Raw genomic sequence first — 48,924 nt, 5'->3', positions numbered from 1 at the left:
GGCTAACTTCATTCTACTAGAAAAGGACTTCCTTTTTTCGTGTTCGCTCGTTTACACAAAATATTTTACGCTCTCAAGACTACTTATTATATTGAGACATTAATTAATAAATTCCGATACTAATGGCTATGTTGAAATACTTCTATCAGCTTGCTCTACTAACTCGATAGTCTGAAATGAAATTCCTAAAACGTCATTGATTCTAACAATGGGGCAAACAATTGAATCGAACTTTCCTTAACCACCCGCCCCCATGTCAATTATCCAGTGACTGCGCAGCATAAGAGCTCGCTCTGTTGCAGCTATTGCTGCTGCAATGCCGACGGCAATATTAGCCCAAACGGACAGCTTGATGGGAGATTCAATGGTGCCTAAATTTTCAGCCACCCACGGAATTTGGGCTATCGGTTCCAATAATTGAGATAAACTTAAAACAATGGAAACTAATAGGACAAGAGTCGCCAGGAGAGCAATGAAAGAACTGATTTTCGGAAAGCGCTGATGAAGCCCCAAACGTAAACCTCTTACAGAACGTTTGTCTGGATAGACAAAAAACATTTCATCTTTATCCGTAATATAATTGATTTTATTGATCCCGCTTCCCCCACTTTTCACCTCCAAAATGCCGTTTTCCATGGGAATAGCGGCTGGAAGTGTGGAAGAGGCAATATGCTTATTCTCATAATACAAATCAACACTGGCATTTTCCGCAAAATATCTAGATTTTAAGGCGTAATTCGTTTTCTCATTTTCATCATTTATGATGTGAATATGAAACAACGAATGAGTAAAAACATGCCAGAATCGATATGGTTTAAGTATGTGCCCATCCCCTTCTGTCACTTTTTTCAGACGTCTTTTACGATTGTTAAACGTAAGCATAAGATATTTTCCTTTCTATTTAAATTTGATAAATCATTTTTTATTTTGATTAACCAATCAATTTTCAGCCGAGCTGATTTGATCATTTTCTTTATACGGGCTTCCGGGCGTCAATTCAGGACTTTTACGGCGCGTTTGATAACAGACGACAATCGTGATAAAAATAATTACAATAGAAGGAAGAAGAATGATTTTCGATCCTGTCATTCCGGCTGATCGATCGACATCGGCCAGCAAATCTGTGCGCAGGACCGTTGCTAAAACATAGGTAAGTGCGTTATTTGCTGCGTGAATCACAATCGCGTACTCCAAGCCTCCTGTACGCCAGGTCAGCAAGGCAAAAGTAACACCGAGAACCATGTAATACAGGTTGAACCATGGATCGGGTGACAGATGAATACTGGCAAACAATATGCTGGAGACAGTAATACCGGTAACTAGCGATGCACGAGGACTGCGAACCCAGCTGGAAGCAATCTGAAAGACAAGTCCACGAAAGCCGTACTCCTCGCCCGCACTTTGAAGGGGGACAATCAATACGCTCAAAGCGAAAATAACAAGCAGATCATTAACATTCCATGTCGTAGTCGTATAAGGAGCAAACCAATTAAAAATAACTAAACATACGGTCATGATGGGAAGAATAAGCAGCACTGCACGTCCAAAGACATCGGGACGAAAAATTGACCGCACCGAGTGAAGGACAGACCCTTTCATTCCGTAAAGCCATCGTTGTATAAACATGCTCCACGGAATAAGCATGGCAATCGCAAGAAAGTTGCTTGCCATATAGACAGGAGTGTAGTCATTGCCCCCTCCCGCTGGATTAACCCGCCCAAACACGCGAATGTCAATTTCACGACCAAGCAACGAGAACGCTATAACAAAAAGATACATCCCGCCGATAAGCAGCAAAAAAGCTAGAAGTCCGCGCAAGATCCGACGTTTACTGCTCACCAGCACACGATGATACGGCACCTCTGCCGGTACAGCTCGTACTCCTTGTTTAGTATGCTTCATCATCCAACCTCCTCCTATTCATAAGATTACTTAATCATCTTTAAAATGCTCGAGATCATTTTTTCACTGTAATCTTCAAGGTTTAGATCAATGTCATACTGAGGCAAGGATACGGACCCTGATATACCACCGCGAATAATTGTCGCAACAACCTGGGGGTCAAACTCACCGAATTCATTAGATTGCTGCCCCTCATGGAGAATAACTTTTAATAAATCGTGTAGCTCATTATCTGTATCCGTTTCTACCAGATAGTAGGGTATATTGTCAGGCGTGCGGGCATTAAAAACGATTTCGAGTAATGCTTTTGTGTTATCCCGATGAATAACCTGGTAGGCCAAGCTGGCTTCAATAAAAGCCGTTAATTGGTCCTGATATGTTTGTTTTTGTTCTACTTTTTCCTTAATCATAGCCTTCTCTTCCTCTACCAAAAAAGCCAGCGTATTATTCATTAAATCTTCTTTCCCAGAGAAGTGATACGAAATCAAGCCGGTGCTGATATTTGCTTTTTTTGCTATTTTGGCAAGACTGGTATTGATGTATCCTGTTTCCGTCAGCACTGCTACGGCAGCTTTTATGATTTGCTCCTTTCGTGCATCAGCAATGAGATAGTGTTTATTGGTCATTTTCGAACCACCTTTATAAATATTGATCGTATGTTTTTTATTTTGATCGGTTAATCAAATAATACTTCAACCCACATAATAATTCAAGCCAAATTTTTAATTTGATATCGATTGAGCTCCTCCTATTTCTCCTTATTCCCGCTGTGTAAATATGTCTTGAGTACACGGACAAACCTATGGAATTCTGTTTCTTTTAAGGTGTGCCCTGCCTGGTTAAACACCACCACTTGCACGTTTTTCATTTTTTGCTGGTATTCTCTTACCTCTTCTTCGGATAGTAGCGATTCTTTTCCTGTCCCCCGCAGGACAAGCACCGGGCAGGAAATCTGATGAAGAGAAGAACGAAACGAGCGCTCTCTGGCATCTCGTTCGATTCCTCGAACAACCTGCTCATCCATGAGATCGCTCCCTCTTTGGTTTCCCCATGAACTCTGCAGGTAATGGTCGGCCCATCCCGCTCCCATTTGTTTATGGACTGCGGGATATTCGGCCAGGATTAATCCCTCCAGCCTGGAAGAATTTCGCATCACATATCCCAGGGCATAGGACACGCCGCGCGAATACCCCATCAGATAAAAGCGCTGAAGGTCAAAAAATTTCACAACTGCCTCGATATCCTCCACATGGTCCTCCAGGGTATACCCTGACGACGGTGCACTGCTTTTCCCTCTTCCCCGATGGGCAAAAACAATACACCGCCTGGGCTCTAACGCCCGGATCGTATCAATATAGCTTTCCGCTGGTTCCGACAACCCCGGACTGATAAGTAAGGGGGCTGCCTCCCCATTATCCGGACAGCTGTCCAGGCAGTGTAAAACCGTATTATCGTGAGGGACCCAGTATTCTTGCATCGATAGCTCCTCCTTTTTGCTGAAGTCCAGACGAATCATCATTTTTTGCTCTAGCTCTCACCCAAACATTTCACAAAGCTCGAGCCTTCGTGAAGGTATCCATGCTTTTGATAAAACTGATGTGCCGCCTTCCGCTCATTTCGATTGCCGCTCGAGACTACTACATCATCACATCCAAGGTTGTTCGCCCAGGCCTCTGCGGCTTCGATTAAAATTGTCCCAATGCCCTGGCGCTGCTTATCTCCTCTCACTGCCATAGCTAAAATAGCTCCATATGTGCCTGTTTTTTCAAAGTAATGCATATGCCCCAAGCCAACAAACCCGAAAATTTCTTCTTTATCATTCACAGCGACAATTGCTTCGTATTGCGGCAGCTGCATTAAGTGATCCATGCGATTAACGATATCCTCTGGCGTGCTGGGGTACCCCAATACGTCAAAAAGCAACGGTAGAGAAATATAGTCCCGTTTCCTGATCATTCGGCAATGAATCATCTTAGTGACATCTCCTTGTTTACTTATAGAAGCTTGAGAAAACTATTACAGACGATAAATGTAATCACTATCTCCCGGCAATAATACTTGTTGCTGATGGAGAGGCAGCCAAAAGAAAGAAACGTCTAGCCTTCTTCCACTCCTCCCCCGGTCGGTTGATCGATCCAGTGGTTTAACGGAATATTCCTTAGCTGAATGCCTCCTACATTTCTTCGGGTGCCTGAACACCAAGAATACGCAGCCCTTCCTGTAAAACAATCGCCACTGCATGTACCAGGGCCAGTCTGGCTGGTAGTTCCTCGTCCTCCGTCCGTATGCGGACCTGGCTGTAGTATTTGTTAAAGCTCTGGCTTAAGTGAATCAAATACTTGGAGATGACCGAAGGTTCACTTTGGTGATAGCTTCTTTCAATAACCGACGGAAAAGCTGCCAGCGTTTTGATGACATTCCAGCTCGGAGCATCCGCTAGCCCCTGCTTCACCGACGACGGGTGATAACCGGCCTTCCTTAAGATCGAACAGGCTCTCGCATGCGTATACTGTACATACGGCCCTGTCGTTCCTTCAAACCGCAGCATATCCTCCAGCTGAAATTCGATATTATTTTGCCGTTCGTGCTTTAAATCATGAAAAATAATCGCCCCTACACCGACCATACGAGCGGTTTCTTCCTTCTGCCCAAGCTCCGGGTTTTTGTCCTCAATGCTTCGCTGAGCCAGATCAATAGCCTCCTGAATCACTTCATCCAGTAAAATCACTTTTCCTTTTCTCGTCGACATTTTCTTTCCGTTTTGCAGTATAAAGCCAAACGGGATATGGACCATCCCCTTCGCCCAGTCGTAGCCCATTTTTTCCAGCACCAGAAACAGCTGTTGAAAATGCAGACGCTGCTCGTCTCCGACAATGTAGTACGATTGATCAAACCCGTACTGCTGATGCCGATAAATTGCTGCAGCCAGATCCCGCGTGGCGTACAATGTAGCCCCGTCGGATTTTCGAATCAGGCACGGTGGCAGCTGATGATCGCTCAAATCGACAACCTCTGCTCCTTCAGATGTTTCCAGCAGCCCCTTTTCTTGAATCAGCTGCGCCACGCCCTCCATCTGATCGTTATAAAAGGCTTCGCCCTGATACGTATCAAATTGAATACCCAACTGATCGTAAATCTTCGAAAATTCCTGCAGGGATTCGTACCGAAACCACCGCCAGAGACGGGCTGCTTCTTCGTCCCCCTGCTCCAACTTTCGGAACCATTGCCGTGCTTCCTCTTCCAGATGCGGCTCGTCCTCCGCTTTTTTATGAAACAGCACATACAAGTCCAGCAGCTCTTTAATCGTATTCCGCTGTACCTGCTCCTCCGATCCCCAGCGTGAATAGGCTACGATTAATTTTCCGAACTGGGTTCCCCAGTCACCTACATGGTTAATTTTAACCGGAGTGTAGCCGCACTTTTCTACAATGTTCGCCATAGCGTTACCGATTACTGTTGACCGTAAATGCCCCATGGAAAACGGCTTTGCGATATTGGGTGACGAAAAATCCAGCGTAATCGTTTTTCCTTCGCCCCATGTCTGCGTCCCGTAATGGCTTTTTTCTTGTTGAATACGCTGAAGAAGCTGCCCGCTGACGGCTGCTTTGTCTAAAAACCCATTCACATACGGTCCATCGGCCACCACTTTTTCAAACAATGGGCTGTGGATGCTGTCGGCGAGCCAGGCAGCGATTTCCTTCGGGCTGGTTCGGAAATGCCTGGCCAGCACAAAGCAGGGAAAGGCCAGGTCTCCCTGTCCGTCACGTTTTGGGTGTTCAATTAACGCCTGGATTTCCTCCATCTTCAGTACGTGCTGAATGTGCGGTAAAATAGCTTCGGCATACTGCTTTTCATATTCCATCATCTGCTTTTCCTCCTAAATAAGGCATAAAAAAATCCCGCCTCTGATTAGAGACGAGATATGACCCGCGGTACCACTCCGATTGTTCCGAAGAACCTTCTTGTCCATTGATAACGAAATGACCCGACGGTTCCTACTTGCTTTCAGACCGTTCCTCCGAAGTGCGCTTCATCATGCGCTGTCTCCCAGGCTTCCACCGTCCCTGAGTCGCTGCAGACAGGCCGCATCATTACTCTCTTCTTTCCCGGATATGATTTATTAATGATGAAGTATATACGTGAAGGATGGAAAAATCAACCTTAAAATCACAAATATGGCTTTCGAGACTGTGATTTTTCCATAAATTGTGATATTTTAATAGCAACCATATTAAAAGTATACAAAATTTCTATCAAATATAGCATGCTCACGAAAGGACGAAAGCTCATGTAGGCAGCTCATCTTTCCCATATAAAACTAAATACTAGTGGGTGATGTGATGAGCCATAAGCGTTCGTTCTTTTTGTTGTTGAGTAATCAGTCTATCGCCAGTGCCGGCGATATTTTTTACCTTGTAAGTATCATTAGTGTCGTTTACGAGCGTACTTCTTCCGTGTTTCTCGTTTCTCTTATCCCTTTTATCAATACATTTTCCCGGTTTCTTGGCGGGCTGTTCGCTCCCTGGATACTGGAAAAAGGGGACCTGAGAACGATTTTAGCTGCAGCCTCGACAGGCAAAGGGCTGCTGTTGATGATCCTGCCCATGCTTCTACTGGCAGACGTCGGGTCTTCATTCTTAAGGTGGGCGCTGACGGTTGTAGGCCTAATTGCCGTACTGGACAGCTGGATCACGCCAGCCCGGAATGCTTCTCTTCCCAGAATCGTCCCCCGGCATTCGCTGGTTCGGGCAAACAGCCTGATGGCCATGTCGGATCAATCGATTCAATTGGCCGGATGGCCTGTCGGCGCTCTGTTCATCGTACTGTTTCCACCAGGCGCGGTGCTTATGGGCACCTCCCTTACCTTTATGATGATTTCTTTTCTGCTTCTGGGTGTTCGTATTGAGGATAGCGATGCTTCTTTTCAAGCCCCGGCGGTACCATCAATGGCAGCAACCCTTCAATCGGGATGGAGGTATGTTTGGAAGCATCGTCCGCTGCGCACCATGTTTATCGTCGATGGCATCACTTCTTTAACAGGTGCCATCTGGATCGCCGCTTTATTGTATGTTTATGTTGCCGAGGTGCTACAGGAAAATGAACCGTGGTGGGGATACATCAATGCTTCGTTTTTCGCCGGACTGATAATTGGGGGCATGCTCTGCTTCCGGTTTGAAAAAGCTCTTCAGGCAAACGGGCGGTATTTTTTAATCGGCGCCTCCTTTTGTGTTGCAATCTTCACCTTTTGGTTCGCGTTTCCAGCTTTCAGCGTTTTCGCCCTGCTCATTTCCCTTTTGATCGGTATTCCGACGCAGGTTCAGGAGGTTACGCAGATTTCTCTGATTCAATCCCATACGGAGGAAAAACAGCTGGCAAAGGTATTTTCCGCCAGAGACGTAATTTTGACCAGTTTTTTTGGTTTCTCTTCGCTGCTGGTTGGTGGCTTGGCGGAAGTAGCGGGAGTGCGCAGCGTATTTGTCATCGCTTCGCTCCTTTTGACTATCAGCGGGCTGATATATGTACGGCACCGAAATGTATTGTCGACGTCTGCCGAAGAGGAAGAACTCTTTATTTAAAATAAACAGCGGCGCTTTCTGTATTTAGAGGGCGCTGCTGTTTGTATTGAAGCAAATAAATTTTTCATATTGTATATTAGAAAGGAGAATTTTAATGAATGCAGTTGACGTGATTGTTTATGCGGTTTGCTTTCTATTAATCATAAGCGCCGGCATTATTATGTTCAAAGAGTACAGAAAATCGAAAAAGGTAAGCCGACAGCCAAAGTTCACTATATCAATATGCTTTTTACTAGTAGCTTCTTTAGTTCAGCTGATTTATGGAATTACCACTAATTTCTAAGAGTACAATCCCGAACGTGCACTAAGTGAATTCAAATATTATTAAAAATTAATGACAGAATAGTTTAATAGCGTCCCAAAAGGTCCAGGTCCGTTTTCAAACACCCCAAAAATAATTTAAAACCTTTTGAAACGTATTGGTACTTTTTCAGGTTGGTATATAGAATGACTAAAAAGGTCTACTTTTTTTAACACTTTTTTTCAAACGAAAACAGCATGAGCAAATCATCGACAAATTGTACATTTAATTGTACAATATAAAAAAGGAGCTGATAACGATGACTGTCATGAATTACTCCAATGCGCGAAAGAACTTTAAGGGATTGATTGATAAAGTCAACGATGACCAGGAATCCGTCACCATCACAACCAAAGAACGAAATGCGGTGCTCATCTCAGAAGACGAATACAATCAATACCTTGAAACCATCTATCTCTTGAACAACCCGAGCAACGCCAAGCATCTATCGGAATCCATCAATCAATTGAACCAGGAAGAAACCACGACCGTCGATATCGATGAGTAAGTTGAACGTCTTATTCACTCACAATGCGTTTCAGGATTATCAGTATTGGCAAACCAAGGACAAAAAAACGCTCAAACGCATTAATCAATTGATTAAAAGCATTGAACGAGACGGGGCGTTAGATGGCATTGGGAAACCAGAGAAATTAAAAGGCAATTTAGCTGGTTTTTACAGTCGTCGCATCGATATCGAACATCGATTGGTGTATACCGTCGATGAACAGCAAATTAGCATTATTGCCTGCCGATATCATTATTAGATGAAGTTTGTCGAGAAATATCCTTATAATTTAGCGAACAAAAAGGCTTGCTGGTCCCTTCCAGGAAGCTTTTTTGCATGTCGAGGAATTGTATCAAAAAGCGTACTTTTTGAGAGGGTGGTAAAATACTCTATTATTTGCCCTGCTATTGTAAAAGCTATTTCTTATTATTTATCATTATGGTACCTGAAATTTTCTAATCAAAGAACACTAATCGACTTTGTTTTCTATCCAAACCTACTAAACCAAATTCTACCTTTTATAATGCTCTCCTCTATAATCACTGACGATCTTCCCGTTTTGAAAAGACACCTTCCTCTTGCAAGATGAGACGGATATCCGAGCGAATCTCTACTTCCTCCGCCACGAGCGTCTGTTCAAACAGCTGTTTGTTTGTGTCAAAAAATGACTGCAGCGTCATCGAAGCATCAAATGTAAACAACATTCATCCCCCCTGCTCGATGTAACGTTTAACGATTTTCTTCCGTAATTGACCATTGGATTATAGGAAATAAGGATCCGAATCTGTAGGAGCTTGTTTATATGTTCAGCACGCCTTTGTTCCCGGCGAACGCTACGGATCCTGATTTGTTCCTTAGAAGGTAAAAAACCACAGTTCTCCCCTAAAGAAGTTCTGTGTTGGGACATCGGCTAGCCGTGCTTTTATGTTTTTAAGAATGATCCGGAACCACCTCCGAAGCATGATTTTCTTTATTTTAAGATGTATTAGGAGATAATAAATGGGTTGAAGTTGGTATTAGTGTCCAACTTCAACCCATTGGTCGTTTTATAAAATGTTCATCAAAATGAATCCACCAATACCCACCAGGATCCCGTACAGGAGTGCCGGTCCCAAGGTTTTTCGGATAACGTTTCCTTCCTCTCCCTGCATGCCCACCACTGCACTTGCAGCAACCACGTTATGCACACAAATCATATTTCCCGCGCCGGCTCCCACTAGCTGGGCAGCAAGCACCACGTGGACATTCGCGCCCGTGGCCTCTGCGATATTGTACTGAATTGGGGAGAACGTAAGCGTGGAAACGGTAGCGCTTCCGGTGATAAAAGACCCCAGCTCCCCGAGAAACGGAGCAGCAAAGATCCACATCGGGCCGAAGGCGGCTGCCATCCCCTGCGCGATGTACTCCGGCATACTCATCAAATCGCTCGCATTCATCCCGGAATTACTGAACACATGAACCATGGCAAGCGTGGCTGCCAGGGTCACAGCGGTAATTTTAATCGTAGCCAACGACTGTGTGGCCGCCCGACCAAAGTGGCCCAGCGATTTTCGCTGAACGGCGACGGCCAAGATGGCCGCGACCGTGAGGACGGTGCCGGGAGAATAAAGTAGCTCCCACTCCGACGTGACCCCTTCCACCCCCAAAATATTCGTCCAGGTTAAATCGATGGCGGTCTGGGTGAATTCCTGAAACCAAGGAACAATACGGGTGAGAAGCAATAAGAGAACCACTATGATATACGGAAACCACGCCCGGATTAATCCCATCTCGGATCGCTCGTGACTCACCTCGAAATTCTCTTGCATAGCATCGGTCCATGTAGACGTCGGCAGCAACCAACCTTTTTTAGCGGTCACTGCGGCCACCACGAGGCCCGTTAACGAACCAAGAATTGCTACAAATTCCGGGCCAAACAAATAGGCGTATACTAGTGCGGATCCGTTATAGGTGATCCCAATAAGCAGGGTCCAAGGTAGCATTACCATAGCGTCCTTGATACCTTTCCCTTTACCGAAAAACAACGTCAAAACGAGCATCAGGATAAAAGGAATAAACGTGCCCGCGAATAAATCAATGAGGGTGACCGTAAAACCGACATCCTGATAAAAGGCAGCATCCGCTTCGGGTAACGTGCTTAAGCCGACCAACACGGGCGTTCCTACCGCTCCGAAGGCAACGGCAGTGCTGTCAGCAATGAGAGCTGTCGCCACCGCCGCCAGGGGCTTAAAACCTAGCGCGAGCATTAACGGCGCCGTCACCATCGCCGGGGTGCCAAACCCTGCTGCTCCTTCAATTAACGACCCGAACAAAAAGGCGACAAAGATCACCTGGACCCTCATATCCTGAGAAATACTTTGGAATCCCTGATTAATGCGATTCACCGCCCCCGTGTTCCGGAGAGTATTCAAAAGAACCAGAGCTCCAAACAAAATGAATAAAATAGTCAACGTTTTATGTACGCCCTGGAGGATCGACGAAGCAATCACTTGGCTTTCCATCCCCCACACGGTGATCGCTAATAGAATGACAATAACGGCACTAATGGACATCCCTTTAATTGCTGGCATTCGCAGCAGGACCAATAGCAAAAATGGAACAATTACGGCGCTTAAGGCCACGATCATTAACATTTGATTCCCTCCTCTTGATATCATGATGTTTTCGCTATTACCGCTCCCAAGGATGAGGCAATATGGTCATCTGATGACCATATTCCATATCGTAACCGCTTACATTCATAATTGCAATATATTTTATGACCAAAAGATGCTTTTTTATGGTTCTCTGTTCAAAAAACAGCTTAATAATTGAAAGCGGTTTCTACTAATGATACAATGAATGCATGCTTCTCATCTGATGACCATATCTATAGAAAATAAAATAGGTAGCTTTTTTTGCTTTGCTTAAGGTGACGGAGTGCGTCCAACGCTGACATACCAATGATCAAGAGCATAGGATGATCTCATCCCAGTATTCACGAGAGGAGAAGCTATTAGTGCCTATCGAACGGATTGAAACGAAAAAAATCGCTGAAGTGGTTCGAGAAAAAATTGAAGACATGATCAAACGTGGAGAAATACAACCCGGGGATAAACTGGATTCTGTTGTTGCGCTTTCGGAACAGTTCGATGTCAGCCGTTCCGCCGTTCGGGAAGCGTTAAGTGCGTTACGAGCCGTCGGCATTATCACGATTCGCCAGGGAGAAGGCACTTTTGTGAACCAGTACGATGCTTCCACCATCACGGAAATGATGAACAGTCCTTCCCTTCTTTCGACGCAAACCATGAAGGAGCTATTTGAAGTCCGTCATGTGCTGGAGAAAGGAGCTGCCGAACTGGCTGCGCTTCGACGGACAGATAGTCATCTGGAACAGATGCGTGTCGCGCTGGAACAAATGACGCAGGCGTCCAACGGTTCGGGGGATCTCGGCGAACAGGGCGATGTTCGTTTCCACCTAGCCATTGCTGAAGCCTCCGGAAATCACCTCCTCCAACAAATGATGAGTCGACTTTCTGACACCTTGCAAAAAACCATGTATGAAACCAGAAAGGTATGGCTATTTTTCGAACAACGCTCCTTTCAACACCTGATTGACGAACATCAACAAATCCTTCATGCCATCGAAGACCACCAGGCCCAAGCAGCTATCGAAGCCATGAGCAGACACCTCATCAATGTGGAAGATGTGCTGTCTAAAGGAACGAAACACCGAAACGAGTAGATGATCTACCATAAGCTTCTCCCTTCATTGCTTGGGCTCAGCGGAAAGCCAATCACAGCCATCAAGAGATAGGATTGGCTCGACAATTGATAACCCAACAAATACGTTCATTCTCAGCATCACAAACACATGCAAGCTTTATTTTCTGTATAAACTCAACTTGTGGCATTATCCAAAGGAGGAAAACGATGCGTAATCATGACACAACGACCGACGTCATTCTGATCGGCGCCGGCATCGTGAGCGCCACCCTTGCGACACTGTTAAATAAGTTAGCGCCCGAATGGCACATTACTCTGTTCGAAAAGCTCGATTCCGCCGGACAGGAGAGCTCGAATGAATGGAACAACGCCGGGACCGGCCACGCAGCTCTCTGTGAGCTGAACTATACCCCCGAGCAGCCGGACGGCTCTCTGAAGACCAGCCGGGCGGTTGAAATTAATGAACAGTTTCAGATTTCAAGACAGCTCTGGGCGCATCTGGTGGATCAGGGCGACCTTAAAAACCCGGAAGAATTTATCCGTCCCCTGCCCCACATCAGCTTTGTGTACGGACAGGATCACGTAAATTTTCTGAAGAAACGGTTCGAGGCCCTCGACGGCCATCCCCAGTTTCAGGGAATGGAGTTTTCCGACGATCCCGAACAAATCAGGCAGTGGATTCCGTTAATGATGGAGGGGCGTGACTCCGGCGAGCCGATCGCGGCCACGAAGGTCGATCACGGCACCGATATCAATTTCGGGGAACTCACCCGCCAGATGCTTGCCAACCTGGAGAAGCAGCATAACGTCGAGATCCGCTACAATCATTCCGTCGACGATATTGCCCAGCGACCAGACGGCACGTGGGAAGTAAAGGTCCGAAACCATCAACAGGAAACGCTCGAAGAACATACGGCGTCCTTCGCCTTCATCGGCGCCGGCGGCGGGGCCCTGCCGCTGCTGCAAAAAACCGGGATTCCCGAAAGCAGGCGTATCGGCGGCTTCCCGATCAGCGGCGAATTCCTCGTCTGCGACAATCCGGAGGTCGTCCGCCAGCACGATTCCAAGGTGTACGGCAAAGAACCGGCAGGCACTCCGCCGATGACGGTTCCGCACCTGGACCGTCGCCATATCGAAGGAAAGGATACGCTCCTGTACGGTCCGTTCGCCGGATTTACGCCCAAGTTCCTGAAGCAGGGATCGCCGATGGACTTGTTCGGCTCGGTCAAACCGACAAACGTGCTGACGATGCTCGCAGCCGGCGCGAAAAATACGCCGCTGCTCAAGTACCTGGCCCAGCAGCTGAGCATGTCCAAGGAACACCGGATGGAGGAGCTGTGCAATTTCGTCCCAAATGCGTCGAGTGAGGACTGGGAGCTTCTCGTCGCCGGCCAGCGCGTTCAGTTGATTGAGGATACCGAGGAAGGCGGCCGGGGCGCCCTGCAATTCGGCACCAAGCTGATTCATGCCGAAGACCGCACGATGGCGGCTCTTCTCGGTGAATCGCCGGGCGCTTCCGTATCTGTGTCGATTATGCTTGAAGTGCTGAACAAATGCTTCCCCGAGCACCTGGAGGCGTGGGAGCCGAAGCTGAAGGAAATCATTCCGTCCTACGGCAAGTCCCTTGAGGATAACCCTGAGCTGCTTGATATGGTGCACGACTCCACCTCGCGCACCCTGAAGTTAACGGCTCTTAAAGCATAAAAAAGACCATCAATAGAATCACGACAGAAAGGAAGCATCAGGCGCCAGTTGGCACGCTGATGCTTCCTTAACATAATCGCGATTATAAGCAGTTACTCATTTATAAATTATATTCCACAAGAATTAGAATATTTCCTTGAATTTTTACAAATTGATTTTAAGTATATAAAGATGAACGACAAGGTATTATTGCATCAATGATATATTGTTTCTAGCATTGAAAAGGGGCTGTCCCAAAAATAGGACAGCCCCTTTTCTGTGTGCAAATAAAGAAAGAAATCATCCTTCGATGATATGGTTAAGTCACCACAACCGCCATACGAAAAGGATGATTTCTTATGTTTACTAATGATAACACACAGCGTTTCCCGATACTAACGAGCCTGGAACCCATGATCCCCGATGGGGATCTGGTGCGGATCGTCAACGACACCATTGATCGGCTGTCCGAGTCGTTTTGGGGCCCCCAAGCTTCTTCGGCGGGACGGCCGGCCTATCCGCCTCAAACCATGACCAAAATTGTCATCTATGCCTATGCCCGGGCGTGGTATTCGGCCCGGGCGATCGAACAGGCCCTGCAGGAAAACCTCCGTATGGCGTGGTTGGCCGGGGGGCGAACGCCCAACTTCCGCACCATTAACCGGTTTCGCTCCGAACAGATGCAGGAACACATTGCCCCGCTGTTTCACCATGTGGTCCAGGAACTGCTCGATGAGCAGTTGATCACCGGAGAGCATTATTTTCTGGACGGCACCAAAATCGAGGCGGATGCCAGCCGGTATACGTTTGTGTGGCGCAAGTCCACAGTCCGGTACGAACAGCGTCTTCAGGAGCAGCTGGCCGCGCTTTGGCAGGAAGTAATCCCGTTTCTTTCCCTGCCCGACGGGCAGGAACGGATCGACGCCGACACGCTTCGGGCGGTGGCGGTCCAGATGGCCGGGCGTCAGCAGGAGGCCGAGCAGCGTCAGGCCGACGCGGCGTCTCCCGGCGAACGCCGGGAAGCCAAAACCGAGATGAAGTGGTGGCGGAAGCGTCATCGCCGGATCGAGCGGGATTATCTGCCCCGCCTGGTCAAATACGAGCGGTACCTGGCAACCTTCGACGGGCGGAACAGCTTTTCGAAAACCGATCCGGATGCCACCTTTATGCGGATGAAAGACGACCACATGGGCAACGGCCAGCTAAAACCGGGCTACAATATCCAGATGGGCACGGAAAACCAGTACATTGTGGGCTATACAGTGCACCCCAATCCCACGGACACCCGGTGTTTGCGTCCGCATCTGACGATGCTGGACGAGCGGTCCCTGCCGTTTCCGGGCCAAATCATTGCCGATGCCGGGTATGGCAGTGAACCCAACTACCTGACCCTGATCGAGGAAGGCCTTCCGTTTTTGATTCCGTACCCCCGCATGCGCCAGGAGCAGACCCGGGCCTTTCAGCAGGCCATCCATCCGGTGCAGAACTGGACCTATGACGAAAAGGACGACCTGTACTGGTGCCCGAACCACCGAAAAGTGCGGTTTCAAGCCTATGAGCGGCGCACCGACCGCTATGGCTACCAGCGGGATCTCAAACGGTATGAAAGCGAAGACTGCAGCGACTGTCCGTTGAAACCCCAGTGCACCAGCGCGGAGGGCAACCGGCAGGTCCGCATCAACCCGGTATATGAAGAGGGCAAGGCGATCGCCCGCCGGGCGTTAACGAGTGACGAGGGAGCGTCCACCTATGCCCGTCGCAAGATCGAAGCCGAAAGCGTGTTTGGGCACTTGAAAGCGAACCGCCGCTTTCGCCGGTTTGCCCTGCGGGGCACCGCCAAGGTGACCACGGAATTTGGGTTGTTGGCCGTCGCCCATAATCTGCGAAAAAAAGCGGAAACCATAAAAAAAGAAGCCGGAGAAAAGTCTCCAGCTTCCGCCTAAAAGAGCGCTCATTCGATTTTTGGGACAGCCCCCTGCTTTTTATACTGCTGTAAAGCTATTATCAATCGGAATGACGGCTCCATTAATCTAATTTGCTTTGTCTCCTAAAAGGAATATCATTGTTGGCTCTCATCATAAAAGTGCCGTGATCATTTTCAACATCACTACCACGGTGGCGCAGCCGTTCCTCGAAATATCTGTTCAAATCCATCATCTTAACATTATATAGATAATGAATTTTTTTCATTTACTTGAAGGTGACCTTTGGCCAGTTGCACACGTACGTCTGCTTTTTCTGCCACAGAAGGATCATGGGTCACTAAAATCACACATTTTCGTTCTTTAAATGCCAAATACTTAAAGATATTAATAATCTCTTCAGCGGTTTTTTCGTCAAGATTTCCCGTCGGCTCATCTGCAATAATCACTTCTGTTTCGCATGACAGTGCTCGCGCTATTGCCGTTCGCTGCTGTTGTCCTCCACTTAACGTGAGTACCTTCTGCAATGCCTGGTCCCTGCTCAACCCTACGCGTTCGAGTTGTTCCAAGGCCAACGCCCGGCGCTCTTTACGTGGCCGGTTTCCTGTAATGTCCATCGCTGTGCGGACATTCTGAAGCGCAGTCATATATGGCAGCAGATTGTATCCTTGAAAAACCATCGATACATACTGGCTTCGAAACTTCTGCAGACCAATTTGCTGAATATTTATTTCTTCCCACTGTACTTCCCCCTGCTTCGGCACATCGAGACCACTTAATATGGACAGCAATGTGGTTTTCCCGGCACCTGAGGGACCAGTAATGGCGTAAAAACGCCCCCGTTCGAAACCAACCGTTATGTCCGATAACACCTTGTTCTCTTCATTTTCATTGTACCAGTATCCCACATGCTCTAGATTGATAATTTTTTCCATAATGCTCCTCCTATTCCTGTTTGGTTAGTATTTGCTTCGGCTGCATACGCAGGATAGAAACAGACGGGAGCAGAGCAGCCACTACCGCAATCAGACCACCTAATCCAGCAAGCACACCGATATCTGACCAGGTCACACTCACATCCAGACTATCCACTACTTCTGCCTGTTCTCCTCCCATACCGGCATTGCCTTCACCCATGCCACCAGGGGGTCCGAAGGATTCCGGTGAAGTTTCAGTATTTTCTGTAGCGCTCACCTGCTGCTCCAACAGCTGTGTACCCAATTGATCTGCGACTACATTGCCGATTAAAACAGAAAGCCCTACAGCGACAGCAGCAACGATTAAAATCTCCGCCAGAAACTGGCCGGCCAATCTCGATTTTTTCTCCCCAATGGCCATCAGAACGCCCATTTCGTATTTTCGCTCACGGATGGACAGCATGACAATCAAACCAAGAATGGAAGCCCCTGCGGCCGTAACGATATAAACAATATTCGTGGAAAACGAAGCTACATTTTCGATTGGTCCAATCATCTGCTCATACAAAGAAATATTTGAAGTCAACGCATACGTATCGAAGTCCAGGTCACTGGCTTCTTCTGCGTCTGCGGTAAAGGCTTCGGCCTCCTCTGCGTCGTTCAAATAATAAACCGCACTATCGACCGTCGCTTCTTCCCCGGTTAACGTATTCACTTCTGTATAAGGAAGATAAATAGTATTCGATGGATCCTGTGCTGCAATGTTCATACCGGGGTTTGAAGAGCTTGTAGTGCTGCCCGATTCGTAGACACCTATGATTTCCACCTCTGTGCTAGCATCTTCTTCTGTACTTTCCAATGAGATAGTATCCCCAGTTTCTAAATCATTCGCTTCGGCAAGGGTTTCTTCAATCATCGCTACCTGACTACCTTGATCTTCTTTCGTAATATGCCGTCCCTCAACTAGGGAAGCATCCCCGTTCATAAAATCATCAACAGCATCCGAATAAAGAACACCCTGCAGGCTTACATCTCCCTGCATCATTCCTCCGCCTCCGAAGCCAGCTCCCTCCTCCGCGCTTTCCGAAGTGTCGCTACTTTCTTCCACCGCGTCAAAATCGGCAGCTTCAGCTAATGTCGACGTTAGATAATTGTATCCGCGCACCTGTTCAAGCTCCGCGATTGTTTCAGCTTCTTCTACTGCTACGGGAGAGCTAGCTATTTCCGGCGGCCCGTTTCCTCCACCTTCTTCCATCGCTGCTTCCCGGTCCACTGCAAGTGTGACTTCTCCTCCCAGGGATTCTTTAGCTAAGTCTGCTGATGCATTTGCCGCCGTTTTGACTGATAGACCTGACAGGATCAGCACGCAGATAACGGTAAATATCAATAGTTGCATCAGTGTTTTTCCTTTCTTTTCCTTCATACTGAGCAACGCTCTTTTCCATACACGCATATGTATCTGCCTCCTCGTATTTTTTCTAACCTGCTCATCGACAAATATAAATAACAAATATGAAAAAACTATGACAGGACAAAGTCAAAGGTATAAACTTTTTATACATCTGATAAATTTCCTTGCACCTGAAAGGAAGTCCCCTATAAATTAGGGATAGCTGATATATGAAAAAGAGGAGTAATGCTCATATGGATGTACTTGTGGTGGAAGATAATGAAAGTGTAAGCTCTATGCTCGAGCTTTTTTTCCTGAAAGAAAATATACGCGGAACATTTGTATTCAATGGATCCGAAGGATATAAAATGTCCCAGCAGCAGGAGTGGGATCTGCTGATCATCGACTGGATGCTGCCGGGAATGGACGGCATCACCCTTTGTCGTTCTATCCGGGAAAGCGGAAATGAAGTGCCTATTATCATGCTTACAGCTAAGGATTCTGAGTCGGACCAGGTCCTCGGCTTTGAGTTTGGCGCAGATGATTATGTGACAAAGCCGTTCAGTCCTCTAGCATTAATGGCCAGAATACGGGCTGTGACAAGAAGAGCCGAAAAAAAGCCGGCAGCGGATCCTTCCACTTCTGTTCTCGAGAGCCGTCATTTTTACATCAACCTCTCTACTCGTGAAGTTCGATTGGACGGGCAGTCGATAAATAATTTAACCCCAAAAGAATTTGAGTTGCTATCTTTTTTTGTTGCCCGTCCCAAGCAGGTTTTTTCCCGTGAACAGTTGATTGAACGAGTGTGGGGGTATCAATTCATCGGCGACGAGCGGACGGTGGACGTACACATGAAACGACTGCGCAAAAAAATTAGTACTGAGGCCAATGACTATCTGCACACGGTCTGGGGCGTCGGCTATAAATTTGACGAATGGGAAACGCAATGAAAATTAAATACGTTTACCAATTGCTCGCCAGTCACATCGGTATCCTGCTGTTGGCGTTTCTCATTCTAACGCCAGCATTCACTTATTATGTAGAACAATTTATTTATGATTACAAAGTCGATGAATTGAATGATTACGGCGATGCTATTTTACGTGACAAGTCGTCTGCACAGCTTAGTAACTCTGACGAATTGCTAGCGTCCCAAAACATTCGCTTCAGTGTGTTTGATCAGCAGTTTAATGCAACTCACCCTACCAGCGGTACAAATGCTCCCCCTCTCCGTCTGAGTGACAGCGAACTTGATCGACTGCAGCAGGGAGAAACCATTGAAGTCCGTCGTGATGACAAACGTTTTAATCAAACGTCGACGATTGTTATTATTCCAAATTTTCAAGGTGATTCGTTTGCGGGAGGGATTATTTTAACTTCTCCCGTGAGCGGCACAGCTGAGATTATTCGTCAAATTAACCAGATGCTTTTATGGACAGCCCTGGTTGCCTTTCTCGTTTCCGGACTTGTGAGCTGGCTGCTTGCCAGACTCCATGTCAAACGCATCAAGCGCCTGCAGACCGCAGCAAATCGGATTGCAAGCGGAGATTACAAGGTCGAAGTCCCGGAGTCTTCTTTGGATGAAATCGGGGATTTATCACGTGATTTTCATTATATGGCGGAAAAACTCCAGGTATCCAGAGAGGAAATTAAACAGCTTGAAAGCCGCAGAAGACAATTCATGGCGGATGTAGCTCATGAGATGCGCACACCGCTTACTACCATAAACGGCATTATTGAAGGTATTCAAAGCGGGATGATAGATGCTTCTGGCTACAGTAGAGGACTTGAGCTTGCAGGAAAAGAAACAAACCGCCTGACGCGACTTGTGAATGATAATCTCGATTACGAAAAAATACGTTCTAATCAAATTGACCTCAAAAAGGAATGGATGCCTGCAGCAGACGTTCTACAGACCGTGAAAGATCATTTCACCGAAGAAGCCGCCCAAAAGAATATTCAGCTAGTGTCCGACATTAAATCAGACGTATCAGTTTACGCTGATTATGACAGGCTTCTACAGGTTCTATTGAATATTACTAAAAACAGCTTGCAGTTCACTTCTCAAGGCACCGTTTCTCTCCATGCTTTTCCTTTTTCTGAAGGCACTATGTTCGAAATAGCGGACGAAGGCATAGGGATGAGTGCTAAGACGCTGGAAATGATATGGGAACGTTTTTACAAGGAGGATGATTCGCGCAGTGGTGCAGCAGGGAAAGGATTCGGTCTTGGTCTTACCATTGTGAAGCAACTGGTTCATCTACACGGGGGAACCATCGACGTGAAAAGTGAAATAGGAAAAGGAACTGTTTTCTATATCTATTTTCCATTTACCGACTATCAAATCAAAGACATTCTTCCGGAGTGAATGAAGTAACCTAAATAAAGAAAACAGATAAAAGCACCTCTCACGTCGTATTCGTAGTAGGATCGACAGATCGAGGTGTTTTTCTTATGGGAGAAAAGAAACGAAGATATCCAGCAGAAGTGAAACGGGAAGTCCTTTGGAACAAATGGGAAGAAAGATAGAGCAACCCGGCACTTACTCATGGCTACCTTCGGCATTAAGAACGTATCACCAATCAAGTAATGGGCCAGGCGGGTCCAGAACGGAGAGGAATATCGCCTTCTTTATCCAATTAGTCAGCAGTAAACCTACAGTCAAGACCCGCAGAATAGCGACATCGACCGGTTTCAGAAGCAGATGTAGTGCTATGATTTGTTGGTCCTTTCCTTATGGAAAAATAATTTTTTCTTTTTTCTGTACTTTATATCATTGTGATTATTAGTAGGTTCTCCCGGTCCGTCATATTTTGGTTTTTCAATTAACGTCTGGGCCTCCTTCACCTCCAACATGTGCTGAATGTGGATTATAATGGCTTCGGCATACTGCTTTTTATATTGCCTCATCTGCTTGTCTTTCTAAATAAAGCATAAAAAATTCCGCCTCTGATTAGAGACGAAATATCACCCGCGGTACTACTTCACTTGTTCCGAAGAACCTTCTTGCCCATGACCCGACGGCCCCTTTTTGCTTTCAGATCGTTCCACCAAAGTACGCTTCATCATGCGCTGTCTTCCAACCTTCCACCGCCCCTGAGTCGATGCAGAGCGTTCGCATAATTACTCTCATCTTCCCCAACTATGATTTAATAATGATGAAATATATACGTGAAAGATGAAAAAATCATTCTTAAAATAAAATTTGATTTAAACAATTACTTTGTATTAATTACTGTAAACATAACGGCCCTTATCGGAAGTTAATAAGCACTATAAGTAAGTACAATATTTTTTCTGAGTGGCGGTAGATAGAGATTACAGCTTTCAAAATCCAATATTTTGTAAGATCTGACTCCAATGTGTAGTATAAAAATAGTGTTTTCTCAATAATACATGCATTAAAGGAGAGGCGATTTGAAATGAAGTCGGAAACAATGAAAACCTTTGGATTTTATAAGCCGGGCTCTAAAGAAGGGGCACCTGATTTTGAACAGATAGAGCAGGAGAAGCCGACACCAGCAGGACACGATCTACTTATAGAAGTAAAAGCGATATCCGGTAATCCGACTGATATTCGGACACGTGACGGAAAACAGGAAGATGATGATTCATTTACAGTGGTTGGCCGTGATGTTGCAGGAGTTGTTGTAGCGACTGGTGAAGACAGTTCGCTATTTAAAGAAGGGGACGAGGTATTTTATGCCGGGGCGACCGATCGTCCGGGCGGCCAAAGCGAATTTCATCTGGTGGATGAGCGACTCGTAGGAAGGAAGCCAAAAAATCTTGATTTCCCTCAAGCTGCTTCTCTGCCTCTGACCAGCATTACTGCGTATGAAGCATTTTTTGACCGTCTGGGCATTTCAAAAGACGCTGCTGAAAATGCTGGGAAGAGCATTCTCATTATCGGGGCCGCAGGCGGAGTAGGCTCTATTGCTGTACAAATTGCCAAACTGGCCGGACTAACAGTCATTGGCACTGCCTCCCGTTCTGAAACGGTAGAGTGGGTTAAAGACCATGGTGCAGATCAAACCATCAATCATCACGAGCCGTTTGGCCCCCAGCTGGAGAATCTTGGCCTGAATGGTGTTGAATACATCTTCTGTTTAAATAATGTCGATGATCATATGGCAGAAATGGCAAACGTTATTTTGCCGCAGGGAAAAATTTGTTCTATTCTGCCGACTGAAAAACCGTTGGACACGGCGCTGTTCAGCAAAAGTGTCACTTTCGTTTTTGAATTGATGTTCACCCGCTCTCTTTTCCAGACGGCGGATATGGTGCAGCAGCATAGCCTGTTGAACGAGCTGGCCGATTGGGTGGAGGCTGGGAAAATCCACTCCACAGTAACGAAAACCCTTCACCCTATTTCAGTGGAAACGTTGAAGGAAGCTTACAATCAGATTCAAAAGGGAAGTACAATTGGCAAAGTAGTTCTGGAAGGTCCTTTCAAATAAAAGTAACTGTAGCACCGTTCCCTTTTCTTAAGGAGAACGGTGCTTTTAATATTTTTAACGTATAGTAATGTACATTGCACCCAGACATAAAATCTTTATTAAAGGATCTATCCACTACCGGATGGCAGCTCTTTCAAGAGCCAGCGGGAAAACAAGTTGGTTCTCTTTTTTTACGCACACGAAAGGCTTTCAACAAGAAAATTTTTTCGACCATTTGTCTATATGATTGAAATCATGAATCAAAATTTCGTCCCTGATCGTATGCTTCCTGCAGGAGATGGTCCACATGCTCTGCAGAAGGATCGATCCCCTGCACTAATAGATGAAATTGGGACTCGCAGATGCCGACGTAATTAGCCAAACCGACGTTGAAATAATGCTCCATCATGCGATCATAGTGTCGTTTTTCAAATCGCTCCTGGGGAGCACCGGCAATTGTTAATCATAACACCTTTTGATGCGGCAGTCGGGACGGTCCATACGCACACCCGTAATTCCAGACCCTGTCAATGTACCCCTTCAACATGGCCGGCATGCTCCACCACCATAAAGGAAACACATATACGAGGGCGTCATGGCGATTCATCCGCTGCATTTCTTCATCCACTTTTCGGGAATAGGTTTGGTTCTCCTGATTCCACGCTGGCTCGTCTACTTCCTCCAGGACCGGAGAAAAATTACTCCGATAAAGATCTAACACTTCTGTGGTGTGGCCGGCATCGGCTAATCCCCGAAGCAGCGCATGCATCAGTGAAAACGTTAGTGATTCCTCCCTGGGGTGGGCGACCGTGACTAAAATATTCATCTTGCTTCCTCCTTGTTATATTGCTTCCTGTTAAGGATAGCGATAAACTATCGATAGGTAAAATGAATGTTTTTCGTTCAAACGATCATAATTATCGATAGGAGGATATATATGGAATATCGTCAATTGGTTTCCTTTATCACGGTCGTACAGGAACATGGATTTCAACGAGCAGCCGATCGCCTGGGTTACGCCCAGTCCTCCATCACTGCCCACATTCGGCGGCTCGAGGACGAGCTGCGAGTCAACCTGTTCGATCGGCTGGGCAAAACGGTCTTGCTGACCACCAGTGGTCACCGTTTTTATCCGTATGCACTGGATCTGGTCCGTCGTCACCGACAGGCCTACGAGATGGTTCAAGACAACCAAACACCGGCTGGTCCGTTGACGATCGGGGTCACCGATACCATGATGAGTTATTGGCTCCCCACCAGCTTGCGGGTATTTTTATCCGATTATCCAGAGATCTTCCCTACGGTCACAGGCGTTGATTACCTCCGTATTCCCGAACAGTTGCAGCAAGGCATGTATGATCTGGCGTTACTGATAGAATCCCCGGACTGGCATCCGCCTGAATTAACGGTTCGTGCCTTAGCCGATGAGCCGCTTCAGCTGGTTCAGGCTTCCTCCACAACAAAAGAGCATTCGAGTCTCTCCGATCTGATGCTGATGACCAGTCATGCCTGCAGCTGGCGTCCGGTGTTTGAACACCTCCTTCGCCATCAAGCGTATGAGCATACAACCACCGTAGAACTGCCAAGTGCAGAAGCCATTAAGCAGTGCCTGTTGGCCGGCCTGGGAGCTTCCCTCCTCCCCCGCCTGGTCGTTAAGGATGAATTGCACACGGGAGAGCTTCAATCGTTTCCGCTAACACCGGCATTGGCCCCCCTTCAGGTATCGATATGCTGGCACAAAGATAAGCATCTGACCCCAGCGATGCAGGCGTTTATTCATTCGATGCAAGCATCAATATAGGGAGAAAGACCGAAAAATCGTTTATGCTTTTCGGTCTGATATTTTTACTCCCTATCCATTCTTAACATAATCATGATTATCTAGTAGCATTAAAAAAACAAGCATTTCCGGTTCTTCCGAATCCGAAATGCTTGTTTCTTCGTCCATATTGGATGTTTCTATGGTAATCGACAGCGTTGGGCCTGCTTGATGGTTCGCTGAATGAAAGGCGCTTTTGCTGCCGTATAACGTTTTCGGTCATGCGGATACAAACGAGCCAACGTCTGTTTTAACCGTTCATAATCCTTTCGCTTGGCTAGGGACCTGCGCAGCTCCTCTCGAAACAGCCACTGATTGTTCCATGCCTCGCTCTGGTACACATAGATGTGCAGATGATGCGTTCCGGCCCCTCTTGGCCCCTTTCGAAAAAATCGCCGCTCGGGCATGTCGGGGTGATGGACCTCTTCGTAGCCTATGGCCTCTAACTGCCCTTTCCACTCGTCGATCTGGCACAGTTTCTCGACCCCCAGCATCATATCCACCACGGGCTTCGCCGACAAGCCCGGAACAGCAGTACTACCAATATGTTCAAGCAAAAGCTCAGCATTCTCGAGAGCGGAGCAAATATTCATGGCTTCCGCAGCGTATTGGTCGGCCCAGGCAGCATCGTAAGTCTCGATATGGACCTCCTGGTTCATGGTGCTGACCTCCTTAAGAATCTTCCCTGTAGGAAAATGACCGAATATGGTTTTCCAATGCTCGTGCATTGCGCCCTTCCTTAAACATATATCGTATGCCCTTACCAGCCAGTCGTTCATCCTGATAGCGTGGAAGCACATGCATATGTGCATGACGGATATGCTGGCCCCCAATCTCGCCGCTGTTCCATCCAATGGTATATCCCGACGGTTCGTAACGATCATTCATATACTGATAAACATCCTGAAGCAATGCGTGCATCGCGTTCCACTCTTCGGACGTAAGATCAAATACCGTTTCCAGGTGAGCTTTGGGAATAAGCACCCCGGCTCCCTCTAACACCGCTCCTTTGCGATCAGCTTCCTCCAGCTGTAGAAAAGCCCACGTATCATGTTCAATGACGACATGCTGCCGGGGTTCCAGGCTCCAATCACAAAACACACAGGATGTCATCATATCCCCCTCCTTAAAACAGCTTTCTCTTGTCCGTGAAAGGCCGAAAGAAGAAAATCACGTTCCGGCACCTGGTAGGTCTCGTAGGAAGCCATCCAAGACGTTTTGTCATAGACCGCCTCTTGCCGGTCGATGGATAGATGCTCCTGCTCGATGGTGAGGATCGTATACGGAGCGAACGACGAGGGCTGGCAGCCAAGCGACCCTGGATTAATGTAAACCGTATCGCGATCCCGGAAATCATGTACCGGATGATGGTGTCCAAAACCAATCACATCTGCCCGGCAGTCCTGAAAAAGAGCCTGCATTTTTTCCAGCGCAGCGGGTACAATGCTGCTGAAGGGATCTTCGTGGATCGGCGCATCAACCTTTTGTTTCTCGATATGGTAATGCGTAAATAAGCATGTATGGCCGTGAATGGTTTGATGAATCTGGCGCGGCAATTGTTGAAGTTGGGAGATAAACGCGGGATCAATATGATCAGCTACCCATTGATGGTGACGTTTCGCATGAACGTGACTGGCGGGATAGGGATTGTTTTGTGCCAGGGCAAGGACCGCTTCGTCGTGGTTGCCACTCACCAATGATACGTCTTTCCGGGTGAACAACATCTCCAGCACTTGATTCGTATCTGGCCCAATGGCAATCATGTCCCCCAGACAGTACATATGGTCCACATCTTGCCGGGCGTCCAGCTCCTGAAGGACCGCTTGTAACGCCGGGGCATTGCCGTGAATGTCGGCGATGATGCCCAATTTCATCGAACTCTCCCCTTTCTTGATGCCAAACAGTGGCTGCAAATGACCCTTCGCTACTTCCATTATTAAACAGGTTAATGATAGGAATCTTCCTCTGTTTCAATGAAACGTTGTAACGCCCCCTGGCCAGTAATAGGTATCATAGGAATTAATTTGCGCATTCTAAAGGGCAAATTCTATTTTTCTACTGCCTGTTCCTCTAAAACAAGTTGAACGTCGTTACCTGTCATACGAATCCTCGCATGTATCCCATTAGGAATCGTCATCATGGGATCGGTGTGCCCGAAATCCACATTAGAAACAATAGGAAAATGATAACCTTTCGTTGCCCATTCCACTACCGACTGCAATTGAGCCGGATCCGATAAAGCAGCGTCCGCATGGAATCGGCCGATCACCATGCCATTAATCTTATCGAAGATGCCCAGATGCCTCAAATGATATAGGTAGCGATCAAAAGTGCCCGGATGATCATGGTCGTCTTCGATAAATACAATTTTTTCAGTGAAATCTGGAAAGAACGCCGTCCCAGCCAACGAAAGTATGGTTCCCAGATGCCCGGATAGAATATTTCCTTCCGCTTGCCCTTTTTTTAAAATGAATGGGCCTTTATTTTCGATCAATGTTCGTTCCCGTTGATCGTCTTGATCCCATGCCAAAAATTCACTCGACCAATAATCGCTGGACGAAAGGATTTTGGGCGTATCTGTGTGCATTAAGATACTTTGAAAAGCATGCAGCGTATAGTCCATCATTCCTCCGTATTCACCAAATTGAGGAAGGAGCGACGGACCCAAATAGGTGACCAATCCAGTTTCATGATGAATGGCCAATAACATCGCCGTAAAATCGCTATACCCCATGATAATTTTCGGATGCTTACGAATTAATTCATAATCTAATTGTTCTAATAATTGGTTGGAGTTATATCCGCCGACAGTATTGATAACCGCTTTGACTTCCCTATCTGCAATGAATTCGTGAAAATCCTGTAATCGCTCTTCCACCGTTCCCGCCAGATGCCCTGTGTTTTTTTGACAATGCTTTCCCTGCTTGACATTGAATCCGAGCTTCTTTAGTTCATCGATGCCACGCTGAAACCTTCTCGGGCATGTAGCAGCTGCCGGCAGCGATGTAGAAATAACACCTATGGTATCTCCATGTTCTAATTTCTCTGGTTTAATCATTCAAGAGCCTCCATGATTACTGCCTTCTAAAAACGCGGTGCTGTTAGTTTCTTCTAATGCTCAGTCGCATAGACATGTTTAATATCCCCGCTACTTAATTTACATTATGTTTGGGGCGAATCTGCAGAACGATAATAATTTTTAGCTTTACGAGGCTAAGACGTTCAGCCAGCACTTTTCTTGTCTGGCTGAATTATGATATAAAGACCGCCTACCAAAATTCCTGCTAAAAAACCGCCCACATGTCCGGCAATAGAAGCAAACGGAGTCAAAAACGTTAAAGGCCATCCAACGATACAAAGCCCTATCATGAATGACTGTACCGGAGGCTCTATCATGGTCCGGTCCCAAAGAAAGAACATCGTACCTACCCCTAATAAAGCAAAGCCAAAACCAGAAGATCCCACAACAGTTCCGGTCTGCCAGATCCATACTGCAAGACCGGCTCCCACAATACCGCCCAGGAATAATCCGAGATACCAGCGAAGTGGGAAACAGCTTTCCATCCATGCCCCCATGACAAGAATGGCCATTACATTTGCAGCCAGATGGAGCCAATTAAAATGAAAAAATGCGTAGGTTACGACCCGATAGGGGTCATCAGATAAAGAAACCTCCTGGCCAACGCCAATCCAAGGATTCCAGCTTTCAGCTCCAGTAATGATTTTCCCCGCCACGTCCAATACCATGATTCCTAATAATAGAACGGCGATCCCCCAAGTGATTGGAAATCGCTCTCGATATTCGCGAATCGAGGCCACCTCGGTCACCATCTATAGCAAACCTCCTAATAAAGAGTTAAATTTCCATTTATTGTATCATATAGAGTCGCTATACTGCCTATTTCAATTTGCAGAACCATGGGGCTGAAGTATATAAAAATTGCTGATGACTCTGCGACATATCCAATCGGTTTATCCTGGATAAGACACAAAACCTTACCCTCTTCAGTAAAAAATTTTCGCGATTCCATTATTTCGCACTTTAAATCGTCAAATTAAGTTAGACACCATATCATTCTCCATGTACCTCATGAATACTTCCAACGGGGTGCAATAATCTAACGATTTTCTTGGGATGTGATTTCTTCGGGAGGCCACAGCGGAAACATACGGCTGATCCACGTCGTTAAAATCCATGTGCTTGGGCAGGCCGTCTTTTCGGAGCAGACCGTTTGAATGCTCGTTTAACCCGCGCTGAGAAGGGGTTCCCGGATCCGCAAAATAAATGGCAAGGTCATGCTTGTTGCTGATTGACCGCCAGTTGGAGAACTCCTTGCCACAGTCGAAAGTGATGGATTTGAACAGGTGCTTGGGAAAGCGGCTGCACCACCGGCGCAGCGTGGTTTCAATATCTCCGGCCGTACGACCGGCTGGCTGAAGGGTAATAATCACTTTCGATAAGCGTTCGACCAGGGTAATCACGGCACTCTTGTGGTGACGGCCGACAATGGTGTCTCCCTCCAGGTGGCCAAATTCCTGTGGAAAGGCCGGGTAATCCTGCGCTCGGTCTGAAAGGGTCCGCCGAAACGACTGCTTTCCCCGGCGTTCCTGATGCCCGTTCGGTTTTCGCTTTCCTTTCATCGGCAGGGAGCTTCGATCCAGCACTCGGCGCTCGAATAGGCGGTACAGGGTGCGCGCGGAACAAGGCAGGGGGCGCTCCTGCCGGCCAATGATGACATCAGGCGTCCATCCGTCCCCGACTTTGTCAGTGACATAGGCTTGATCGGTTGCCGATAAGACCGTCGGTCTTCGACCACAACGCTGTTTATTGGCTTGATACCGCTGAACATAATCAAGGGCCCGATGCCCTTCCCGTAAGTAACTCACGACGTTGTGGATCGTTTGACGGGCGCGCCCGAGTTGCCTGGCAATCCGGGAAACTGAGAACTCATTCTGATTATACGCTTCTATGAGGACAACTTCATTCGTGCTAAGATGGGTGTAGGTCATTCGTGATCACTCCTGTGATTTCTTTGGTCGGAAATTCATTTTGAGTGTATCACGAGTGATCTTTTTCGTTGTCTAGCTTAATTTTACAATCGGCGCACTATAAAGATAACTATAATATGTTCAAATTTTAGTAAAGATATTCATTATAAAAACATTTGTAAAAGCACTATTTTCAAAAAAGAGTAACGTTTCGAAGAAGTCATCGGCTTATCGCCAGTCAATAACCCTTGGTTTGTAACAAGAGTCATAAATCTAAAATCTCTAAAGAGAGGCACCTATGACGTAATGTATTGGTTACGCACGCGTCCCCACCTATCACCAGGATTTTAATTCCCACTAGGTATTGGAAGAAGCCGGCTGTTATCGCATCTTTATCTAAAAGGTGACAGGCACGAACACCATCGGACAAGCATAAAAAAGGGCAGTCCTATTTCAGACCACCCTTCTCTCTATTATATTATAATTCTCAATTCCATATATTATAAGGTAACGCGTATATTGTATTCCACAAGCCAGGCATTAACTTGAATCAAGTAGTCCAGCAATCCTTTGGCACTGGAATCTTGTAGGTTTTCATCTTTTCCTTCAGCGATAAGACGGGTTTTTTCTACATTGATATAAGGAAGAATCGGAGAATTTGGATCATTCAATATTTGCAGCATCCATTCCTGGACTCTTTTTAAATATTCCTTATCCTTGGTGCTTGGATACGCACTTTTTTTGCGATAACGCACGTCTTCAGATAGATAGCCTTCAAACGCTCGCCGCAATACTCCCTTTTCAATGTTGTCTACATTTTTCATCTCAATCGGCACATTCCATAAGTACTGTACAAGTCTATAGTCACAGAAAGGAACACGAACCTCAAATCCTGTCATCATACTTGCGCGATCTTTGCGATCAAGCATAAAAGGAAGAAAACGGGTGATGAACATATAAGACATTCGGCGCTGCTTCGCTTGAAGCTCTGTCTCTCCCGCTAAAACGGGTACTTCATCTAATGCCTCTTGGTAACGTTCTTTTTGATAATTTGAAAGATCTAGTCGCCCTTTCAATTCATCAGATAAAATGTCGCCGATGCCACTCATATTCATAAGCCATGGAAAGGTATCCGCATCTAAAAACTCTTCCTGATGAAACCATGGGTATCCTGAAAACACTTCATCCGCCGATTCTCCAGATAATGCGACAGTGGCCTCTTTTTTCATTTCTTTAAAAAGTAAGTAAAGAGAAGTTTCAATTTCTCCTACCCCAGGCAGATCCCGTGCTCTCATCGGCACCAGCAGATTCTCTACAAGCTCATCCCCGTCCAGGACGACAGATTTATGATTCGTTCCAACCTCTTCGGAAACTTTTTTCACCCAGGGCTCATCTAAATCTCCTCTTAAAAAATCCTTTTCAAAATCCTTCTCATTGTTTTCAAAATCTATGGAATATGTGTGCATCGTTTTTCCTGCTTTTGAAAATTCGTCTCCGGCAATCGCGGTTAACCCACTGGAATCAAGCCCTCCTGAAAGCATGGATACGACCGGCCGATCAGCCACAAGCTGTTGCTTGACGGTGTCCTCTAAATAGGACCGAATGGTCGATACCGTCGTCTCGAGATCATCTGGGTGTGGATGACTATCCAGCACCCAGTAGCATTCTTCCGTTCGTGTGTCTTTCTTAAATGTGACATAATGCCCCGCCCGCACCTCTTCGATGTCTTTAAACACTCCCTGGCCTGGTGTCCGAATCGGGCCAAGGCCAAAAATTTCTGAAAGTCCTTGTTGATCAACTACCGGCTCCACCTCTGGATGGGCAAACATGGCTTTTAACTCAGAACCGAAAATAATGTCTTCCCCTCGATTGGCAAAATAAAGAGGCTTCACACCAAGGTGATCTCTACCAAGCATCAATTGTTCATTACGCTCATCCCAAACAGCGAAAGCAAAGATACCATTTAATCGTTCTATACAAGCTTCTCCCCATTCCAAATAAGCGTGAAGGAGTACTTCAGTATCACTTGAACTCATAAACTGATGGCCATTATCCATCAGCTCTTTTTTTAAGGCTGCAAAATTATAAATTTCTCCGTTATAACTTAAAGCGATCTCATACGAACCATCACGATAGATCATCGGTTGTTTTCCCCCATCGGGATCAATAACGATCAACCGGCGATGTCCTAAAGCTGCATGCTTCGTCAGCCACATGCCGTCACGGTCAGGACCTCGATGTGTCAAAGCATCTGTCATATTTTCTAAAATAGAATGCTGTTTACTTAGGTTTTGTGTCCAAGACACCCATCCAGTTATTCCACACATGATGAAAAATCCTTCTTTCTGATGTAAATCTAGTTTTCCTGTGTTTTTGGCACCCAATTCATCAAGTAGTTTCATTATACAACTTGATTATTGTATAATACAACTAAGTAAAATAAGTGTCAATGGCAAGAAATATGATATCATCAAAAAAGATTTCTTATATACAGGGGTGAAAAGCATGAATGATGACTCTCTCGAATTAATCGAAGAACAAGTGACGGATTTCATTCGACGCATTGTTCTTACAGAAAAAAGCCACGACGCTCTCGATCGCTCTACGTATATTTTATTACGCCATTTATCAACATACGGACCTTCTGGCGTGAAAAAGTTAGCCGAAGATTTGCATTTAGATATTTCAACCGTTAGCCGTCAAGCACGTGTGTTGGTACAAAAAATGTATATAGAAAAAGTCCCACACCCGGAAGACAAAAGGGCCTATTTTTATAAAATTACAGAGATTGGATTAAAAGAATTAGCGGAAAACAAAATACGCAGATATAATCGATTAGCTGATATTCTTGATGATTGGAATGAAGAAGAAAAAGCGGTTTTTGGTGAGATGTTACAAAAATACAACCAAAGCGTAAATGAAAAAATAAACTTAGAATAAAATTGTTTCTTTTACAATTATCAAATTATAGAGTTCGTCCTACGAATGCTTGGTTTTGGAAGCAAATCCAGAACGGGGACTGGCACAGCGATTTAGTGGTTGCTTTTAGCCTATTTGATTGCAGAGAACATAAGCATGTCCGGCTGCCTGCTTTTTCAGCCGTGTGCCGGCCTTATGCTTAGAACATTTCGAACAATTAATGGAAAAGATCGTTCTAAACTAGGAGGAAATCAGATGTTCACCTTATCCAAAAGTATATGGGTCAATCCGTCCCCAGAGCAGGAAACTGTTTTAACTCGAGACCACATTTGGGAAGGGTTGATCATGAAAGCGGAAGATGCCACCCCATTTGTGGAGGTCATGGACAAATGTCGTGTGCTGGAACGTGGGGATCGGTATTTACGACGCGAAATCGAAATCAACGGCACCAAGACTCAGGAACGAGTTACCTTTTTCCCAAAGCATATGGTCGTGTTTGAACCCTTGGAGAGCGATGGCCTCATTAGAAACGACATCGAAGAAGATGCGCATGGACACTTGTCGATTCGTTTTACGTTTGCTTTGGAAGTGCCTAAAGACGAATACTTGAGCGCCCAGAACTATGCACAACGCATGGAAAAGAACTATACAGCGGCAGTGGAAACGACTCTGGCTACCATTCGTACGTTTGTCAAAGAGGGAAAACTATAATTTTTTCCTGCAAAGGGACCCATCACCGTCATAGTGATGGGTCTCAATTGATATCAACAGAAAAAGTAGTTCTTTTCTTAGTTTTTGGAGCGATGGCTTTTTCAGAAACTTAATGAATCATGAATTCGCTGGGGGAATCAGTGTGAAATAATTGGCTATCACTGTTTATTTCAGCAGCTAGTATAAAGTAGAGTGTTTTCATAGTATTTGGTTAAGCTGCTACTCGGTTTCATTCCAGTTTCTTTTCGGCTTATAGCCGGAGTTTTGAAGAAAGTCTTTTTCAGTTTGGTTTGAGACCTGTTTTATATTAACGCTGCTCCCCATTGCTGTTACATGCATCTTTGCCGTGTATTCCAACGTTTGTAAAGCCATTCGTGCTTCCTTTAAATTTTTATCGTACACGATGACCCCGTGATTTTCGAGAAGCATGATATTCGCTGCCTTTGCTTTGTTCTCAACAGCTTCTGCTAATTCCTGACTTCCCGGATGATAATAGGGAACTCGTTCAATCTTCGCAGGTCCGTTTTTGCCCGTATAGAATGGAAAAATATCTTCTGCCTGGAAAAGGCGATACATAATCCAAGGTCGTTTCCTCCTATATGATACGGAGTTGGTGTTTTTATACCAAGTACTGCACTTGATTTAAGAGAATTTATATCCAGGCTCAGATAAACCTGCGTTTCTCCCACTTATTTTCTTGCGATTTATTGTTATTTTGACTCCAATCCATTGAAGATCCGTAAGCCATCCGGCTGGCGTTCAATTCTTTGCGGAAATAAACCTTGCACCGATATCACTTACCTGAATTTTTTTATTGAAAAACACCTGGGCAAACGAGTAGTTTTTGATATTAATCTAAGTCCAATGGTCGAAGAAAAAAGAAAAAGAAAACTACTATGGAGATTTTAGATCTTAGGGGGGAAAGTGTTGGTACACGATAACATTAGATAACGAATGGCTCACGCTCCCTTTCAAGCTCATTTTTCCTATTTTAACGCATGTGACAAGTGGTATAAGTGTTGTTCTAATTTTAAAAAAGAGATAGTTAGTTTGAGCATTTAGGGGGGATCTCTTACCCGTTCTTTGGGTGGATGAAAATCATTTTTAACCCTGTATACTGGAAATTAATAAGGGAGGAAGACCCTCTTATATTCTCAAGGCATATAGTTTGCCAGCACTCCTTCCCTGTGTTTTTAGGTCCCTGCTCTTCCACGTGGTGACCGCCGATGCCCCAACAAAGGAAAGGAGAGTGATGATGCCCTATACCATGAAGCGTTCCGTGGAAGACGCCATGACTCACGCCACGGAAGACACTCAGCCTTTCAGTATTGAGCGATATATCCATGTTGCCCAGGTTCACCAGCCGGTTGCTCTGGTTCTTCCCTTTTACATGTATATGTTTCGCCCACACGAATGGCAAACACACACGCTGCTTACTGCGGCCCCCTTTTTCCGTCATGCTTAACCATGCCACCTATACTGCGGTCGATGTCCCTTCGCTGCAAGCCTATCCTTCTATCATACGCTTTTTTTACAGCACGTCCATGCTCGCTCCTCTTCCCACTGACCACCCCACCGTTATGCCCTTTGAAGAATGGGTTTATCATTTGTTTCGTCAATACCATCAGCTGCAGCCCAACAATCATGTATAAAATCGTATGATCGCCTCGTGCTCTACGTTTTCATGAGGTGTCGTTTGATGAGATACATGAAGCTAATGATGAAATTCAACTTTTTCATAAAGCTATGCAGGAACAGAACTTGCCTCTAGCTTAGCGAAAGGAGTTGATTTCGCTGACTGGCCCCCAAATTTCTTCGATTATCTCCTATATTAGTGTTTTTTTTTGCTCCCGTTCTTGTCCCCTTGATTGTATTGATCGCAGGGAACGATTATTCCCGGTTCCATGCCGGAAGGGCCCTGACGTCCCACTTGATTCCTGCACTGATGTTTTTGGGTCTCAGCTTTTGGGTGTACCTGTCCAACGGCACATTTATGTATTCCTTTCTCTTCTGGCTCCTCTTTTCGGCCATTTCATTTATTCAGATCGTGATTATGATTTATAACGTTATTTGGGCAATACAGGTAGCAAAAAAAGCCCCACCAGAAGTTGAAGTGAAGTGACCTCAATAAATGAGACAGATGAAAGCACCTCCCATGTCGTATTCGCAGTCATACCGACAGGTGGAGGTATTTTCTTATGATAGAAAGCAAACAACGATAACCAGCAGAAATGTTCAGAAGGGAGTTTTCCCTATGAAAGCCAGCATGCATAAAACGTACGGTCCCCCGGAGGTTATGGAGCTGACAGAAGTAGAACAGCCCATCCCCAAGGACGATGAAGTACTGGTAAAAGTATACGCGACCACAGTAACGTCCGGAGACTGCAGGGTGCGGAAGGCGGATCCATTTCTTGTCAGACTCTTCTACGGGTTGAGAAAACCCAAAATCGGGATATTAGGCTCGGAGTTTTCTGGCGTGGTAGAAGCGGCCGGAAAAAATGTAACGTCATTTCAAAAGGGGGATGCTGTCTTTTGCGGCACACGCGTGAAGCTAGGCGCCAATGCCGAATATGTATGCGTGAAAGAAAAGGAAGCGATCGTCGCTAAACCCACTAACATGACATTTGATGAAGCGGCTTCTGTTCCTTTCGGTGCTACTACCTCTTTATTTTTTCTTCGGGATCAAGGACGAATTAAAGAAGGCCAAAAAGTGCTTATTTACGGCGCTTCAGGAGCGCTGGGCACCTATGCCGTCCAATTGGCTAAAGTCTTCGGTACAGACGTTACTAGTGTCTGCAGCACCAATCACGTAGCGCTTGTAAAATCGTTGGGAGCGGATCAAGTGATCGATTACACCCAGGAGGATTTTACGGCGTCCCACCATAAGTACGACCTTATTTTTGACACAGTGGGCAAAACCTCCTTTACGACATGCAAAAACCTTTTAAACACCAAAGGGATTTATGTAACAGCCGTGGCAGGAGCTCCTCAGTTTGCGCAGATGATGGTGACGTCCCTGATCGGCAGTAAAAAGCTGAAAGGCGGCTTAGCATCGATGCGTAAAGAAGATCTGCTGTTCCTCAAGGAATTAATCGAGGCAGAGAATATTCACTCCATCATCGACAGACGTTATCCCCTGGATCAAGTTGCTGCGGCTCACAGGTACGTGGAAACGGGCCATAAACATGGAAGCGTCGTCATCACATTGATCTCCTCTCCCGTCTCTTAATTGCCAGGAAAATCACTAGAAGAAGTTTGTCACCGTATTTTACGTTTATTACCGGGCATCAGGGTAGAAGGAAACCCTCAAAACAGAACAACATTATCAGCATGAAAATTGCAGCTTTGAAGATATAGACAAATAGAGAAGCCATTCTTTATAAAGATTGACTTCTCTTCAATAAAATAATTACGTATTGGCTTTTTGTAACCGACAAATTTAACGACACTACTGTTTTAATCAGCCGAACTTGTGAAAATGCTGAGCTTCAAGCTTAAAGACCTGCTACTGGTAGTTCACCACGGCTGGAGCGGGATCCAGCTGGATGACTTCTTCAGGACTCATGACCGGCTCATCTTTATCATAAAACACTTTAAACCCACCATACTGTACAGGTTCGTTCCGCACCAGGTCTCTGTATTTGGCCATTTTCACAGCAGAGCCTCCCCACCCGTCGAAGTTTAAAGCTACTTCCACGTGATCAGTTGGCTGAATGGCTTCCTTATTCGTCAGAGCTGCATCGGTGAACTGGTGAACGAGCACCATTTTGTCCGGAAGATTGTTCTCTTCCACCATCTCCGTAAGATAGTCCACGGCTTTTTGAACCTCCGCTCCGTTGACCTGGCCAAGCTCGACCCCCGGCGTTTCTCCTTCACCCACTTGGAATTCCGTGTCGATTGCCAGTTGAACATAAGGAAGCTTCAGCCATTTCTCCAGGGATTTCACCTGGTTTAACACCGAATCCTTGCCCAACTGGACATCTAGCATCAATAAAGCGTCATTTTCTTTGGCAAGCTTGGCATACTTGTCTATCTGCTCCGGTGAGGTCATGCGAACGTAGTTTCCGTCCGAGCCGGGATCTCGCTGAGCAGCGGTGGCTATGAGTTCAATGGTTGGAACAGCTGGATGAGATGGATCGGCGTTGGAATAGGCCTGGGTCTGTTCCTTTAATTTTTCCATTAAAGCGTCAGGCTCCATTTCTCCGAGGATTCCCATATTGGTGGAATTGGGATGCCCGTAATACGTAACCAGCCGATGCTCCTTCAACGGCCCATCCGTTTGGTCCTCCGTGCCTTTAATTTGTGTTTCCCCAAACGGAACCATCCTTGTACTTTCTCCTGTTCCTGCTTCAGATTCAGGCATCGATTCCAATTCTTCCTGCTCCAGTTGATCCTTTAACGGGATACTGTCACTCTCTGGTTCTACAGGCTTATATACCTGCTCAGGCTTCGTTTCTTCTGCTTTTTCCTCTGGTTCATCAGCTTCTGTCTCCTCTGTTCCATCACTCTCTTCATTGGCAGAGGAACGAGAAGCCTCATCCGTAGAAGATGAATGCGAGATCATCTCCGGCTCCCGCTGTATAAAAATGAGCGCCGATACGACAAGTATTACCGTCAGCCCGATCAGTAGAAGCTCTTTTCCTAACAGCAGTTTTCGTTTCATATGTATTCATCCTTCTTCCAGTTATCTATTGTAACTTATTGTAAGCATTTCATGATTATCGTACTACTTCAACCTTTGATTTACAATTACTAGAAAAAGAATTTCTTTCTTAAATTACAGCTTGGCCCATAGAAAAAATTTACATCACATCACTGCATTATATTTTCTGCCCCGCAAAGCTGGCACACCAATAACAGAAGAAGTGTTATTGGTGTTTTTCGTCCTCAGAAGCATTCTGGACCATATGCTGGTAGGCCTGAACCAGCTCCTGTTTTTTCGTTCCGGCAGCTTCTGCGAGCCTGAATGCCTTCTTCATCTGCTCTTTTTGTTCTTCACGAGACTGCTCCGGGTCCATCACGTGACGGAGAATCGAGTCGGTACAGGCATCCCGCGTGGGGCGTTTTTCCTTTTGATATTTCCATAGTAAAACCACCGCCCCAAGCACCGTGAGGGCGCTAAGCTTCCCTAAACGACGACACCGATAGCTGTCTGCATACGTTTTGTGCATCTACTCATTCCCTTCTGTTGCTGAACCACTAAATACTGCTGTTTTATTTTATCATACACGTACCCGTATATCGGATTCCAAATTTTTTTAGAAAATTAGTTGACACTCTTATAAATTTGTTTTAAAGTATTAATATACCCCACAGGGTAATATTTTTTTACGAAGGAAGGAACGCCTGATGGAATACACGGATCAAATGAAGCACCGGGTCAAACGTGTGGAAGGTCAACTACGTGGTATTCTCCGTATGATGGACGAGGAGCAGGACTGTAAGCAGCTGGTCTCCCAGATGAACGCTGCCCGTACAGCTTTAGACCGCGCCGTAGGCCTGGTTGTCGGCTCCAATCTCGAACAATGCGTTCGGGAACAGACGGAAAACGGGGAAAATGACGAAAAGATTATTCAGGAAGCCGTTAACCTTCTCGTGAAAAGCCGCTAATATTTTTTACCCTCTTTTATACCCTTACAGGTATATGTATAATGAAAATCAGAAAAGGAGTTGATTGGATGGCGGAAACAAAAAAAACCACCATTGTACTATTCAGCGGGGATTACGACAAAGCCATGGCGGCGTATATTATCGCCAACGGCGCAGCCGCGTATGACCACGAAGTCACCATTTTCCATACATTCTGGGGTTTGAATGCTCTGCGCAAACCGGAAAAGCAAAGCATCGCCAAAGGAAAACTTGAAGCGATGTTCGGTAAAATGATGCCCCGCGGCGCTGACCGCATGGGTCTTTCCAACATGAATTTTCTCGGCCTCGGACCGAAGCTGATCAAAAAAGTAATGAAAAAACACAATGCTATGCCGCTGCCGGAGCTGATCGATATGGCCCGTGAACAGGACGTACGACTGATTGGCTGTACCATGACTATGGATCTTCTCGGTCTTGATGAAAAAGAACTACGCGATGACATTGAATACGCCGGCGTTGCAGCCTATCTGGGCGAAGCCTCCGATGGGAACGTGAACCTGTTTATTTAAGCAGCGCTCGCCGGATTACCTAAGGATCAGAACATAAATGAATTCTGACCAGCATGAATCATAAAAAAAATAATTTAAAGGAGAAATGATGTATGGAACCAAAAACAACGATTGATGCGAAAGGACTCGCCTGCCCGCAGCCGATTCTGAAAACCAAAAAAGCCATCAAAGATATGGAGAGCGGCGAGGTGCTTGAACTGCACGCAACCGACAAAGGGGCACAGAGCGACTTAACGGCCTGGACCAAGGCTGGCGGCCATGAACTACTCGACCACACCGAAGACAATGGCGTCTACAAATTCTGGATTCAAAAAGGCTAATAATATCGTCACCCGGGGAAGTGATGGATCTGCTTCCCTGCCAGGGAGGTTTTTCCATTGTCACTACTATTTATCGTCGTGATTTTTCTGTTAGGGGTTGTCGGTTCCTTTGTGTCCGGCATGGTCGGGATCGGCGGCTCGATTATCAAGTACCCTATGCTGTTATATATCCCCCCGCTGCTCGGTGTCGCAGCCTTTTCCGCTCATGAGGTATCCGGCATCAGTGCCGTGCAGGTCTTTTTCGCCACCATCGGCGGGGTCTGGGCCTACCGCAAAGGCGGTTATCTGAATGGCCAGCTGATTCTTTACATGGGCACAAGCATTCTGATCGGCAGCTTTATCGGCGCCTATGCCTCGAATTTCTTCAGCGAAGCTGGCGTCAACATGGTGTACGCCCTGCTTGCGACCATCGCCGTGGTGATGATGTTTGTACCGAAAAAAGGCCTGGACGACCAGGACCTTACACGGATCACGTTCCACAAGCCTCTCGCGGCTGGATTGTCCTTTGTGGTCGGGATTGGGTCAGGCATTGTTGGGGCCGCCGGCGCGTTTATTCTGGTGCCTATCATGCTCGTCGTGTTAAAAATTCCGACCCGCATGACAATCGCGACATCGCTCGCCGTGACCCTGATATCTTCCATTGGAGCAACGGTTGGCAAGGTGGCGACCGGCCAGGTGCTGTACGGTCCGGCCCTGATCATGATTGTGGCCAGCCTGATCGCAGCGCCACTCGGCGCCAAAGCCGGCCAGAAGGTCAATACCAGGCTGCTGCAAAGCATATTGGCGGTCATCATTCTAGCTACGGCCATTCAAATATGGATTCAGATCTTTAGCGGATAAGGTGTTTAATTTTATACACCCCAGGGCATAGCAACAACTAGAGAGCTAATGAGGAGGTGTTCCCATGTTTCATTATACCGTCACCACGTCGAAACCTGTCCGTACAGCCGTCGAGGATCTCGAAGCCAACCTGAAAGACATCGGTTTTGGCGTGCTCTGGAATTTTGATCTGCAGGCCAAATTACAGGAAAAGGGCATCGACTTTCAGGATCAGCACCGGGTGCTTGAAGTGTGCAACCCGAAAGAGGCTGAACAGGTATTAAACAAAAACAAGCTGGTCGGCAATTTTCTTCCATGTAAAATAACCGTGTACGAAGAAGCAGGCTCTACGTATATCAGCATGCCCCGCCCTTCTGTGTTAATGGAGTTGGCCGAAGAACCAGCATTAACAGCGACCGCTGAAGATATTGAACAGCGCTTGAAACAAGGCATCGATCAGACCGTCTAAAATTTTTTGAATCGCTTGATACCCTCCCCCGTAAATGACATTTAGAAAATGAAAGCGCAAATGCAGGTATCATGAATAGAAAATAACCAATAACTATGAGGTGAATAACATGGCAGAGGAAAAGCGTATTGAAGAAGTCCAGCCGGCAGACGTTCAACAGGAACTCGAAAACAACAGTGGCGTTCAGGTGATTGACGTCCGGGAGGACGAAGAACTCGACGAAGGACGCATTCCCGAGTCGGTTCATATCCCTCTCGGTGAAATTACCGATCGGATGAACGAACTCGATCCTAAGCAGCCCTATGTGACTGTATGCCGCTCCGGCAAACGCAGCGCCCGGGCAGCTGAAGCGCTGCAGGATCAGGGCTTTACCGTCCGCAGCATGGCCGGCGGCATGAACGAATGGACCGGTAAAACCGAGTAACATCTATTCTAATTTGAAGGAGCGATGATTGATGTATTTGAAATATTTTTATGACACGTCGTTGGCCCAGGCTTCCTATATGGTTGGCTGTCAGGCCACCGGGGAGGCGGCCGTCATTGACCCTTCCCGCAATATTGAGGACTATCTGCAGATCGCCCGCGAACAGGGATTCCGTATTACCGGAGCGTTCGAGACCCATATTCATGCGGACTTTGTCTCCGGGGTGACCGAGCTTGCCCGCCGGACCGGCGCCACGATCTATTATTCCACGGAAGGCGCCGACAATGGCGGCTACGAGTGGAATCAGGATCTGCCGCTCCACGGCGTGAAGCATGGCGAAGACATTTATATTGGCAACATCAAGCTGAGAGCTCTGCACACGCCGGGCCATACACCGGAGCATGTCTCCTATGAACTCACCGACGGTGCCGCCGCCGATCGCCCCATGGGCGTCTTTACCGGCGACTTCGTCTTCGTCGGCGATGTCGGTCGTCCGGACCTGCTCGAAAAATCCGTCGGCGTGAAGGATTCTGCGGATACAGGCGCCCGGCAGATGTTTCATTCCCTCCAGCAGTTCAAGGAATACGGCGATTATATGCAGATCTGGCCGGGCCACGGTGCCGGCAGCTCCTGCGGCAAAGCGCTCGGTGCCGTACCAACAAGCACCGTCGGCTACGAGCGGATGTACAATCCCGCCTTTCAGCCGACCGACGAGCAGGCCTTCGTAGACTTTCTCCTCGACGGCCAGAGCGAGCCGCCAACGTATTTTGCCAAAATGAAAGAAGTGAACAAACAGGCCATGACGCCGCTCGCCGAGATCCCGGCGACCGTGGAAATGCAGGGCACCGGCGACGACGTGGCCGTCCTGGCCGGACAGGACCATACGATGGTCGTTGATACCCGCAGCGCCGCCGCCTTCGCAATGGGAAGCATTCCGGGCACGATCAACCTTCCGTTCCCGGGCTCGTTTGCCGAATGGATGGGCCGGCTCGCCGACTATGACGCGGATATTTACCTGATCGCTGATCCAGCCGACCAAAACCAGCTGCGCCGGACTCTTACCGGCATGGGCATGGACCGGCTGAAAGGATTCTTTGCCACGTCGGTGGTAGCCAGCGCCTCGAACCTGCGCACGTATACGAACGAAACGCCGAAGCAGGTCGAAGAGCGTCGCCGCCACCAGGACGTGCAGATTCTCGATGTCCGCTACCAGGACGAATGGGACCAGTCCCACGTCCCGGACGCGGTGCACGTGTCGCTCCAGCAGCTGCCAACCCGGACCGATGAACTTTCCACGGAGCAGCCGGTCGCCGTCCACTGCGCCTCGGGCAAACGCTCCGCCATCGCCGCCAGCATTCTCCAGAACCACGGCTTTGACGTGATTAACGTAGAGGGCGGCTTCATGAAATGGAAAAAGGACCAGCTCGAAACCACCAGCTAAGTGTGAGAACAAAACAAACGAAATACCGGGGGCTCTGTACGATACAGGGCCCCCTTTATGATGCTTACTTAAGGAGGAGATTGTATGAGTCACCGCTTTGACCCAGCCAAATCCCAAAAACTCCGGAGTGACGAACGGCAGCAGGCCCTTCCGATGACGAAGCTGCTGCCCCTGATGCATATTCAGGAGACGGATCGGATCGCAGATATCGGAGCCGGCAATGGATACTTCACGATCCCGATGGCCGAACAGGCCCATCACCTCTACGCCGTTGATATCGAGGACCGGATGCTAACCGAATTAAAAGCCTATGCCGAACAAGCCCGCGCCTCCAATATCACCCTGATCCTATCCGGCCTGGAGAAGATTGCCTTAACAGAGAACCAGGTCGATAAAATCGTCGTCGCCTTCGTGATGCATGAAATTGATGATTTTGACCAGGGGTTCGCCGAGCTCCGGCGTATTCTGAAGCCCGGAGGCACGGTCTTCTTTTACGAATGGGAAGCCACAGAAACAGAATCCGGGCCGCCGCTTGAAATCCGGTTACCGTCGGAGGCGTTCGCCCGCACCATCGAGAGCTACGGATTTACCACCACTATTCATGTCCTGAATGACGGCCATTATATGGTGGAAGCGGTGCAAACGTAAAACCTCCAATGAATTCATGTAAAGGCTCCACATTTTATCAAGCAAAGGAGGAATAAATGATGACATCCAAAGCGGCTTCCTTCGGTATCGTTGAAAACCGTCTTCCCTTTTTTCTATTAATACTCATTAACGTCTTTGTCGGCTCGATGGTCGGACTGGAACGCACCGTGCTCCCGCTGATCGGCGAAGAGCTGTTTGGCCTCGCATCAGCCAGTGCCGCCCTTTCCTTTATTGTCAGCTTTGGATTTTCCAAGGCCCTGGTCAACCTCCTGGCCGGTGCGCTTGCCGATCGCTTTGGACGCAAGGAGATATTATTAATTGGATGGGCATTCGGCCTCTTCGTCCCTCTCCTGATTATTTTTGCCTCCGCCTGGTGGATGGTCATCGTCGCCAATATCTTCTTAGGCATCAATCAGGGGCTGACCTGGTCGATGACCGTCAATATGAAGGTGGATCTGGCTAAACCGTCTCAGCGCGGGACGGCTGTCGGCCTGAATGAGTTTGCCGGCTATATGGGGCTTTCCATGATGGCCGCCGTTTCCGGCTACGTGGCTTCGACGACGTCCCTGCGCCCCGAGCCGTTCTTTCTTGGCTTCGGCATCGTGGGCCTCGGGTTCCTGCTTTCATTGTTCGTACCTGATACGAGCAGGCAGGTGGCCCGTCAGACGGCTTCCGGGGAATCCTCCCTACCCTTTTGGCAGGCGTTTGCCCAGACAACCTGGAAGCAGCCCGCCCTTTCGAGCTTCAGCTTTGCCGGGCTGACGACCAACCTCAAGGATGGCATGGCCTGGGGCCTGTTTCCCCTCTTCTTCGCGTCCGGCGGATTATCCGTCAGCCAAATCGGTGTGATCGTGGCGGCGTATCCCCTCACCTGGGGCATGGCCCAGCTGTTTACCGGTCCCTGGAGCGATGTTATCGGCCGCAAGCGGCTCATCGTCGGCGGCCTCTGGCTGCAGGCCTTTTCCCTGTGTGCGCTTCTCGCCGGAGCTTCCTATGGATGGTGGCTCGGCAGCTCCATTCTGCTCGGCCTCGGGACCGCGATGGTGTATCCAGTCCTCATCGCGGCGGTCAGCGACTCAGCCCCTGCGCCCTGGAGGGCCAAAGCGAACGGGGTGTACCGTTTCTGGCGGGACAGCGGGTACGCCTTCGGGGCCTTACTCGCCGGTCTGTTTGTGGACACGCTGAACGTTTCCTGGGCCATCGGCCTCGTGGCTGTGCTTCCGTTTGCCGCCGGCACCGTCACGCTCGTTCGTATGCAGGAGTCCCTGAAGAAGGATTAACAGAATACGGCTGTCTTATCTATGCTGATAGAATAAATAGCAGCAAAAAAGCCCTCTTCCAAACGAAGAGAGCTTTTTGTCTGCTATTGAAAATTTTTCGCGTACTGCTCGTATTCGGTACCTTCCAATTCATCAGCCGGAATAAATTCCATGGCTGCTGAATTCATGCAGTACCTAAGACCTGTCGGCTCCGGGCCGTCCTGAAACACATGGCCTAAATGGGAATCTGCGTGCTTGCTTCGCACTTCCACGTTCGTTCCTAAAATGCCAGTGTCTTCTTCATACGTAATATTGCCCAGCTCCAGAGGCTTCGTGAAGCTCGGCCAGCCTGTACCGGAGTCAAACTGATCTCGCGTGCTGAATAAAGGCTCTCCGGAGACAATATCAACGTATATTCCTTCCTGCTCATTATCATGATAAGCATTATCGTAAGCAGGCTCCGTGCCGTCTTCCTGCGTCACTTCATACTGCATGCTGTTCAATTCTGAAACGGCCGCTTCTTTATCTTCAACGGTAAACGGGGAGTCCGTGCTGACTTCATACTTTTTATCCTCTCCCCATACGTCATTCAAATAGGCATCGCGTCCGGAATTATTACGGTAATATTCATACCTTCCCGGGTTTTTCTTATAGTAATCCTGATGATAGGCCTCTGCTTCGTAAAAGGTATCGTATTCTTCAATGGACGTCACAATATCTCCATCAAACCGGCCGGAGTTCTCCATTTCCATTAAGGAAGCTTCCGCTGCCTGCCGCTGCGCCTCATCATGATAAAATATGGCCGACAAATACGGCTCTCCTTTATCCACAAACTGCCCTTCGTCATCCGTCGGGTCAATCTGGCGCCAGTAAATCTGCAGAAGGTCTTCGTAGCTGATCTTCTCCGGATCATACGTAATTTGAACTGCTTCCTGATGGCCTGTTTCTTTGCTTGACACTTCATCATACGTAGGGTTTTTTTCCTCGCCGCCCGTATAGCCGGATATCACGCTGACGACGCCGGGACGGGATTCAAATGGCGGCTCCATGCACCAGAAGCACCCCCCGGCAAACGTCGCCTGCTCCATGCCTTCCAGATCCCCCTGCAGTTCCGTCTGTTCCGTCGCCACCACTTCTTCATATTCTGAGGCCGTAAACGCCTGGTACAAATACCAGCCGCCGGCCAGCACAAGAATTGCCGTTATACTAAAAAACCACCGTTTTTTATTCATATAACTCCCCTTTTAGTATCTTTTCTTTCATTATAAGGAAAAAGAGAGAACTTTAACATTATTCCAACTTGTCATCATTCAAAATTGCTTTGGAGCGCTGAAAGTACAATTAAATGCCGAGACCTGATCTTTTATTATTATGGTAAAATTAGGTATTATCAGCATTGGCATAATTAAAGCACATACGCTGGAGGGACAAGTTCATGACGTTTATAGCGCAGTATGGATTCTTTATTGCTATCCTACTTGTTATCGCACCCATAATATTTTTCAGCTACCTGCTGCCGAAAACAGAGAGATTTGTGCATGCTTTGACTGCTTTATTGGTATTGGGAGGAACAGGGATTATTATTTATAGTTTTCTGGGGCCGGATGATCCCTTTACAGGGATTGCTTTAGCTTTTGTAACATTTTGTATCTGGTTAGGTACGGGGCTTGGATGGATAGGGATTGCTATTTATGAAATGATAAAGAAATGAAAGAACGGAAATTCTATTAACTAACGGCCAGCCTTTACCTTTTATTTTTATTCGATTTTTTGTCCCAGTAAAAGAGAAATACTGCGGATGTGATACTGCCCAGTACGAAAAAATACTCATCCATGCTTCAATCCTTTATCACCAAGGCTGTCTCTAAATCCAAATACTCCGTCTGATTAATTTATCAGCTGCAGCAGCAACGCCCCTACAAGCATGCCAATAAGAAAATACGCCAAAAACCGCATGGATTTATTTTTCATCTGTAGCCACCACCTCAATAATGCTTAATTCAGCACTAATATAAAATTTCATCGCCCGATGCTTTCTTGTTTTTTCTTTCTCTGGTCTATCCAAATAACAATTGTAGATATAAGGAGTACAGCTACCAAACCATTAAAAAGCCAGAATGGGATAGTAATAACTCCTGTAAAATCCAATCCCATTAAAATAAGAAACACAATACAAAACGCCTGGTGACATAATGTCATAGCCTTCATTTTTCATCTCCCCGCCTGTGACGTAATAAATTCTTTAATTTTATTCCTGCTCATCAAGCCTATATATTTTTACGTTCGACATGGTCTCCGGTTTCTCCATTTATTATGTCAGGATGGGAAAAGCTTTGGCAATACCAGCCCGCAATGCTACCAGACCTCTTAGAAGAAACAGTTTATACTCATTGTGAAAATTCCTAATAAAGCGGAGATGGAAATAATCCACCTCCGCTTTTTCTATTCTTCTTCGGATTCCAGCACGGTAAGTGTTCTGGCAATTTCCCGAATCTCTTCCTGCGACGGGGCCCCCTGTTCTTCCGGCACTTCAGCTTCGAATCCATATCTATTATTGTTTTCAAACATCCGAAGGGAAAATGTAAAGCTGTCCTCCTCTTCGGATAGCTGATAATATCCCGTGCCGCCCTCTTTTAGTTCCATTTCTTTGTATGAGCTGCTCTCTGTATACTCTGCCTTGTTACTGTCCTCATGACTTCCAAATACCAGAGCATTATGGCTGTCATCAAAATTCTGTAAAACCCTTCCGTCTCCGTTGTCCGCTTCCTGCTGCGGCTCCCAGTCAGACGGATAATCGATCCGGTAGCCAAAGCGGGCATTGACATATCGGTCGGTGTCTTCCGCCAAGGATTGATTTTGATTGCTGCTTGTATTCTGTTCCTCTCCGTAGACGGAGGTATACTCTCCGTTCTGATATACTTTAAACCGGTCCACGGTCCCCGTTCCACCGGCTTCTGAAAGCTCTTTTGATGTTAATTGAACTGTATAATAGGATCCCTGCCCGTCTTCCTGCAATTCACCGCCCAAATCATCAAAACGTATATCTTCGCCAAAGTCTTCATTTTGCTTCACTGTTTCAATGGCTTCTTCCCCTGAAGCTACTGCTGCTTTCTGTTTTTCGCTCTCTGAAGCATTCCCGCTTTTGCTTTCATTCTCAGTATGTTGATGTTCAACGAGAAAGTCCCATGTATTCCTCCCAAGGATGCTCTCAATATCCATCAAATATCCATGCGCATTTAAGGCAGCCCGCATGATCGCTATGCTTTTTCCTGGGTCCTCATTTGTTACCGCCATTTCCGATGCCATTGTAGTATGTACATTCATCATTGGTTCTTCTGATTCGTCATTGGTTGCCAGGGCTCCGGCCGGCGTCACGATCATACCGGCAACAGTAATCGTAGAGAGCATCCATCTCGAAATACGTTTCATTGGTTTGCCTCCTTTATTCCATCACCAACTTTTTTCCCATCTACATACTATTTCCAAACATTTCAAATCTTTCAAGTTGCATTTATATTATTTAATGATATAATATTTTATAACCTATCATTAAATGATATGAAAGGAGGCCTTTTTTTGGGACGCAAAGACAGTCTGGCTTCCGGCGACTTAACGGATACTCACTATTATATTCTTTTAGCTCTGATGAAGCCAAAGCACGGCTATGCCATTATGCAGACCATTGCTGATTTAACAGAGGGAAAGGTCAATCTGGGACCGGGATCGGTATATACAATGACCCAGAAGCTGCTGCATGCCGGCTATATCGAGCTATGGAAGGAAGCCGAGCAGCGAAAGGTCTATATTATTACAGAAACAGGGATGGACATCTTTCAGCAGGAGGTCCAGCGTCGGGAACAGATGGTATATCACGGAAAAGAAGCATTGGAACAGAAAGGAGTGCCTTTACCATGGCGAAACGAAAATACATAACGAGCGGCGGTCTCGCCTTCTCGGAACACAAGGATATGCAAAAATTAGAGCAGCAGTCCAGCAAAGGCTGGCATCTGGAGCAGTTTGGATTTATGGGCTACAAGCTGAAACGCGGTCAGCCTGCAAGCATGCATTACGAACTGGATTACCGTGTCCGCCCCGATTCAGATTATTTTCAACTGTATCAGGATGCCGGCTGGGAGCATGTGTGCTCGGCCGAAGAAACGACACATATTTTTCGTGCTCCACCTGAAACGAAACCTTTATATACGAAAGAGCAGGATAAGCAGGACGTCTACCTACAGCAAAAGCAGCAGCTTGGCCGATACGCGTTCGTATCACTGGTATTTTTTCTGCTTCTTGTTACTGTGCTTTGGATTCTATCATCGCTGCTTCCTTCCTCTTCGTGGTTTAGTATTATTGATACTGTTGCGACAATGCTTGCGCTAATGCCGCTCATTTTTACCGCATTACCTTATTTCGGTTATCTGTTCAAAGTGCGCCAGCTTCAGCAAAAGAAAGAGGCGTAGAATTATAAGAAACCTTTGTAATAAGATAAAGCTTTTAAGGTCTCTCTTATTTTCACCCTATCTTATTCTATGAGAGCGTAAAATATTTTGTGTAAACGAGCGAACACGAAAAAAGGAAGTCCTTTTCTAGTAGAATGAAGTTAGC

General features: G+C 46.8%; 52 protein-coding genes, 1 pseudogene and 1 other annotated feature. Of the genes and pseudogenes, 29 read left to right on the top strand and 24 right to left on the bottom strand.

Annotated features, from left to right (window positions below):
• Window positions 1-237 precede the first annotated feature (237 nt).
• From Q0757_RS15810 to argS, 6 genes are all read right to left on the bottom strand, one after another.
• Entirely contained in the window at window positions 238-882 is a 645-nt protein-coding gene (locus Q0757_RS15810; protein ID WP_298789067.1) for a hypothetical protein, read from the bottom strand.
• Between the two features lie 57 nt (window positions 883-939).
• Complete coding sequence (locus tag Q0757_RS15805) at window positions 940-1,905, bottom strand: CPBP family intramembrane glutamic endopeptidase (protein WP_298789064.1); 966 nt, start codon at window positions 1,903-1,905, stop codon at window positions 940-942.
• 23 nt (window positions 1,906-1,928) lie between these two features.
• Window positions 1,929-2,528 (bottom strand): TetR/AcrR family transcriptional regulator, encoded by a 600-nt coding sequence (locus Q0757_RS15800; protein ID WP_298789061.1) that lies wholly within the window; start codon window positions 2,526-2,528, stop codon window positions 1,929-1,931.
• Window positions 2,529-2,650: 122 nt separating this feature from the next.
• Complete coding sequence (locus Q0757_RS15795) at window positions 2,651-3,379, bottom strand: alpha/beta fold hydrolase (RefSeq protein ID WP_298789058.1); 729 nt, start codon at window positions 3,377-3,379, stop codon at window positions 2,651-2,653.
• Between the two features lie 50 nt (window positions 3,380-3,429).
• Complete coding sequence (locus Q0757_RS15790; RefSeq protein WP_298789057.1) at window positions 3,430-3,873, bottom strand: GNAT family N-acetyltransferase; 444 nt, start codon at window positions 3,871-3,873, stop codon at window positions 3,430-3,432.
• Window positions 3,874-4,075: 202 nt separating this feature from the next.
• A complete protein-coding gene (gene argS, locus Q0757_RS15785) occupies window positions 4,076-5,764 on the bottom strand; it encodes an arginine--tRNA ligase (RefSeq protein WP_298789080.1) in 1,689 nt (562 codons plus the stop codon).
• A 46-nt stretch (window positions 5,765-5,810) separates the two neighbouring features.
• Window positions 5,811-6,018 (bottom strand) — a binding site (T-box leader).
• 254 nt (window positions 6,019-6,272) lie between these two features.
• On the opposite strand from argS, the gene Q0757_RS15780 reads away from it, so the two are divergent.
• The 4 genes from Q0757_RS15780 to Q0757_RS15765 all read left to right on the top strand — a co-directional run bounded on the left by Q0757_RS15780 (window position 6,273) and on the right by Q0757_RS15765 (window position 8,546).
• On the top strand, window positions 6,273-7,478 hold the full coding sequence (locus Q0757_RS15780) for an MFS transporter (RefSeq protein WP_298789055.1): 1,206 nt from the start codon (window positions 6,273-6,275) through the stop codon (window positions 7,476-7,478).
• 94 nt (window positions 7,479-7,572) lie between these two features.
• Complete coding sequence (locus Q0757_RS15775; RefSeq protein ID WP_298789053.1) at window positions 7,573-7,761, top strand: hypothetical protein; 189 nt, start codon at window positions 7,573-7,575, stop codon at window positions 7,759-7,761.
• Window positions 7,762-8,038: 277 nt separating this feature from the next.
• On the top strand, window positions 8,039-8,287 hold the full coding sequence (locus tag Q0757_RS15770; RefSeq protein WP_298789050.1) for a type II toxin-antitoxin system Phd/YefM family antitoxin: 249 nt from the start codon (window positions 8,039-8,041) through the stop codon (window positions 8,285-8,287).
• Entirely contained in the window at window positions 8,280-8,546 is a 267-nt protein-coding gene (locus tag Q0757_RS15765; protein ID WP_298789048.1) for a Txe/YoeB family addiction module toxin, read from the top strand. Before Q0757_RS15770 ends, Q0757_RS15765 begins: the two co-directional genes overlap by 8 nt.
• 280 nt (window positions 8,547-8,826) lie before the next feature.
• Here Q0757_RS15765 and Q0757_RS15760 read toward each other — a convergent pair whose 3' ends face one another.
• Both Q0757_RS15760 and Q0757_RS15755 read right to left on the bottom strand, forming a co-directional pair.
• The gene (locus Q0757_RS15760) at window positions 8,827-8,988 is read right to left on the bottom strand and encodes a hypothetical protein (RefSeq protein ID WP_298789045.1); all 162 of its coding nucleotides are present in this window, start codon (window positions 8,986-8,988) and stop codon (window positions 8,827-8,829) included.
• A 345-nt stretch (window positions 8,989-9,333) separates the two neighbouring features.
• Window positions 9,334-10,920, bottom strand: a complete 1,587-nt coding sequence (locus tag Q0757_RS15755; RefSeq protein WP_298789043.1) for an L-lactate permease — start codon at window positions 10,918-10,920, stop codon at window positions 9,334-9,336.
• 365 nt (window positions 10,921-11,285) lie between these two features.
• Here Q0757_RS15755 and Q0757_RS15750 point away from each other — a divergent pair, with 365 nt between their 5' ends.
• The 3 genes from Q0757_RS15750 to Q0757_RS15740 all read left to right on the top strand — a co-directional run bounded on the left by Q0757_RS15750 (window position 11,286) and on the right by Q0757_RS15740 (window position 15,618).
• Window positions 11,286-12,011, top strand: coding sequence for a FadR/GntR family transcriptional regulator (locus Q0757_RS15750; RefSeq protein ID WP_298789041.1), 726 nt, complete (start codon window positions 11,286-11,288; stop codon window positions 12,009-12,011).
• Between the two features lie 170 nt (window positions 12,012-12,181).
• Window positions 12,182-13,696 carry a malate dehydrogenase (quinone) gene (gene mqo / locus Q0757_RS15745; RefSeq protein WP_298789078.1) on the top strand — a complete coding sequence of 505 codons (1,515 nt, stop codon included), beginning with the start codon at window positions 12,182-12,184 and terminating at the stop codon, window positions 13,694-13,696.
• Between the two features lie 338 nt (window positions 13,697-14,034).
• Entirely contained in the window at window positions 14,035-15,618 is a 1,584-nt protein-coding gene (locus Q0757_RS15740; RefSeq protein WP_298789039.1) for an IS1182 family transposase, read from the top strand.
• Window positions 15,619-15,839: 221 nt separating this feature from the next.
• On the opposite strand, the gene Q0757_RS15735 is transcribed toward Q0757_RS15740, so the two are convergent.
• The gene (locus tag Q0757_RS15735) at window positions 15,840-16,532 is read right to left on the bottom strand and encodes an ABC transporter ATP-binding protein (protein WP_298789037.1); all 693 of its coding nucleotides are present in this window, start codon (window positions 16,530-16,532) and stop codon (window positions 15,840-15,842) included.
• Window positions 16,533-16,542: 10 nt separating this feature from the next.
• Window positions 16,543-17,967: an ABC transporter permease gene (locus Q0757_RS15730; RefSeq protein ID WP_298789033.1), complete on the bottom strand. Its 1,425-nt coding sequence runs from the start codon at window positions 17,965-17,967 to the stop codon at window positions 16,543-16,545.
• A gap of 191 nt (window positions 17,968-18,158) precedes the next feature.
• Here Q0757_RS15730 and Q0757_RS15725 point away from each other — a divergent pair, with 191 nt between their 5' ends.
• The 3 genes from Q0757_RS15725 (at window position 18,159) to Q0757_RS15715 (ending at window position 22,361) form a co-directional block, all read left to right on the top strand.
• Entirely contained in the window at window positions 18,159-18,854 is a 696-nt protein-coding gene (locus tag Q0757_RS15725; protein WP_298789031.1) for a response regulator transcription factor, read from the top strand.
• Window positions 18,851-20,272: a HAMP domain-containing sensor histidine kinase gene (locus Q0757_RS15720; protein WP_298789028.1), complete on the top strand. Its 1,422-nt coding sequence runs from the start codon at window positions 18,851-18,853 to the stop codon at window positions 20,270-20,272. Before Q0757_RS15725 ends, Q0757_RS15720 begins: the two co-directional genes overlap by 4 nt.
• Before the next feature lie 1,054 nt (window positions 20,273-21,326).
• On the top strand, window positions 21,327-22,361 hold the full coding sequence (locus tag Q0757_RS15715) for a zinc-binding alcohol dehydrogenase family protein (protein ID WP_298789026.1): 1,035 nt from the start codon (window positions 21,327-21,329) through the stop codon (window positions 22,359-22,361).
• Between the two features lie 232 nt (window positions 22,362-22,593).
• Here Q0757_RS15715 and Q0757_RS17030 read toward each other — a convergent pair whose 3' ends face one another.
• On the bottom strand, window positions 22,594-22,749 hold the full coding sequence (locus tag Q0757_RS17030) for a hypothetical protein (protein WP_366139546.1): 156 nt from the start codon (window positions 22,747-22,749) through the stop codon (window positions 22,594-22,596).
• 54 nt (window positions 22,750-22,803) lie between these two features.
• Window positions 22,804-23,166: an NAD(P)H oxidoreductase gene (locus Q0757_RS17025; protein WP_366139545.1), complete on the bottom strand. Its 363-nt coding sequence runs from the start codon at window positions 23,164-23,166 to the stop codon at window positions 22,804-22,806.
• Window positions 23,167-23,232: 66 nt separating this feature from the next.
• Here Q0757_RS17025 and Q0757_RS17020 point away from each other — a divergent pair.
• Window positions 23,233-23,400, top strand: a pseudogene (locus Q0757_RS17020) (LysR family transcriptional regulator); the annotation flags it as partial.
• Window positions 23,401-23,517: 117 nt separating this feature from the next.
• Window positions 23,518-24,141 carry a substrate-binding domain-containing protein gene (locus Q0757_RS15700; protein ID WP_298789022.1) on the top strand — a complete coding sequence of 208 codons (624 nt, stop codon included), beginning with the start codon at window positions 23,518-23,520 and terminating at the stop codon, window positions 24,139-24,141.
• A gap of 158 nt (window positions 24,142-24,299) precedes the next feature.
• On the opposite strand, the gene Q0757_RS15695 is transcribed toward Q0757_RS15700, so the two are convergent.
• From Q0757_RS15695 to asnB, 7 genes are all read right to left on the bottom strand, one after another.
• The gene (locus Q0757_RS15695) at window positions 24,300-24,818 is read right to left on the bottom strand and encodes a GrpB family protein (RefSeq protein ID WP_298789020.1); all 519 of its coding nucleotides are present in this window, start codon (window positions 24,816-24,818) and stop codon (window positions 24,300-24,302) included.
• 13 nt (window positions 24,819-24,831) lie between these two features.
• Window positions 24,832-25,272 carry an HIT family protein gene (locus tag Q0757_RS15690; protein ID WP_298789075.1) on the bottom strand — a complete coding sequence of 147 codons (441 nt, stop codon included), beginning with the start codon at window positions 25,270-25,272 and terminating at the stop codon, window positions 24,832-24,834.
• Window positions 25,272-26,093 (bottom strand): metallophosphoesterase, encoded by an 822-nt coding sequence (locus Q0757_RS15685; RefSeq protein ID WP_298789018.1) that lies wholly within the window; start codon window positions 26,091-26,093, stop codon window positions 25,272-25,274. The genes Q0757_RS15690 and Q0757_RS15685 overlap by 1 nt, the downstream gene beginning before the upstream one ends.
• Window positions 26,094-26,206: 113 nt before the next feature.
• Window positions 26,207-27,217, bottom strand: coding sequence for a S66 peptidase family protein (locus tag Q0757_RS15680; protein WP_298789016.1), 1,011 nt, complete (start codon window positions 27,215-27,217; stop codon window positions 26,207-26,209).
• Window positions 27,218-27,381: 164 nt separating this feature from the next.
• A complete protein-coding gene (locus Q0757_RS15675) occupies window positions 27,382-27,990 on the bottom strand; it encodes a rhomboid family intramembrane serine protease (protein WP_298789014.1) in 609 nt (202 codons plus the stop codon).
• Between the two features lie 219 nt (window positions 27,991-28,209).
• Window positions 28,210-29,169, bottom strand: a complete 960-nt coding sequence (locus tag Q0757_RS15670) for an IS30 family transposase (protein ID WP_298789012.1) — start codon at window positions 29,167-29,169, stop codon at window positions 28,210-28,212.
• Window positions 29,170-29,648: 479 nt separating this feature from the next.
• Window positions 29,649-31,475 carry an asparagine synthase (glutamine-hydrolyzing) gene (asnB, locus tag Q0757_RS15665; protein WP_298789073.1) on the bottom strand — a complete coding sequence of 609 codons (1,827 nt, stop codon included), beginning with the start codon at window positions 31,473-31,475 and terminating at the stop codon, window positions 29,649-29,651.
• A gap of 178 nt (window positions 31,476-31,653) precedes the next feature.
• Between asnB and Q0757_RS15660 the strand changes: the two genes are divergently transcribed.
• Window positions 31,654-32,088 carry a MarR family winged helix-turn-helix transcriptional regulator gene (locus Q0757_RS15660; protein ID WP_298789010.1) on the top strand — a complete coding sequence of 145 codons (435 nt, stop codon included), beginning with the start codon at window positions 31,654-31,656 and terminating at the stop codon, window positions 32,086-32,088.
• A gap of 234 nt (window positions 32,089-32,322) precedes the next feature.
• Window positions 32,323-32,778: an SRPBCC family protein gene (locus tag Q0757_RS15655; protein WP_298789008.1), complete on the top strand. Its 456-nt coding sequence runs from the start codon at window positions 32,323-32,325 to the stop codon at window positions 32,776-32,778.
• 219 nt (window positions 32,779-32,997) lie between these two features.
• Here Q0757_RS15655 and Q0757_RS15650 read toward each other — a convergent pair whose 3' ends face one another.
• Complete coding sequence (locus tag Q0757_RS15650) at window positions 32,998-33,354, bottom strand: class II aldolase/adducin family protein (RefSeq protein WP_298789006.1); 357 nt, start codon at window positions 33,352-33,354, stop codon at window positions 32,998-33,000.
• A gap of 679 nt (window positions 33,355-34,033) precedes the next feature.
• Between Q0757_RS15650 and Q0757_RS15645 the strand changes: the two genes are divergently transcribed.
• The 3 genes from Q0757_RS15645 to Q0757_RS15635 all read left to right on the top strand — a co-directional run bounded on the left by Q0757_RS15645 (window position 34,034) and on the right by Q0757_RS15635 (window position 36,007).
• Window positions 34,034-34,243, top strand: a complete 210-nt coding sequence (locus Q0757_RS15645; protein WP_298789004.1) for a hypothetical protein — start codon at window positions 34,034-34,036, stop codon at window positions 34,241-34,243.
• Entirely contained in the window at window positions 34,236-34,430 is a 195-nt protein-coding gene (locus Q0757_RS15640; RefSeq protein ID WP_298789002.1) for a hypothetical protein, read from the top strand. Before Q0757_RS15645 ends, Q0757_RS15640 begins: the two co-directional genes overlap by 8 nt.
• A gap of 602 nt (window positions 34,431-35,032) precedes the next feature.
• The gene (locus Q0757_RS15635) at window positions 35,033-36,007 is read left to right on the top strand and encodes an NAD(P)-dependent alcohol dehydrogenase (RefSeq protein ID WP_298789000.1); all 975 of its coding nucleotides are present in this window, start codon (window positions 35,033-35,035) and stop codon (window positions 36,005-36,007) included.
• 276 nt (window positions 36,008-36,283) lie between these two features.
• Here the strand turns inward: Q0757_RS15635 and Q0757_RS15630 are convergent, their stop codons facing one another.
• Together Q0757_RS15630 and Q0757_RS15625 are read right to left on the bottom strand one after the other, a co-directional pair.
• Window positions 36,284-37,441, bottom strand: coding sequence for a hypothetical protein (locus Q0757_RS15630; RefSeq protein WP_298788998.1), 1,158 nt, complete (start codon window positions 37,439-37,441; stop codon window positions 36,284-36,286).
• Between the two features lie 205 nt (window positions 37,442-37,646).
• Entirely contained in the window at window positions 37,647-37,949 is a 303-nt protein-coding gene (locus tag Q0757_RS15625) for a hypothetical protein (RefSeq protein WP_298788997.1), read from the bottom strand.
• Window positions 37,950-38,127: 178 nt separating this feature from the next.
• On the opposite strand from Q0757_RS15625, the gene Q0757_RS15620 reads away from it, so the two are divergent.
• From Q0757_RS15620 to Q0757_RS15575, 9 genes are all read left to right on the top strand, one after another.
• A complete protein-coding gene (locus tag Q0757_RS15620) occupies window positions 38,128-38,388 on the top strand; it encodes a metal-sensitive transcriptional regulator (protein WP_298788994.1) in 261 nt (86 codons plus the stop codon).
• Between the two features lie 68 nt (window positions 38,389-38,456).
• Window positions 38,457-38,936: a DsrE/DsrF/DrsH-like family protein gene (locus tag Q0757_RS15615; RefSeq protein WP_298788992.1), complete on the top strand. Its 480-nt coding sequence runs from the start codon at window positions 38,457-38,459 to the stop codon at window positions 38,934-38,936.
• Window positions 38,937-39,028: 92 nt separating this feature from the next.
• A complete protein-coding gene (locus Q0757_RS15610; protein ID WP_022794530.1) occupies window positions 39,029-39,256 on the top strand; it encodes a sulfurtransferase TusA family protein in 228 nt (75 codons plus the stop codon).
• Window positions 39,257-39,313: 57 nt separating this feature from the next.
• Entirely contained in the window at window positions 39,314-40,096 is a 783-nt protein-coding gene (locus Q0757_RS15605; RefSeq protein WP_298788988.1) for a sulfite exporter TauE/SafE family protein, read from the top strand.
• Window positions 40,097-40,160: 64 nt separating this feature from the next.
• Entirely contained in the window at window positions 40,161-40,544 is a 384-nt protein-coding gene (locus tag Q0757_RS15600; RefSeq protein WP_298788986.1) for a DUF302 domain-containing protein, read from the top strand.
• 109 nt (window positions 40,545-40,653) lie between these two features.
• Window positions 40,654-40,968 carry a rhodanese-like domain-containing protein gene (locus Q0757_RS15595; RefSeq protein WP_298788984.1) on the top strand — a complete coding sequence of 105 codons (315 nt, stop codon included), beginning with the start codon at window positions 40,654-40,656 and terminating at the stop codon, window positions 40,966-40,968.
• A gap of 31 nt (window positions 40,969-40,999) precedes the next feature.
• Window positions 41,000-42,409: an MBL fold metallo-hydrolase gene (locus tag Q0757_RS15585; RefSeq protein ID WP_366139544.1), complete on the top strand. Its 1,410-nt coding sequence runs from the start codon at window positions 41,000-41,002 to the stop codon at window positions 42,407-42,409.
• An 84-nt stretch (window positions 42,410-42,493) separates the two neighbouring features.
• Window positions 42,494-43,057 (top strand): class I SAM-dependent methyltransferase, encoded by a 564-nt coding sequence (locus Q0757_RS15580; protein WP_298788982.1) that lies wholly within the window; start codon window positions 42,494-42,496, stop codon window positions 43,055-43,057.
• Window positions 43,058-43,116: 59 nt separating this feature from the next.
• Window positions 43,117-44,337, top strand: coding sequence for an MFS transporter (locus Q0757_RS15575; RefSeq protein ID WP_298789069.1), 1,221 nt, complete (start codon window positions 43,117-43,119; stop codon window positions 44,335-44,337).
• Between the two features lie 83 nt (window positions 44,338-44,420).
• On the opposite strand, the gene msrA is transcribed toward Q0757_RS15575, so the two are convergent.
• A complete protein-coding gene (msrA, locus tag Q0757_RS15570) occupies window positions 44,421-45,548 on the bottom strand; it encodes a peptide-methionine (S)-S-oxide reductase MsrA (RefSeq protein WP_298788980.1) in 1,128 nt (375 codons plus the stop codon).
• Window positions 45,549-45,751: 203 nt separating this feature from the next.
• Between msrA and Q0757_RS15565 the strand changes: the two genes are divergently transcribed.
• Window positions 45,752-46,027: a hypothetical protein gene (locus Q0757_RS15565; protein WP_298788978.1), complete on the top strand. Its 276-nt coding sequence runs from the start codon at window positions 45,752-45,754 to the stop codon at window positions 46,025-46,027.
• A gap of 731 nt (window positions 46,028-46,758) precedes the next feature.
• Here the strand turns inward: Q0757_RS15565 and Q0757_RS15560 are convergent.
• Window positions 46,759-47,745, bottom strand: coding sequence for a hypothetical protein (locus Q0757_RS15560; protein ID WP_298788976.1), 987 nt, complete (start codon window positions 47,743-47,745; stop codon window positions 46,759-46,761).
• 147 nt (window positions 47,746-47,892) lie between these two features.
• Here Q0757_RS15560 and Q0757_RS15555 point away from each other — a divergent pair, with 147 nt between their 5' ends.
• Both Q0757_RS15555 and Q0757_RS15550 read left to right on the top strand, forming a co-directional pair.
• Window positions 47,893-48,249, top strand: coding sequence for a PadR family transcriptional regulator (locus tag Q0757_RS15555; protein ID WP_298788974.1), 357 nt, complete (start codon window positions 47,893-47,895; stop codon window positions 48,247-48,249).
• On the top strand, window positions 48,228-48,779 hold the full coding sequence (locus Q0757_RS15550; RefSeq protein ID WP_298788972.1) for a DUF2812 domain-containing protein: 552 nt from the start codon (window positions 48,228-48,230) through the stop codon (window positions 48,777-48,779). The genes Q0757_RS15555 and Q0757_RS15550 overlap by 22 nt, the downstream gene beginning before the upstream one ends.
• Window positions 48,780-48,924 lie beyond the last annotated feature (145 nt).

The organism is uncultured Marinococcus sp. (assembly GCF_947493875.1).
Taxonomy (GTDB): Bacteria; Bacillota; Bacilli; order Bacillales; family Marinococcaceae; genus Marinococcus.
The sequence above is the reverse complement of the archived record's forward strand: the minus strand, read 5'-3'. Positions and strand labels throughout refer to the sequence as shown.

Excerpts from the sequence above, each read along its gene's own strand:
- Q0757_RS15810 (WP_298789067.1), bottom strand. The coding sequence starts at position 882 with ATGCTTACGTTTAACAATCGTAAAAGACGTCTGAAAAAAGTGACAGAA.
- Q0757_RS15805 (WP_298789064.1), bottom strand. The coding sequence starts at position 1,905 with ATGATGAAGCATACTAAACAAGGAGTACGAGCTGTACCGGCAGAGGTG.
- Q0757_RS15800 (WP_298789061.1), bottom strand. The coding sequence starts at position 2,528 with ATGACCAATAAACACTATCTCATTGCTGATGCACGAAAGGAGCAAATC.
- Q0757_RS15795 (WP_298789058.1), bottom strand. The coding sequence starts at position 3,379 with ATGCAAGAATACTGGGTCCCTCACGATAATACGGTTTTACACTGCCTG.
- Q0757_RS15790 (WP_298789057.1), bottom strand. The coding sequence starts at position 3,873 with ATGATTCATTGCCGAATGATCAGGAAACGGGACTATATTTCTCTACCG.
- argS (WP_298789080.1), bottom strand. The coding sequence starts at position 5,764 with ATGGAATATGAAAAGCAGTATGCCGAAGCTATTTTACCGCACATTCAG.
- Q0757_RS15775 (WP_298789053.1), top strand. The coding sequence starts at position 7,573 with ATGAATGCAGTTGACGTGATTGTTTATGCGGTTTGCTTTCTATTAATC.
- Q0757_RS15770 (WP_298789050.1), top strand. The coding sequence starts at position 8,039 with ATGACTGTCATGAATTACTCCAATGCGCGAAAGAACTTTAAGGGATTG.
- Q0757_RS15765 (WP_298789048.1), top strand. The coding sequence starts at position 8,280 with ATGAGTAAGTTGAACGTCTTATTCACTCACAATGCGTTTCAGGATTAT.
- Q0757_RS15755 (WP_298789043.1), bottom strand. The coding sequence starts at position 10,920 with ATGTTAATGATCGTGGCCTTAAGCGCCGTAATTGTTCCATTTTTGCTA.
- Q0757_RS15740 (WP_298789039.1), top strand. The coding sequence starts at position 14,035 with ATGTTTACTAATGATAACACACAGCGTTTCCCGATACTAACGAGCCTG.
- Q0757_RS15735 (WP_298789037.1), bottom strand. The coding sequence starts at position 16,532 with ATGGAAAAAATTATCAATCTAGAGCATGTGGGATACTGGTACAATGAA.
- Q0757_RS15730 (WP_298789033.1), bottom strand. The coding sequence starts at position 17,967 with ATGCGTGTATGGAAAAGAGCGTTGCTCAGTATGAAGGAAAAGAAAGGA.
- Q0757_RS15725 (WP_298789031.1), top strand. The coding sequence starts at position 18,159 with ATGGATGTACTTGTGGTGGAAGATAATGAAAGTGTAAGCTCTATGCTC.
- Q0757_RS15720 (WP_298789028.1), top strand. The coding sequence starts at position 18,851 with ATGAAAATTAAATACGTTTACCAATTGCTCGCCAGTCACATCGGTATC.
- Q0757_RS15715 (WP_298789026.1), top strand. The coding sequence starts at position 21,327 with ATGAAGTCGGAAACAATGAAAACCTTTGGATTTTATAAGCCGGGCTCT.
- Q0757_RS17030 (WP_366139546.1), bottom strand. The coding sequence starts at position 22,749 with ATGATGGAGCATTATTTCAACGTCGGTTTGGCTAATTACGTCGGCATC.
- Q0757_RS17025 (WP_366139545.1), bottom strand. The coding sequence starts at position 23,166 with ATGAATATTTTAGTCACGGTCGCCCACCCCAGGGAGGAATCACTAACG.
- Q0757_RS15700 (WP_298789022.1), top strand. The coding sequence starts at position 23,518 with ATGGTTCAAGACAACCAAACACCGGCTGGTCCGTTGACGATCGGGGTC.
- Q0757_RS15695 (WP_298789020.1), bottom strand. The coding sequence starts at position 24,818 with ATGAACCAGGAGGTCCATATCGAGACTTACGATGCTGCCTGGGCCGAC.
- Q0757_RS15690 (WP_298789075.1), bottom strand. The coding sequence starts at position 25,272 with ATGACATCCTGTGTGTTTTGTGATTGGAGCCTGGAACCCCGGCAGCAT.
- Q0757_RS15685 (WP_298789018.1), bottom strand. The coding sequence starts at position 26,093 with ATGGAAGTAGCGAAGGGTCATTTGCAGCCACTGTTTGGCATCAAGAAA.
- Q0757_RS15680 (WP_298789016.1), bottom strand. The coding sequence starts at position 27,217 with ATGATTAAACCAGAGAAATTAGAACATGGAGATACCATAGGTGTTATT.
- Q0757_RS15675 (WP_298789014.1), bottom strand. The coding sequence starts at position 27,990 with ATGGTGACCGAGGTGGCCTCGATTCGCGAATATCGAGAGCGATTTCCA.
- Q0757_RS15670 (WP_298789012.1), bottom strand. The coding sequence starts at position 29,169 with ATGACCTACACCCATCTTAGCACGAATGAAGTTGTCCTCATAGAAGCG.
- asnB (WP_298789073.1), bottom strand. The coding sequence starts at position 31,475 with ATGTGTGGAATAACTGGATGGGTGTCTTGGACACAAAACCTAAGTAAA.
- Q0757_RS15660 (WP_298789010.1), top strand. The coding sequence starts at position 31,654 with ATGAATGATGACTCTCTCGAATTAATCGAAGAACAAGTGACGGATTTC.
- Q0757_RS15655 (WP_298789008.1), top strand. The coding sequence starts at position 32,323 with ATGTTCACCTTATCCAAAAGTATATGGGTCAATCCGTCCCCAGAGCAG.
- Q0757_RS15650 (WP_298789006.1), bottom strand. The coding sequence starts at position 33,354 with ATGTATCGCCTTTTCCAGGCAGAAGATATTTTTCCATTCTATACGGGC.
- Q0757_RS15645 (WP_298789004.1), top strand. The coding sequence starts at position 34,034 with ATGCCCTATACCATGAAGCGTTCCGTGGAAGACGCCATGACTCACGCC.
- Q0757_RS15640 (WP_298789002.1), top strand. The coding sequence starts at position 34,236 with ATGCTTAACCATGCCACCTATACTGCGGTCGATGTCCCTTCGCTGCAA.
- Q0757_RS15635 (WP_298789000.1), top strand. The coding sequence starts at position 35,033 with ATGAAAGCCAGCATGCATAAAACGTACGGTCCCCCGGAGGTTATGGAG.
- Q0757_RS15630 (WP_298788998.1), bottom strand. The coding sequence starts at position 37,441 with ATGAAACGAAAACTGCTGTTAGGAAAAGAGCTTCTACTGATCGGGCTG.
- Q0757_RS15625 (WP_298788997.1), bottom strand. The coding sequence starts at position 37,949 with ATGCACAAAACGTATGCAGACAGCTATCGGTGTCGTCGTTTAGGGAAG.
- Q0757_RS15620 (WP_298788994.1), top strand. The coding sequence starts at position 38,128 with ATGGAATACACGGATCAAATGAAGCACCGGGTCAAACGTGTGGAAGGT.
- Q0757_RS15615 (WP_298788992.1), top strand. The coding sequence starts at position 38,457 with ATGGCGGAAACAAAAAAAACCACCATTGTACTATTCAGCGGGGATTAC.
- Q0757_RS15610 (WP_022794530.1), top strand. The coding sequence starts at position 39,029 with ATGGAACCAAAAACAACGATTGATGCGAAAGGACTCGCCTGCCCGCAG.
- Q0757_RS15600 (WP_298788986.1), top strand. The coding sequence starts at position 40,161 with ATGTTTCATTATACCGTCACCACGTCGAAACCTGTCCGTACAGCCGTC.
- Q0757_RS15595 (WP_298788984.1), top strand. The coding sequence starts at position 40,654 with ATGGCAGAGGAAAAGCGTATTGAAGAAGTCCAGCCGGCAGACGTTCAA.
- Q0757_RS15585 (WP_366139544.1), top strand. The coding sequence starts at position 41,000 with ATGTATTTGAAATATTTTTATGACACGTCGTTGGCCCAGGCTTCCTAT.
- Q0757_RS15580 (WP_298788982.1), top strand. The coding sequence starts at position 42,494 with ATGAGTCACCGCTTTGACCCAGCCAAATCCCAAAAACTCCGGAGTGAC.
- Q0757_RS15575 (WP_298789069.1), top strand. The coding sequence starts at position 43,117 with ATGACATCCAAAGCGGCTTCCTTCGGTATCGTTGAAAACCGTCTTCCC.
- msrA (WP_298788980.1), bottom strand. The coding sequence starts at position 45,548 with ATGAATAAAAAACGGTGGTTTTTTAGTATAACGGCAATTCTTGTGCTG.
- Q0757_RS15565 (WP_298788978.1), top strand. The coding sequence starts at position 45,752 with ATGACGTTTATAGCGCAGTATGGATTCTTTATTGCTATCCTACTTGTT.
- Q0757_RS15560 (WP_298788976.1), bottom strand. The coding sequence starts at position 47,745 with ATGAAACGTATTTCGAGATGGATGCTCTCTACGATTACTGTTGCCGGT.
- Q0757_RS15550 (WP_298788972.1), top strand. The coding sequence starts at position 48,228 with ATGGCGAAACGAAAATACATAACGAGCGGCGGTCTCGCCTTCTCGGAA.